Raw genomic sequence first — 52,743 nt, forward strand, 5'->3', positions numbered from 1 at the left:
CGTCGCGAACACCCGGTTGAGGTCCATCGCGCGCGGCATGTCCACGTCCAGCGTGTGCCCGTCGATGGCGGTGATGGTGGTGCCTTCGATCACCGGCAGCTGCGCCGGCAGCTCACCGTCGATATCGAACAGGAAGCCTTCCACGTCCAGCTTGGCCAGCAGTTCGCGCATCGGCCCCTGGGTGACGATCTGGCCGTGGTTGATGATGGCCAGGTTGCGGCACAGGTGCTCGGCCTCTTCCAGGTAGTGCGTGGTGAGGATGATCGTGGTGCCGGCGGCGTTGATCTCCTTCAGCACCCGCCACATGTCGCGGCGGATCTCGATATCCACGCCGGCGGTGGGTTCGTCCAGGATCAGCAGGCGCGGGCGGGTCATCATCGCCCGGGCGATCATCAGCCGGCGCTTCATGCCGCCCGACAGCGTCCGGCTCATCACCTGCGCCTTTTCCCACAGGTGGGCGCGCTTGAGCTCCTCCTCGGCCATCTTCTCGGCCTCGGCGCGGGCCACGCCGTAGAAGCCGGCGTAGTTCACCAGGATGTCGAAGGGCTTCTCGAACAGGTTGAAGTTGATTTCCTGGGGCACCAGGCCGATCAGGCGCATGGTGGCGCTGCGGTTGCGCACCAGATCGCTGCCGAAGACCTCGACCTGGCCCTCGCTGAGGTTCACCAGCGAGCTGATGATGCCGATCAGGGTGGACTTGCCGGCCCCGTTCGGGCCCAGCAGCGCGAAGAAGTCACCCGGGGCAACGTCCAGCGAAACGCCCTTCAGCGCCTGGGTGCCGTTGTCATAGGTCTTGCGGAGGTCACGCACCCGCAGGGCGGGGGCGGTGCTGGTCGCGGGAGTGTTCTGGGATGCCAAGCTCTTGCCTTCGCGCCCAAGGGACGGCGCTGGATAGGGGCGGGGGAGCGGCTATTATAGAAGGCCCCGAGGGTTTGCCCCGGCTACACACTGTTTCCCAAATTCGTGCCTGTTCAATTCCCCCTCAAGCTGATCGACCGGCGCATGCTGGCCCCCACCGTCGGCCACTACCAGTTCCTGCGTGACGACGGCCAACCGCTGGATTTCCAGCCTGGTCAGTTCATCCAGGTCCATTTCGAGTACGCCGACGGCACCGCCACCAAGCGCAGCTACTCCCTGGCCACGATCCACGACCATGCCCTGGCCCCGGGCGAAGCCGTTGATATTGCAGTCAGTTTCGTGCCCGGTGGCGCCGCCACGGCCCTGTTCGAGGGCCTGGACATCGGCGGCCACGTGACCGCCAGCGGCCCGTTCGGCCGGTTCTGCCTGATGCCGGGCGACCACAACGCCCGCTACCTGCTAATCGCCACCGGCACCGGGGTCACCCCGTACCGCTCCATGCTGCCGCTGCTGGTCACCGCCATGGCCGAGCGCGGGGTGGAGGTGGTGCTGCTGCAGGGCGCCCGCACCCCGGCCGAGCTGCTCTACAGCGACGACTTCTACGCCTTCGCGGCTGCCCACCCGGGCTTCCGCTACGTGCCGTGCCTGTCGCGCGAGCTGCCCGAGAACCCGCACCCGGACGCCCGCCACGGCTACGTGCAGCAGCACCTGGCCGAATTCGCGCCCAACCCGGCCACGGACATCGCCTACCTGTGCGGCAACCCGGACATGGTGGATGCCACCTTCGAGGCACTGAAGGAAGCCGGGCTGCCGACCCCGCAGGTGCGGCGGGAGAAGTACGTCAGCAGCAAGTAATGCTGCAGCGCGGTTCACCGGATGCCCGCCTTGTACGGGCATCTGTGTCGGATATCTCAGTGGGCTGCAATCGGACCGCTCGCGAGGTACGTTGCAAGCGCGCGGTCTTCGATCTCGTACTCGCCCTTTTCGCCCTTTGGCGCGAGGACCAGGTTCTTCACCAGTCGATTGACGGCGGTTTGAACCCGCTGCGGGTTGTACGCATTCTTCTCCTCGAGCTGATTGGTCACCATGGCGCTGAAGTCCGCACTGAACAGACTCTTCGGCTGATTCGTGGCCAGGTGCTGCAGGATGATCCTATCGACCGGTTTCAGCCTCAGCCATTGCTCGCGTAGGCCCGTTTCGCCTATCTCCTGCTGCCAGCGGCGCAGTCCGTCCCATGGGTCGGACGTGATGCCCACCACCATGTGCAGGATGATCTGGTTGAGGTAGAGCGGTACCCGCGCAATGCGTTCGAAGACGTCTGCCAACGCCTTCTCGTCAACCTTGCGACCGGTCATCTGAGCAAAGAGGTGGGCGCGGTTTTGCACGAAGTCTTCGCCCAGCTGCGGCAGGGGCAATGAAAGTGCCGCATCGAAAAGCGGCGCTCTACGCTTGCGGAACATTTCATTGAGTGCGTCCCGGGAAGAGCCTGTAAAGAACAGCTTCAACTTGGGCTGCAGCTCAAGCATCGATGCACGGAAGCAGGCGACGAAATCCTCGTGCATCCCGGCAGCGAGCGTCTGGAACTCATCCAGGATAAGAAGAACCGGCTTGTTGCTCGCCTGGGCCAAGCTTTGCATTGCGCTTCTGAGCCTACCTTGCAGGTCTGCTTCAGCGCCGCGCTTCGTCCACTCGGCGTGCACCCCCGAGCCCGCGTAACCCGCCTTGGCGGTCACCTTGTCGGGTGCGATCGCCTTCGCCAGAAGGCCCTTGGGTCGCGCGGCCGCTTCCAGTTCTTCCACGAGTGCCACTTCAGGATGGTCACGCCTGACCCATAGGTCGATGTAGCACGCCCGCCAGCCCCACGCCTCGGCAGCCGGAACGAGATCGTTTTTCACGAACAGGGTCTTCCCCATCCGCCGCGCCGCGAACATGGTGATGGCATGGGTCAGCCCCGAGCCCAGCGCCTGATGGACCGTGTGGACAAGGTCCTCGCGTGGGAAGTAGTGGATGTCGGCTAGCGTATTCATTATGAACTTTTATGGACAAAGCCATAATTATGGTTTCGCTCATAAGATTCCATAACTCTTCGTCGGGTGCTGTGACAGTTCCCTCAGAAACGCTGGGCCATACGCGCCAACGACGGATCTGTCTCACAGTTTCAGGAGTGAGGCGCATCCTGCCTTCCGAAGCCCGCAACACAGCTTCAACGAATGCCCGCCCTTGGCGGGCGTTGGCTTTCCAATCACAGGTGCGCCGCAGGCATCACTCAGTTCGCGTCGCGGCGTAGGTGGTGGCGCCGCTGACCAGCTCGAACCCGTTCGCGCGGCCACCCGTGCTGGGCATGACCTTCAGCACCATGTTCTGCTCGGTCATGAAGAAGCTCGTCGCAGATTGCGCGTGCAGCTCCCTGCGACCTGAACCGAGCACGTCACTCTGCAGGTACAGCCGTTCGCCCTCGGCAATGAGCTCTGCGGTTTTGCCCAGCAGCGCGTAGCGACCGGCGAGCTGACGGTTGCGTGCGGCATCGCCCGGAATGGCGACCTTCTCGATCACCTTGAATTCCAGCCAGCCGTACTCGGCCGAGATACTGGCCAGAATCTCGCCGATCAGGGCCGCGCCGTTGTCGCTGTTGGTCATGATCACTGCGCCCTGGCCACTATGCGTATAGCCGTACAGCTGCGAGCGGAAGCCCGTTGTGCCGCCGCTATGACTGAAGCTGGTCCGGTCGCCCAGATCCTCGACGTACAGCCCGAGCCCGTACTCGCCCAGGCCACGCGTGAGCATCGTCTGTGCGGTGTCGTGCGAGAGCAGCGTGCCTGCGCTGCCATCGGCGGCGCGCTGGATCTCGAGCACCACCTGCGCAAGATCGCTCGGCGTGGTCCACAAGCCCGCCGCCGCCGACTCGGGATAGCGGTGCCAGCGACCCGCAACCGCGTGGCCGTCGGCGGTGTGACCCGATGCCGCCTTGGTGTCCTGGCTGGGCGGGAGCGCCACGGCGAAGGTACTGTGCTTCATTCCCAGCGGCGCCAGCACGGACTGCTGCATGTACCGATCAAACGGCTGCCCGGCGGCCTCGGCCATCAGCAGCTGCACGACGCCATAGCCACCGCCCGAATAGCGCCACAGGCTGCCGGGCAGGACATCCACCCGCACCGGGTCAGAGTTTGCCGGGGCAGTGCCGTCGAGGACCTGCACCAGGGTCGGCAGTGGCTGTCCCTGCGCGTAGCCGAAGTAACCATGGACCGTCGTCCCGGCGCTGTGGTTGAGCAGCATGCGTAGGCTCACCGGCTTGGCGCGGGTGAAGTCGTTGTCCGGAATCTTCCACGCGGTCAGCTGGTCGTTGGCCGGCGCATCCAGCAAAAGCCGGCCCTGCTGGACCAGCTCGAGCGCACCGACTGCGCTGACGGCCTTGCTGACAGAGGCCGCCTGGAACAGGGTATCCGGCGTCACCAGAGTGGTGTTCTTTCCTTCTGCGCTGGTCACGCCGTAAGCGCGGGTCCACTGGACCCGCCCCTGGTCGATGAGTGCGATGCTGACGGCCGGCACGTTGTGGAAGGCCATGCGCTCCCGGAGGTCCATCTTCCCGCCAACCGCGCCCTTGACCATCACTGGGGTGGAAAGCCCTGCCTCCACGCGCGCGACGCGGGCTTCCGCCGTTCTGGACGCTTCCTTTGCCGATATTGCCGCTCCGATGCACAGGGCAAGCGTGCCCAAAAGGCAGGTTGCAAATGGGCGCAGCAACCGAGCGTCGTAGCGGAAGTGCATGGGCGATTCCGGAGTGGGTGAGAGGCTGGGCGACATTACCTTATGCGGGCAACGCTATGCACTCCCACTTGGCACCAATCGCTACGATGTCGCCGATAGCGCTGGAACCCGCACTGGTCCTGGGGAAGTCCCCAGCTCAGTCTTGCGCGGACTCCTATGCGGTCGGGAACGTTGCGGTCGCGTCATCAAACCGGCCCTCTTCCCGAGCGATTGTATGCGATGCGCCAGCAGTGTGAAGTGGGCAATGCGCTGTATCCACACGCCGGTGCAACGGCAACGTTTGATGGACAATCAGCGACAAGGTACCTATTGGGAACTACGATGACGCCAAGTGGTCGGAAGTCAAATGAGGGTGGAACTAGTCAGCGTGCGGTGCCGCTATAAATTGACGGAGGAAGTGAGATGAAGGAGGAAGAGCTGCTGTCGTTGATCAAGGCGTTTGTCTCAGGAAATGACGTCGGTATTGAAGCTGCGAACAGGATGGAAATGCTGCTCGACGATTCATTTCCTGACGACGATTACCTTCAAGAGACCATCGAGATGCTTGCCTGCTATCGCCCGGAGGGCGGAAGGGAGGTGTTGGGAATTGAGTCCATAAGGAGGCGTCTCATGGGGATCGGTACGTATCTTCAGGACAAAAATCACGCTTGAACATGCTGGCGGCCTGCCTCGTCAACTTTCACAGGGTGTGGCGAGGAACTATAGCGGCGGCGGATCTATCACTGATATGCGGAGAAATAGGGTGAATCCAAGTATATGCGTGGATGAGGATGTGAACGACTATTTCGATATGATCGTCCAAAGTTTGAGTTTAAATTTTGGTTACCCAGCAGCGCACTCGGAACGATTGGCAAGGGAATACTATGAGAAATTCACCGATCCAATCTTCTGTGAATCGATAGGGGTGTGGGTGCAGGACGATGAGTTCTTTTTTCATGAGGGCGTGCTCGGAATGGTGTTGAGAGTTCATTACTACCTTGTGCTGAAAGGAGATCCCCGTCGAACTGCATTCATTGACTGGCGTAAGGAATTTGTGATTGCTTGCCGGCGAGGTTCAGATGGCAGTTCTGATTGAGGGAACTCTGCTGAGGTTCGAGAGCGATGCATTTAGCTGGTTGCTGGGAATTTCCAGGTCCGCGTTGTTCGGGCATATCTTTCCTTAAGGGAACCGATGGTTGACATCGAGGTCATCAAGCAGGCGAATTTAATTCGTGAGCTGTCCTCTCAAGCAGCAGCAGACTGGTTGATGAGCACCTATCCAGTTGGAGCGCCGGACTATGGGGCGGCATTCAATCTTCTGACCAGACGGTCGTGGAAGCGTCGGGATCAGATTCGCCTTGCCGAGCACTATCTCGCCAGGCTTCCGTTCGCGGCGGCCAAGCCCTACCGCGTGTTTCTTTCATTCATGGCAGCCGACGTCTTCGTGGCGCAGCTCAGGAAATTTCTGCCCAGTGACGAATCGAAGGCGGAGCTGTTGCGTTACCACTTGGAGGTGGTGATGCGCGAAGGTGCCCGGTCGGACGGTGACAGAGCGCTGTTCACAGAACTCCTGGCGGAGTTGGGCAGTGCCCGGCGTAGCGACGATCTGTCGTGATCCTGGTACTTACCCGGCTTAGTCTCGCGCGTACTCCGATTCACTCGGCAGAGCTGCGGTTGCATCGTCAAGCCGGCCTTCACTCACCAGCGCATGAATTCGATGCGCCAGCGGCGTGACATCGGTAATCTGCCGAATCCACTCACCGGCATACAACCGCACAGCCTCTCCGCTCAGTCCAATCTGGATGGCGCGATGCTCAAGCGGTCGGTGGTGCAGATCGCGCTCAGGATCCCATTGCACACGAACGGGCGAGCGGTGCTTGAGCGCCTCCCACGCCTGTGCGTCCATGCCGGGCTCTGGATGGCTGGCACAGCTGTTGGCCAGCGCCCACGCAAACCCTTCGTGGGTGATGTCGATGGCCAGAATTCGCGCTTGGCCTTCATCTTTGTAGCCCCACCCGGCCCGGTACATCATCCACAGGAAGGACGGCTTGATCCACGTCATCCGCTCCATCTTGAAGGGCGGGGAGACGAACGTCTGGTGCTTTAGGGCGCTGTCCGCAATGGTGTCCGAGTAGGCCTGGTAGACGCGGAGGGTGGCGCTGTCGTACTGGGCGCGGATCTGCCGCGCCGGAATCTTCGTCGTTGTCATTGCCTGCGTTATAGCCGAGCCGGGGCAGTCGGCGTCGTCTCGATGCGACGACCGGCCCGTTGCGACGGACGACCGGCTCTCCCCCTTCGGTCACATCCAGCTCGCCCGCTCGTCATGGCATGCTGAAGCCCTTCAACCAAGGACGTGATCGAAATGCGACTTTCCCGCCGTCCCCTGGCAGCCAGCGCAGCGTTGCTGCTGCTGGCCGCCTGCCAGGCCACTCCGGATGCACCCCCGGAGACCGCCGAGCGCCAGTACGGAACACTGACGTTCAAGCCCTGCACCCTCACCAGCAGCCAGGCCAGCAGCAACGTGGAGGCCGAGTGCACCACGCTGCAGGTGCCGGAGAACCCTGCCGCACCGAATGGGCGGAAGATCGGCCTCAACATCGCGCTGCTCGATACCGAGAACCTGGGCGAGGGCAAGCAGGACCCGGTGTTCTTCCTGGCCGGCGGCCCGGGCCAGTCGGCCACCGAGGTGGCGGCCATCGTCAACCAGGCGCTGCGCGAAGTGCGCAAGAAGCGCGACATCATCCTGGTGGACCAGCGCGGTACCGGGAAGTCCAACCCGCTCAGCTGCCTGGGCGCGGACGGCAAGGAACTGGCCTTCGACGAGAAGGCCGCGCCCACGCCGGCGGTGATTGCCGAGTACGCCCAGCGCTGCGCGGCCACGCTGGTGGACCGTGCCGATACGCGTTTCTACACCACCACGCAGGCCATCGGCGACCTGGACGCCGTGCGTGCGGCGCTCGGGGTGGAGAAGATCAACCTCGTCGGCGCCTCCTACGGCACCCGCGTGGCCCAGCAGTACGCCGCACGCTTCCCGCAGCACACCCGTGCGGTAGTGATCGACGGCGTAGCCCCGAACGACATCGTGGTGGGCGGCGACTTCGCCAATACCTTCGAAGCGGCGATCGAACTGCAGTCCGCCCAGTGCCGCAAGGATCCGGCGTGCGCCAAGCGCTTCCCGGTCGATACCCGTACCCAGCTGCGCAATGTGATGGCATCGCTGGCCAAGGCACCGGTCGACGTGGAATATCGCGACCCCGGTACCGCGCAGGTCCGCCGTGACACGATCAGTGCCGATACGGTGACCGGCCTGGCCTTCATGTTCTCGTACATGCCGGAACTGTCTTCGCTGCTGCCGGTGATGCTGGATGAAGCGGCGCAGGGCCGCTACGCGCCGCTGATGTCGCTCAACAGCCTGGTCAGCCGCTCGATGGGCGGGCAGATGAACCGTGGCATGCAGTGGTCGGTGATCTGCGCCGAGGACTACGACCGCTTCCAGGAGGCCCCGGCCGGCGACCGCCTGCTGGGCCCGGACGTGGCCCGCATGTTCTTCGCTGCGTGCCCGGTGTGGAATGTGGGCACGCGCCCGAAGGACTTCACCGCACCGCTGAGCGCACCGTTGCCGGTACTGCTGCTGTCCGGTGAGTTCGACCCGGTCACCCCGCCGCGCTATGCCGAACAGGTGCTCAAGCACCTGCCCAACGGGCGCCACCTGATCGCCAAGGGCCAGGGCCACGGCACCATCGGCGCCGGCTGCATGCCGCGCCTGCTGGGCCAGTTCATGGATACGGCCAACGCCACATCGCTCGACGCCACCTGCCTGGATACGCTGACCCCGGTGCCGGCCTTCACCTCGTTCAACGGATGGGAACCATGATCGTCGCCGAGAACCTGCACAAAGCCTTCAAGACCAAGACCGGCCTGATCAAGGCGGTGGAGAACGTCGGCTTCCAGGCCGAGGACGGCCGCATCACCGGCCTGCTGGGCCCCAATGGCGCCGGCAAGACCACCACCATGCGCATGCTCTACACCCTGATGACGCCCGACCAGGGCCGGGTCATGGTGGACGGCCTGGACGCGGCTACCCACGCGGTGGACGTGCGCCGCCGGCTGGGCGTGCTGCCCGACGCGCGCGGTGTGTACAAGCGGCTGACCGCACGCGAGAACATCGCCTACTTCGGCGAACTGCACGGCATGAGCGGCGCGCAGATCCGCGAGCGCACCAAGGTGCTGTCCAAGGCGCTGGACATGGAAGACATCCTGGACCGCCAGACCGACGGCTTCTCGCAGGGCCAGCGCACCAAGACCGCCATCGCGCGCGCATTGGTGCACGACCCGCGCAACGTCATCCTGGATGAGCCGACCAACGGCCTGGACGTTATGACCACCCGCGCGCTCCGTGGCTTCCTGCGCCAGCTGCGCGATGAAGGGCGCTGCGTGATCTTCTCCAGCCACATCATGCAGGAGGTGGCTGCACTGTGCGACAGCATCGTCGTCATCGCCAAGGGCACGGTGATGGCGGCGGGTACCGCTGACGAACTGCGCGCGCTGACCGGCGAAGCGAACCTGGAAGATGCCTTCGTGAAGGTCATCGGCAATGAAGAAGGACTGCACGCATGAGCGCGATTGCCACGTTGTTGACTGTCATGCGCAAGGAACTGCGCGATCTCTCGCGTGACCGCCGTACGCTGGCGCTCACCCTGCTGCTGGGGCCACTGCTGTACCCGATCCTGATCCTGGGCATGGGCAAGCTGGCTGAAAGCCGGGTCAAGACCCAGATCGACAAGCCGCTGGAGATTCCCACCATCGGCCGTGAAAATGCCCCCAACCTGGTGCGCTTCCTGGCCTCGCAGGGGCTCAACGCGGTGGACCCGCCGAAGGACCTGACCGCCGCCATCCGTGACCAGAAGATCGACATTGCGCTGCGCATCAGTCCGGAATTCGGCACCGACTGGGCCGAGGGCCGACCCGCGCTGGTGGAGATCGTGCAGGACAGCACCCGTCGCGATGCCGACATCCCCACCGCGCGCCTGAAGGCGGCACTCACCGGCTACAGCCAGCAGGTGGGCTCGCTGCGGCTGCTCGCCCGCGGTATCGACGCGCAGGTGGCGCGCCCGCTGGATGTGGCCACGCAGGACCTGGCCACGGCCGAGGCCAAACGCGGCGTGATGCTCTCGTTGCTGCTGCCGATCCTGCTCACCATCACCTCGTTCCTGGGCGGTGCCTACCTGGTGATGGACACCACCGCCGGCGAGCGTGAGCGGCAGTCGCTGGAGCCGTTGCTGGCCACCCCGGCCAAGCGCAGCGCCATCGTCAGCGGCAAGATCGCAGCGGCCTGCGTGGTCGGCGTGGTGTCACTGCTGCTCACCCTGACGGCATTCAAGCTCAGCGCGCAGCTGTCCACCGGCGCGGCGGCACGGCAGCTCAACATGGGCCTGCTGTCGATGCTGCAGATGCTGTTCGTGATGATGCCGATCCTGTTCATCGGGACCTCGCTGCTCACCTTCCTCTCGGCAGCGGCCAAGAGCATGAAGGAAGCACAGAGCCACATGACCTGGCTGATGCTGCTGCCGATGCTGCCCGGCTACGCGCTGATGGTGTACCCGGTGAAGAGTGAGCTGTGGCAGCTGGCGGTGCCGTTCCTGGCGCAGAACCAGATGCTGCTGAAGATCATCCGCCACGAGCCGATCAGCGCGGCGATGTGGGCGGTGTACCTGGCGGCGGGGTTCGGCCTGGCAGCCCTGTTGTGGTTCGCGGCAGTGCGCCGTTACCACCAGGAGCGGTTGGCGATTTCAGGTTGAGGCATAAAAAAACCCCGGATCGCTCCGGGGTTTTTTTTTCGGTACCTACCAGGATCAACCGCCCGGTGCGAACGACAACGTGCGGCGGGTGGTGACCGGGGCGCTGACCGGCTCGAACTTCCAGCGCTTGACCGCGTTGAGCGCCTCGCGGTCGAAGACGCGGGCCGGGGTCGCGCGCAGCACGCGCGAGCTGGTGACCGAACCGTCGGTGCCCACGGTGATTTCCACCAGCACTTCGCCCGAGGTGCCGGCGCGCAGGGCGTCGGCCGGGTAGCGCGGCGCCGGTGTGCTGATCGCGCGCAGGGCGGCGGCAGCGGCGGGTGCGGCTGCCGGCTGGCGGGCAGCGGCGGCCTGGGCGGCGGCGGCGGCCTGCTGGCGCTGTTCGGCCTCACGGCGGGCGGCGGCCTGGCGTTCGCCGTCCTGGCGTTCGCTTTCACGGCGGGCGGCGTCCTGCTGCGCGGCGATCTGCTTGGCCGCCTCGGCCTCGCTCGCCTGCTGCTGGCGCTGCTGGTCGGCCAGCTGCTTGGTCTTGTTCTCGGCGTCCTTCTTGACCTTGTCGGTCTCTTCCTGGGTGCGCTTGAGGGCGGTCTGCATGCCGTTGGTGATGCCGGTCTTCAGGCGCGGCAGGGCCGGTGCCGTGGCGTCCACCTTCTCGATCAACGCCACCAGGCGCTGGCCTTCGGCGAAGTCCTCGCGGCCCAGGCTCTGCTCGGCGGCGATGAGGGTGTAGGGCAGCAGGTCGGTCAGCGCGCTCTTCACTGAGGCGTCGTCCGGCGTCTTGTCGCGCAGGGCGAGGTAATACTCGATGGCGTTGTCGCCAGCCGGGGCGTACATGCGGTTCTCGCGCAGGGCCTTGCTGGCCAGGTCGCGGAGTTCCTCGGTGCCCATCGACTGGACCTTGGCCGACACCGCGGGTGCCGGCGTGGCGGCGGGTGTGGCAGCCGGCGTGGCCGGTGCCGTCGGCGCGGCAGGCGCCGGTTCGTCCTTGCCCGAGCAGGCGGCCAGGGCCACCACCAGGGTCAGCGGTGCCAGCAGGCGCACCTTGGCTTTCGTGTTGACGTGCGACATCCAACTCCCCCTTTGAAGAACGACGATACGTAAGGCCTGATGCGGTCAGGCCAACCAGAGGCCATGGACGTTTCCCGGCGCCCAGGCTGTGTTGCAGGTGCTCAATCTAGCATCCCCGCGCCCCGCTTTGCAGGGCGGCAGGAAGGGCAGGGCGGCGTTGCGCAGCAGGCCGCCCGGATGGGCTCAGTGCGCCAGCGCCTTGCTCGGCGTGTGGGCCATCAGCTTGTCCGTGTAGGCGATGCCGATGGCCGACAGGATGAATGCGGCGTGGATGATGGTCTGCCACATCACACCGTTGGAGGTCATGGTGGCGCAGGCAAGCTGCGCGTCCGGACCGTACTTGGCCAGGGCATCGGCCGCGGCAGCATAGTAGGCCTCGGTCTTGCACATCGGCAGGCCGTCCAGGTTGCCCGCGCCGATGAAGGTCTTGAGCAGGTGGATGGAGGAGATGCCGATGATCGACAGCGCCAGCTTCACCTTCAGCACGCTGGCGTTTACGTGGCTCAGCCACTCGGGCTGGTCGGGGTGGTTCTCCAGGCGCAGGCGCGAGACGAAGGTTTCGTAGCCACCCACGATCACCATGACCAGCAGGTTGGAGATCATCACCACGTCGATCAGGCCCAGCACCAGCAGCATGATTTCCTGCTCGCCCATGCTGTTGGCCTTGTGCAGCAGGTGCCACAGCTCCTTGCCGAACAGGAACACGTACACGCACTGCGCCAGGATCAGGCCCAGGTACAGCGGCAGCTGCAGCCAGCGCGAGGCGAAGATCAGGGACGACAGGGGGCTGATGGGCTTTTCAGTCGAGCTCATGCTGGGATGCTGCGTTGCGGGGGACGCCGCAGGTTACCGGGCCTGCATGACGCTGCCAACCCGACTGACGCACTAGACTCTGGATTCCTGAACCGCTGGGCCTCCGACATGTTCGATCTGTATTACTGGCCGACCCCGAACGGCCACAAAGTCACCCTGTTGCTGGAAGAGCTGGGCCTGCCGTACACGATCAAACCCGTGAACATCGGCAGCGGCGACCAGTTCAAGCCCGAATTCCTGGCCATTTCCCCCAACAACAAGATGCCGGCGCTGGTCGACCACCAGCCCACCGACGGCGGCGCGCCGCAGAGCGTGTTCGAGTCCGGCGCGATCCTGCTGTACCTGGCCGAGAAGACCGGCCGTTTCCTGCCGGCCGACAGCCGCGGCCGGGTGGCGGTGCTGGAGTGGCTGTTCTGGCAGATGGCCGGGCTAGGGCCGATGAGCGGCCAGATGGGCCACTTCAATGTGTATGCGCCCGAGCAGATTCCCTATGCGATCGAGCGATACGGCAACGAAGTGCGCCGCCTGCACGGGGTGATGGACAAGCGCCTGGCCAGCAGCGCCTACCTGGCCGGTGAGGAGTACAGCATCGCCGACATGGCCAGTTACCCGTGGATTGGCGCGTACGACAAGCTGCCGGCCGATTTCGCCGCGTTCCCCAACCTGAAGCGCTGGCACGACGCCATCGCCGCCCGCCCGGCCACCCAGCGCGCCTACGCGCTGAAGCACCAGGTGAACCCGGATGCGGGCAAGCCGTTGAGCGATGAGGAACGCAAGCACCTGTTCGGCCAGCGGTGAAACGGGCGGCATTGCCGCCGGTTTCACCGCGGCAACGCCGCCTGTAGAGCCGCCTGTTAGTCGGCTGCTCTAGACGGCATCCCGGGAAAGCAGCCGACCAACAGTCGGCTCTACCGGTTAGGATGTGGCCCACCGCGCCAGCCCCAACCGGAGCGGGAATGCCCTGACGCCGCCGGAATTCGCCATGCGCCACCTTGTCGCCTCGCTCGCCCTCATGCTCGCCACGACCACCATCGCCCACGCCGAAAAGCTCACCCTGGATGCCATCACCGGCCCGCTGCCGCTGTCCGGGCCGACCCTAATGAAGCCCAAGGTGGCCCCGGACGGCTCGCGGGTCAGCTTCCTGCGTGGCAAGGAGTCCGACCGCAACCAGCTGGACCTGTGGGCGTACGACATCGCCAGCGGGCAGACCCGGCTGCTGGTCGATTCCAAGGTGGTGCTGCCGGGCAACGAGACGCTGAGCGATGCCGAAAAGGCGCGTCGCGAACGCCAGCGCATTGCCGCCATGACCGGCATCGTCGATTACCAGTGGTCGCCCGATGCGCGCACGCTGCTGTTCCCGCTGGGCGGCGAGCTGTACCTGTACGACCTGGGCAAGCAGGGCAAGGCGGCGGTGCGCCAGCTCACCCACGGTGAAGGCTTCACCACCGACGCCAAGCTCTCGCCCAAGGGCGGTTTCGTCAGCTTCGTGCGCGACCGCAACCTGTGGGTGATCGACCTGGCCAGCGGCAGGCAGATCCAGCTCACCCGCGACGGCAGTGCCACTATCGGCAACGGCGTGGCCGAATTCGTCGCCGACGAGGAAATGGATCGCCACACCGGTTACTGGTGGGCGCCGGACGATTCGGCGATTGCATTCGCGCGCATCGATGAATCGCCGGTGCCGGTGCAGAAGCGCTACGAAATGTATGCCGACCGCACCGAGATGATCGAACAGCGCTACCCGGCCGCCGGCGACCACAATGTCACCGTCAAGCTGGGCGTGATCGCGCCGCGCGCCGATGCCGCCCCGCGCTGGGTCGACCTGGGCAGCAATGCGGACATCTACCTGGCCCGCGTCAACTGGCGCGACCCGCAGCGGCTGACCTTCCAGCGGCAGTCGCGCGACCAGCGGACCCTGGACCTGATCGAGGCCGACCTGGCCAGCGGCAGGCAGCGCACCCTGATCACCGAAACCTCGCCCACCTGGGTGCCGCTGCACAACAGCCTGCATTTCCTGAAGCAGGGCGGCTTCCTGTGGTCGTCCGAACGCAGCGGTTTCCAGCACCTGTACCGCGTGTCCGAAGACGGCCGGGCGGTCATGGCGCTGACCAGCGGCAACTGGCCGGTGGACGAACTGCTGGCCGTGGATGAGGAGGCGGGCAAGGTCTTCTTCCGTGCCGGCGTCGAGTCGGCCCGCGAAAGCCAGATCTACGCCGTGCCCCTGCAGGGCGGGCCGCTGCAGCGCCTGTCGCAGGCGCCGGGCATGCATACCGCCAGCTTCGCCGGCAATGCCAGCGTCTACGTGGACAGCTGGTCCAACACGACTACGCCGCCGCAGATCGCGCTGTTCCGCGCCAACGGCGAGAAGATCGCCACGCTGGTGGAGAACAACCTGGCCGATCCGGCGCACCCCTATGCGCGCTACCTGGACGCGCAGCTGCCGGTGGTGTTCGGCACGCTGACCGCCGCCGATGGCCGCACCCCGCTGAACTACAGCCTGATCAAGCCCGCCGGCTTCGACCCCTCCAAGCGCTACCCGGTGGTGGTGTACGTGTACGGCGGCCCGGCCAGCCAGACCGTCACCGACAGCTGGCCCGGCCGTGGCGATCACCTGTTCAACCAGTACCTGGCCCAGCAGGGCTACGTGGTGTTCTCGCTGGACAACCGCGGCACCCCGCGCCGCGGTCGCGACTTTGGCGGTGCGCTGTACGGCGTGCAGGGCACGGTGGAAGTGGCCGACCAGCTCAAGGGCGTGGAATGGCTCAAGCAGCAGCCGTGGGTGGACCCGGCGCGCATCGGCGTGCAGGGCTGGTCCAACGGCGGTTACATGACCCTGATGCTGCTGGCCAAGGCGTCGGACCAGTACGCCTGCGGTGTCGCCGGCGCGCCGGTGACCGACTGGGGCCTGTACGACAGCCACTACACCGAGCGCTACATGAATCTGCCGGCGCGCAACGCCAAGGGGTATGAGGAAGCGCGCGTGCTGGCCCACATCGACGGCCTGCGCTCGCGGCTGCTGCTGATCCACGGCATGGCCGACGACAACGTGCTGTTCACCAACTCCACGTCGCTGATGAGCGCGCTGCAGAAGCGCGGGCAACCGTTCGAATTGATGACCTACCCCGGCGCCAAGCACGGTCTGTCGGGCAGCAACGCGCTGCACCGCTACCGCCTGGCCGAGAACTTCCTGGCGCGTTGCCTGACGCCATAATCAAACGGATCCGATCGGGCTGCCAAGGAGGACACCGATGACCCTGCCACCCCCGCTTGCCGGCGCCACGCGCGCCGGCTGGTGGTCCCGCCATTGGCGCTGGGCGATGCCGCTGGGCGTGCTGGCGCTGCTGCTGCTGGCCGTTGCGCTGGTCTGGTTCGTGCTGGCGCAGTGGTCGCGCTGGAGCCGCGCCAGCGAGCCCTACCAGGAGGCGATGCGCCGCGCGCGCTGCAGCATCGAACTGGTGGCGGTGCTGGGCGAGCCGATCCGGGACGGGTACCTGCCCAGCGGCAGCCAGGAACGCACCGCCGGCGGCGGCGGTTCAAGCGAGTTCGTGGTGTCGCTGACCGGGCCACGCGGCGAGGCGCAGCTGTTCCTGGAGGCCCACCGCGAGCGCGGCCAATGGGACTATCCGCTGCTGTATGCGATCACCGGCAACGACGAGGCGATCGACCTGACCGCCCTGGACGATGCCGAGGCGGCCACGGTCTGTGCCCTGCGTGAGTGCCGCGAACAGGGCCACTGCCCGCTCCCCGGCGGTCGCTGGGGCAGCTGAGGGGCGGCCATGACCTCCGGCCGATTGCCGCTGCCGCCTTGAGTGCGTAGGGTCGCAGGCATCCGCTCACAGGAGTTCTGCATGAAGCCGCTTGCCCTAGCCGTCGCGTTGGTCCTTTCCGTTCCCGCCGCGCTCAGTGCGCCGCCGGCCTTCGCTGCAGCCCCTGCCGCAACCAAGGCCCCGGCCGGTGCGGCCTGGGTGACCCGCAGCAACGAACTGGCGCAGATCCTGCTGGATGCGCAGGGCCCGTTCCAGCCGGAAGAAACCGGCTTCTTCGGTGTGCCCGGCTACGACGACAAGGTTGCCGATTTCGGGCCGGACAACGGCAAGCGTTACCGCGCTGCCGTGGCCAAGGCACGCAGCGAACTGCAGGCCAAGCTGGCCACCGAACGCGACCCGAACGTGCGCCAGGACCTGGCGATCATGATTGCCGCAGCCAGCCAGAGCATCGAAGGCAGCGAACTCAACGAAAAGTACCTGCTGCCGTGGAGTGATACCCCGCAGACGGTGTTCAGCGGCATCAACCTGTTGTTGTCCGACCAGGTGCCGGCCGAGCGCCGCGCCAAGGCGCTGGACCGCCTGAAGGCCTATGCCGGCCTGGCCCCGGGTACGACCGCCATCACCACGCTGTCGCGCCAGCGCTATGAAGAGCGCCTGGCCGACAAGAGCCTGCTGCAGCCGACGAAGATCGAGGTCGAGCAGTCGCTCGAGAACGTCGACACCTACATCACCGGCATCGAAAAGCTGTTCGAGAAGTACAAGATCGCCGGCGCCGACGAGGCCCTGAAGACCATTGCCACCCAGCTGCGCGAGTACCGCGACTGGACCAAGGCCGAGGTCCTGCCCAAGGCACGTGCCGATGCGCGCCTGCCCGAGCCGCTGTATGCGTTCCAGCTCAAGGGCGTGGGCATCGATATCGACCCGAAGCTGCTGATGCAGCGTGCGCAGCTGGAATTCATGGAAACCCGTTCGGCGATGCGCCAGCTGGCGCCGCTGGTGGTGCAGGCCAAGGGCCTGAAGGTGGCCGACCCGACCGACCCGGTGGCGGTGATCCGCGCGCTGAAGGGCGACAAGATCGCCGACGACCAGCTTGAGCACCACTACCGTGGCGTGATCGATGCCATCGACCCGATCATCCGCGCGCAGAAGATCGTGGACGTGCCGCAGCGCCCGATGCAGATGCGCCTGGGTTCGGCCGCCGAAAGCGCCGCCTCGCCGGCGCCGCACTTCCTGCCGGCGCCGCTGGTGGGCAACACCGGCCAGCAGGGCACCTTCGTGCTGCCGCTGGGCAACCCGGCCGCCGGCGACAAGGCCGCGCAGTACGACGACTTCAACTTTGGTTCGGCCGCGTGGACACTGAGCGCGCACGAAGGCCGCCCGGGCCACGAGCTGCAGTTCACCGCGATGGTGGAGCGCGGGGTGTCGCTGGCACGCACGATGTTCGCGTTCAACTCGGTCAACGTGGAAGGCTGGGCGCTGTATGCCGAAGCCGAAATGGTGCCGTATGAGCCGCTGGACGGGCAGCTGATCGCGCTGCAGTTCCGCCTGCTGCGCGCGGCACGCGCCATGCTTGACCCGATGCTCAACCTGGGCCTGATCGACCGGGTCACGGCCGAACGCGTGCTGATCGACGAAGTGGGCCTGTCCAAGGCGATGGCCACCCAGGAACTGGACCGTTACATGGTGCGCATGCCGGGCCAGGCGGGCAGCTACTTCTACGGTTACACCCGGATCCTGGAACTGCGCATGCAGACCGAGCTGGCGCTGGGCGACAAGTTCGACCGCCTGGCGTTCAACAACTTCCTGCTCGACCAGGGCCTGCTGCCGCCGGACCAGCTGGCCAAGGCGGTCAACGAGGTGTTCATTCCCCGGTACAAGGCGAAGTAATCCGTTCCGCGTGGGCCACGAACAACGGTCGTGGCCTACCAACGGTATCGGATTACGGCCGTTGGTCGTGACCCGCTTTCACCGCGTCGGCGTAATCGTCTGCACCGGCAGACGATTCGCCGGCGGTGGATTCGGCACCCAGATCGCCACGCCGGCCGCGCGCTTCTGCGTGGTCGGAATGCCGATGCCTACACCGCCGCCGCTGTGCGAGCCGTAGCTGCCGCCACCCACCGACACGCCGCCGCCTGAACTGCTGGACTCCACGCCCATCAGGATCACGCCGTTGGCGCCGAGTGCGGCGGCTTCCTTCTTCAACCGCGCCACGGCCGCATCGGTCTGGCCCTGGGTGCCGAAGCCTACCGCGCTGGACGATTCCAGCTGCGCGATTTCGATCGAGCCCGGCGGCGGGGTGGAATAGATCTGCACCAGCGCCGGATCGGTGGGCGCGCGGGTCTGGCCCAGCATCACGCGTGAGGTGCTGGCGCAGCCGGTCACGACCAGCAGCGCACCGAGCAGCGGAAGGATTCGAACGTTCATGGGTTCACCCCTGTTGATCGGCCTGGTCGGCCTGCGCCTGGATCATCCGGGCTGGCCGCTGAATCGGTGCCAACCCCCTGCAATGAAGGTAGCACCGGCGGGGTGAGCTTGCTGCCACCCCGGTCTTGCCGCCGCCATCACGCGTTGCTGGCGCGCCTGTCGCTACCCTGCGGCCAGCATTTATCCGGCAAGGAACAGGGGCATGGGGCTGATCAGTCTGTTGTGGGGCGTGGTGGCGTTGCTGTGGATGGTCCTGGCGCTCATCCCGCTGCTTGGCTGGGGCAACTGGTTCCTGATTCCCTTCGCCGCCGTGGGCGCGGTGATCGGCGCGCTCGGCATCCTGTTCACCCATCCCAGCAAGCGGGGCAGGGCATGGACCGGCCTGCTGCTCAACGCCGTGGTGGTGGTGGTCGGGATCGTGCGTCTCTCCCTGGGCGGCGGCATCCTGTAAATCGGGGTGCGACGATGGGTCGCACCGGCGAAGCGGCCGCAGGCAAGGGCGTAGAATGAGCCCCCCATGATCATTCGCCCTCGTCCACACGGCTGGCAGCTGCTGTACATCCTGCGCGGCTCCATCGTGCCGGCCATCGCACCGAAGGTGGCCGCCATCTTCGTGCTGGCGGTGGCCGTGGCTGCCTTCGCCGAGCTGGCCCACCCACCGGGCATCGAGCGGGTTTCGGTCGCGCCATTCACCCTGCTGGGCCTGGTGCTGTCCATTTTCCTGAGCTTCCGCAACAACGCCTGCTTCGACCGCTGGTGGGAAGGGCGCAAGCTGTGGGGCCAGCTCATCTATGAATCGCGCAGCCTGGCGCGCCTGTGCAGCACGCTGCTGACCGGACAACCGGCGCGGGCCGACCGCATCTGCCGCCTGGCCATCGCCTTCGCACACGCGCTGGCCGCCCGCCTGCGCGGGCAGGACGCCGCGCTGGCCGGCCTGCCCTGGGTGGCCGAGGCCGACCACGAGCGCTATGCGCAACGCCAGAACGTGCCGGACCAGCTGCTGGCGATGATCGCGCTGGAAACCGCCGCCGCGCTGCGTGCCGGTGAGATCGACTCGATCCTGTATGCCCAGTTCGAGACCCGCCTGCACGCGCTGTCCAGCATCCAGGCCGGCTGCGAGCGCATCCTGCTCACCCCGCTGCCGTTCGCCTACACCCTGCTGCTGCACCGCTGCGCGTGGATGTTCTGCGTGCTGCTGCCGTTCGGCCTGGCCAGCTCGCTGGGCTGGGCCACCCCGGTGGTCTCGGCGGTGCTGGCGTATGCCTTCTTCGGCCTGGACCAGCTGGGCGAAGAAATGGAAGAGCCGTTCGGGCTGGAGCCCAACGACCTGCCGCTGGATGCGATGGTGCGCACCATCGAAATCGACCTGCTCGACAGCCTCGGCGTTCGCCCGCTGCCGGCCCCCCTGCAACCGCAGCGCTACCTGCTGCAGTAACCGAATACCGCCCGGAGCCCCGCCATGGCACACCCCGACTACCGCCCCCGCCGCATGCGCCATGACGAGTTCTCGCGGCGGCTGATGCGCGAAAACACGCTGACCACCGACGACCTGATCTACCCGGTGTTCGTGCATGAACTGGCCGGTCGCGTGCCGGTGGCCTCGATGCCGGGCGTGGAGCGCCTGTCGATCGACGAACTGCTCAAGGTCGCCGAAGAAGCGTTGGAGCTGGGCATCCCGGTGATCGACCTGTTCCCGGTCATTGACCCGTCCGGCAAGTCGCTGGACGCGGCGGCCGCCTGGGACGAGAACGGCCTGGCCCAGCGCGCCATCCGCGCGCTGAAGTCGCGCTTCCCCGAGCTGGGGGTGATGACCGACGTGGCGCTGGATCCGTACACCACCCACGGCCAGGACGGGATCATCGACGACACCGGTTACGTGCTCAACGACATCACCGTGGCCGCGCTGGTCAAGCAGTCGCTGTCGCATGCCGAGGCAGGTGTCGACATCATCTCGCCGTCGGACATGATGGACGGCCGCATCGGCGCGATCCGCCGCGCGCTGGACGCGGACAACCACGTCAACGTGCGCATCATGGCCTACTCGGCCAAGTACGCCTCGGCGTTCTATGGTCCGTTCCGCGATGCGGTGGGCAGTTCGGCCAGCCTCGGCAAGGCCGACAAGAAGACCTACCAGATGGACCCGGCCAACGGCGACGAGGCCCTGCGCGAGATCGCGCTGGACCTGGAAGAGGGCGCCGACATGGTGATGGTCAAGCCGGGCATGCCTTACCTGGACCTGGTGCGCCGGGTGAAGCAGCAGTTCGGCGTGCCGACCTTCGCGTATCAGGTCAGCGGCGAGTACGCGATGATGAAGGCTGCCTTCGCCAACGGCTGGCTGGACGAACGCGCCTGCGTGCTGGAGTCGCTGATCGGTTTCAAGCGTGCCGGTGCCGACGGCGTGCTGACCTATTTCGCGCCGCAGGTGGCGCGCTGGCTGCGCGAGCGCTGACAATACGCGCCAACACGCGAACAGGAAGACGATGATGCAGACGATGGGATGGGTGCAGTGGCTGACCTGGGGCACCGGTGTGCTGGCCTTTGCGGTGGTGATCGGCCTGGTCATCCGCGGCGTGGTGCGTGCCGCACGGCGCGCACCGGAGCAGCCGTCGGCGGCCGCCCGCCTGGCCCGCGAGGCCAACCTGCCGCCGAAGGTACAGGCCGAACTGGCCGCGCTGAACCAGCGCAAGGACAACGGCGAGATCAGCGAACCCGAGTACGAACAGCAGCGCGCCGCGCTGTTGCGCGCGTATTGATCTACCGATTGCCGCACGGTGCAGCCACGCAGGGCGTGGCTCTACGCCGGTGGGTCGCCGCGGTAGAGCCACGCCCTGCGTGGCTGCGCGATCACCGGCACCCGGGCGCCTCTGGCGCACGCAACCGATAAAGATCCAACCCACCGGCCCGGGGCGACCGCGCCTGCCCCGCCACCACCATCTCACTGGGCTTGGACGCATCCACCACCGGCGCCCCGGTCTGCCCGTCGGGCGTGTTGAACGACAGCGCCAACGGCACCGCCGCCTTGCTGTAATCGCAGCCCACCACCCACACCTGCGAATGCCCATCGACCACGCGGGTAAGCGCCAACGCCCCCTCGTTGCCCAGCCAGTCGCCGCCCAGCTCGTCGGCGGCGCTGTTGAGCGGCGGCGGCAGCGGCGTCGCGGTGTTGAAGCCACGCCCCTGCGCGGTCGCGGTAAACAGGTCGTAGCCGCCCCGGGTGCCCTTGCCGTTGCGCGCGAACAGCAGTGTGCGGTCTCCCGGGCGCACGGCCGGGCGGCGCTCGTCGGCCGCGGTGTTGACCGTGACCGGCATCGCCAGCACGGTCCCGAAGCTGCCGTCGGCGCGGATCATCACCCCGTACAGATCGAACCCGCCGCGCCCGCCGGCGTGGTTGGAGGCGAAGTACAGCCACGCACCGTCGTGGCTGAAGAACGGGTCGACGTCATCGCCGGCGGTACTGAAGGGAAGTGGCGTGGGGTCCTGCCAGCGCCCGTCGCGCAGTACCGCCTGCCACAGGTCCCAGCCGCCGGCGCCACCGCTGCGGTCCGAGGCCCAGACGATGCGCTTTCCGTCCGGGGCGATCGTGGCCTGGGCCTCGTTGGCCTTGGTCGAGACCACCCCCATGCCCTCGATGCCGAACTCGGAAAGTGCCATCGCCTCCGGTGCGGAGAGTAAACTCAGGCTCAGCGCGAGCAGTGACAAGGGAGTGCGCATAGTCGCTTCCATTGGGGTTTGCGTTCCAATCCAGGCCCGGAGTTTAAGACACCATGACCGCTCGTTACGCCGTATTCGGCCAGCCCATCGCCCACTCGCAGTCGCCGCACATCCATGCCGCCTTCGCCCGCCAGGAAGGCATCGCGCTGGATTACCGCGCCATTGAAGCAGCACCGGACGCGTTCCCGGCCGCGCTGGAGGCGTTCGCCGCCGAGGGTGGGGTAGGCGCCAACGTCACCGCGCCGCTCAAGGAAATCGCGTTCGGGCTGTGCAAGACCTACACCTCGCGCGCCAAGCTGGCCGGCTCGGTCAACACGCTGCTGCGCAAGGGCGACTACTGGCACGGCGACACCACCGACGGCGTGGGCCTGGTGCGCGACCTGACCGACCGCCACAGCCTGGACCTGCGCGGCCGCCGTGTGCTGCTGCTGGGTGCCGGCGGCTCGGCGCGCAGCGTCGCCCCGGCCTTGCTCGATGCCGGCATCCGCGAGCTGGTGGTGGTCAACCGCACCCCCGAGCGTGCCGATGAACTCAGCGACGCCATCGGCGAACCCGGCCGCGTGCTGACCCGTTACTGGGAAACCATGCACGAGCTGGGCGACTTCGAACTCATCGTCAACGCCACCTCGGCCGGCCGCGACCGCAGCGTGGAGTTCGAATTGCCGCTGTCACTGGTCAACAGCATGACCACCGCCGTGGACCTGAACTATGGCGAGGCGGCCATCGCCTTCCTGGCCTGGGCGCGCTCGGCGCAGTGCCGCAACATGGTCGATGGCCTGGGCATGCTGGTGGAGCAGGCCGCCACCAGCTTCCAGCAGTGGCACGAAGTCCGCCCGGAGACCGACCCGGTGTACGCCGAACTGCGCGCCCGCAATGCCATGGCGGGTGAGGAGTGAACGCCAGCATGGATCTGTTGCTGAGCCTGCTGGGCATGGTCGCGCTGCGCCTGCCGGTGCTGATCGCCCTGGCCATCTCGGTGGTGTGGGTGGTGGACACCCCGCGCGGCGCGATCCGCAGCGTCGCCCTGTGGGCCATCGGCCTGCTGGTGGTGGCCACCCTGGCCGGGCTGGTGTTGAACTTCGTGCCGGCCTACCTGGTCCAGACCGGCAACTACGGCAACGTGGAGATGCTGTCGTGGTGGCTGCGCGGTGGGCACTTCGTGCTGGGCCTGGTGGACGCGCTGGGCATGGTGCTGCTGGTATGGGCCATGACCCGCGCGCTGCGCAACCGCGCCCTCCCGGCCGGTTGATCGGGCGACCCCGGTCACGGATCTGAACCGGCGCGGAAATCCGCGCCGGCCGCGGCCCCGGAGCATGAGAAAATACCCGCCTGATCCAGGCAGGACCTCCCCGGCGTGACCGAAAAAGTTGAAGCCCCGCGCGCGCTGAACGACGAGCTCAAGGCCGTCATCCGCGATGCCTACGCCAAGCTGCAGGCCAATACCCCCGGCTTCAGCACGCGGCGTTCGCAGAGCCAGATGATTGGCGTGGTCTCGCGTGCGCTGTCGCAGAGCGGCGGGGTGGGTGTGGTCGAGGCCCCCACCGGCGTGGGCAAGTCGCTGGGGTATCTCACCGCCGGCGTGCCGATCGCCCTGGCCACCAAGAAGAAGCTGGTGATCAGCACCGGCACCGTGGCGCTGCAGTCGCAGCTGGTCGAACGCGACATTCCCAACTTCCTCAAGGCCACCGGCATTGAGGCGACCGTGGCGCTGGCCAAGGGCCGCACCCGCTACCTGTGCACGCGTAATGCCGCCGAGGCGCATGGCGATGGCGCGCAGGAAGGCATGTTCGAGGATGAGCAGCCGCTGTTCGACCGGCCGCTGGCGCCGATCGAGATGGATCTGGCCCAGAAGCTGAGCAAGGACTTCGTCGAAGGGCGCTGGAACGGCGACCTGGACAACGCACCGGATACCATCAGCGCCTCGCTGCGTTCGCGCATCACCACCCCGGCCTCGGGCTGCGCGGGCCGCAAGTGCGCGTATTCGGCGCAATGCGCGGTGCTGCGTGCGCGCAACAACGTGCGCGATGCGCAGATCGTGGTGACCAACCACGCGCTGCTGCTGTCGGCGCTGTCCATCGGCGAGAGCGATAGCGGGCAGCCGCTGATCGCGCCGCCGTCGGACATGCTGCTGGTGCTCGACGAAGGCCACCACATCGGCAATGTGGCCATCGACCAGGGCGCGGCCAGCCTGGCGTTGGACGAGATGGCCAAGCGCACCGGCCGCCTGCAGATCCTGATCGCCGCCGCGTACCGTGCGGTGGACAAGGATAAACTCGGCAACCTGTTGCCCAACGAAGCCATCGACGTGGCGGCGCGGGTCAGCAAGCAGCTGCGCGCGTTCCGCGATGTGATCGACCGCAGCTGGCAGCCCGATCCGACCGCACAGGAGCCGATGTGGCGCGCCCCCAACGGGCGCCTGCCGGACATCTGGATGGCCGACATCGAGGCGCTCGCCGACGACACCCGCGCGCTGTTCAACTGGGCCCACGCCGCCCAGTCGCAGGTGGCCAAGGGCAAGCCGGAAGACGCCGCGCGCGAGCGCCTGCAGCGCACGCTGGGCATGGCACTGGAGATGATCGAGCAGCAGCACAGCCTGTGGACGGCATGGCGCCGCGAAGACAAGGACGGCCAGCCGCCGTTCGCGCGCTGGGTCACCCTGTCGCGCGATGGCGACCTGATCCTGCACGGCTCGCCGGTGTCGGCGGCCAACGTGCTGCGCAAGCTTCTCTGGGACGAAGTGGATTCGGTGGTGATGACCTCGGCCACGCTCACCGGCGGCGGCGACTTCCAGGCGCTGGCCATCGACAACGGCATTCCCGCCGAGGCCGAGATGGTCTCGCTGGCCTCACCGTTCGACCTGCCCAACCAGGCCGAGCTGATCGTGCCGAACTTCCCGGTGACCCCGGATGACCGCGACCGTCACCCGAAGGAAGTCGCCAAGTACCTGGTCAAGGAACTGGACTGGGGCAAGGGCAGCATCGTGCTGTTCACCTCGCGCTGGAAGATGGAGAAGGTGGCCGAACTGATGCCGGCCGTGCAGCGCAAGCAGGTGCTGGTGCAGGGCGAGACGGCCAAGCAGAAGATGATCGACGAACACCTGCGCCGTACCTCGGCGGGCGAGGGCTCGGTCCTGTTCGGCCTGAATTCGTTCGGCGAGGGCCTGGACCTGCCCGGCGAGGCCTGCACCACGGTGGTCATCACCCAGGTGCCGTTCGCGGTGCCGACCGACCCGCAGACCTCCACGCTCAGCGAGTGGTTCGAGAGCCGCGGCCTGAATGCCTTCAACCTGATTGCCGTTCCGCATGCGCTGCGCACGCTGACCCAGTTTGCCGGCCGCCTGATCCGTACGTCCACCGACACCGGCCGGGTCATCATTCTCGACTCGCGCCTGATCAGCCGCCGTTACGGCAAGCGCATCATCGACGCGCTGCCGCCGTTCAAGCGGGTTATTGGGTGATCGATCCCCTCGCAGCCACGCAGGGCGTGGCTCTACGCGATGATCATTGCCGTAGAGCCACGCCCTGCGTGGCTGCGCGGAATCACAGCTTGCTCAGATCCCGCACCGCACCCTTGTCCGCACTGGTCGCCAGCAACGCATAGGCTTTCAACGCGCCGGTAACCTTGCGCGGACGCACTTCGCGCGGCTTCCACCCCAGCGCATCCTGCTCGGCACGTCGCGCTGCCAGCGTGGCCTCATCCAGCAGCAGGTCGATGCGCCGCGCCGGAATGTCGATGCGAATGCGGTCGCCATCGCGCACCAGCCCGATGGTGCCGCCCGCCGCCGCTTCCGGCGAGGCGTGGCCGATCGACAACCCCGACGTACCGCCGGAAAAGCGCCCGTCGGTCAGCAGCGCGCATTGCTTGCCCAGCCCCTTGGACTTCAGGTAACTGGTCGGGTACAGCATCTCCTGCATGCCCGGCCCACCGCGCGGTCCTTCGTAGCGGATCACCACCACGTCGCCGGCCACCACCTGGTCGGCGAGGATGCCCTGCACGGCGGCGTCCTGGCTTTCAAATACCTTCGCGTTGCCCTCGAACACATGGATGGACTCATCCACGCCCGCGGTCTTCACCACGCAGCCATCCTCGGCGAGGTTGCCACGCAGCACCGCCAGCCCGCCTTCGGCCGAATACGCATGGGTGACATCGCGGATACAGCCCTCGGCGCGGTCCAGGTCCAGCGTCGGCCAGCGCGTGGACTGGCTGAAGGCCACCTGGGTGGGAATGCCGGCGGGGCCGGCGCTGAAGAATGCATGCACGCCCGCATCGCCCGTCACCGTCACATCCCAGCGCGCAATCGCGTCGGCCAGCGTGCGGCTGTGCACGGTCGGCACGTCGGTATGCAGCAGGCCACCGCGCGCCAGCGAACCCAGGATGGCGAACACGCCACCGGCACGGTGCACGTCCTCCATGTGGTACTTCGGCGTGTTCGGCGCCACCTTGCACAGCTGCGGCACGCGCCGCGACAGCGCATCGATGGCATGCAGGTCGAAGTCCACCTCCGCTTCCTGCGCCGCGGCCAGCAGATGCAGGATGGTGTTGGTGGAACCGCCCATGGCGATATCCAGCGTCATCGCATTCTCGAACGCCGCATGCGTGGCGATGCCGCGCGGCAGCGCCGTGGCATCTTCGCCGCCATACCAGCGGTGGCACAGTTCCACGATCAGGCGGCCGGCGCGGCGGAACAGCTGCTCGCGGTCGGCGTGTGTAGCCAGGGTCGAGCCGTTGCCGGGCAGCGACAGGCCCAGCGCCTCGGTCAGGCAGTTCATCGAGTTGGCGGTGAACATGCCCGAGCACGAGCCGCAGGTGGGGCAGGCACTGCGCTCGTACTCGGCGACCTTCTCGTCGCTGGCGTTCTCGTCGGCGGCGATCACCATCGCATCCACCAGGTCGAGCTTGTGCTCGGACAGGCGGGTCTTGCCGGCCTCCATCGGCCCGCCGGACACGAACACCACCGGGATGTTCAGGCGCAGCGCCGCCATCAGCATGCCGGGGGTGATCTTGTCGCAGTTGGAGATGCACACCAGCGCGTCGGCGCAGTGGGCGTTGACCATGTACTCCACCGAGTCGGCGATGATTTCCCGGCTCGGCAGTGAATACAGCATGCCGTCGTGGCCCATCGCTATCCCGTCGTCCACGGCGATGGTGTTGAACTCCTTGGCCACGCCGCCGACCTGCTCGATCTCGCGCGCCACCAGCTGGCCAAGGTCCTTCAGGTGCACATGGCCGGGCACGAACTGGGTGAACGAGTTGGCGATGGCGATGATCGGCTTGTGGAAGTCCGCATCGGTCATGCCCGTGGCGCGCCACAGGGCGCGGGCGCCGGCCATGTTGCGGCCGGCGGTGGAGGTGCGGGAGCGGTATTCAGGCATGGGGGCTGGCAGGATCTGGCGGGCGGTGGGGGGCGCGTTGCCACTCGATTCTGCCGAAAAATTCCGGTTGCGTTTGCAACGATCCAGACGACGCATCCTGAAACGCCGTTCATCTTTTCCACTGTGCCGGTTTTGGTTGTTGGCGGCGATCAGGCATGATTGAGGGGATAACCGTACACAGGGGGCATGCCGCCATGAAACGTTCCAGGACCACCGCACTGCTGCTCATGAGCGCTGCGCCGCTGCTGTTCACCGCCTGCCAGAAGAACGAGGCGGTACAGGTGCAGGAAGGGCTGTACACCTCGGTGCAGGCCTGTACGGAAGCCACCGGCGACCCGTCCAGCTGCCGCACGGCGTTTGCCGAAGCGCAGAAGCAGTCCGCCGACGCGGCGCCGAAGTACGCCTCGCGTGCCGAATGCGAAGCCGAATACAACGCCGAGCAGTGCGTGGAGCAGAAGACCTCGACCGGCCATTCGTTCATCGGCCCGATGATGATGGGCTTCTTCATGTCGCAGATGCTCAGCAACCGTGGCGCCGGGCTGGCGCAGGCCCCGGCCGCATCGCCGGCCTATCAGGACAAGGCCAAGGGCTGGGCACGCCCGGCACCGGGTGGCAGCGGCGGCCTGAACACCGCCAGCGGCATCGGCGCGGGCAAGGCCGGCCTGGCCCCGGTCACCAGCACCCCGAACCGCGCGGTGACCGCCAGCCGTGGCGGCTTCGGCAACTCCAGCAGCAGCCGCAGCAGCTACGGCGGTTGATGCAATGAAGCGTGTCCGTATTGCCGAGCGCAGCCAGTGGCGCGCTCGGGCTGCCGAGTCCGGTTTCCGCTTCCACACCATCGACGGCTTGCCGTACTGGGATGAAACCGCGTATTACGCCTTCACCCTGCGCCAGATCGAGCAGGACATCGAAGATCCCAGCGCCGAGCTGCATGCGATGGCCATGGAGCTGGTCGACGAGGTGGTGGGCAGCGAACAGCTGATGGACCAGCTGGCGATTCCTGCGGCCTTCCGCGACTGGATCGCCGATAGCTGGCGCCGGCGCGAGCCGCACCTGTACGGCCGGCTGGACTTCGCCTATGACGGCACCGGCCCGGCCAAGCTCTACGAGCTCAATTACGACACGCCGACCTCGCTGTTCGAGGCGTCGTTCTTCCAGTGGCAATGGCTGGAAGACCAGCGCAACCAGAACCGCCTGCCGGCGCATGCCGACCAGTTCAACGCCATCCACGAAGCACTGGTGGAGCGCTTCGCGCAGCTGTCGGCGCAGTTGCCGCCGCCGCTGTACTTCAGTGCGGTGGGCAGTTCCGAAGAAGACCAGGGCACGGTAGCGTACCTGCGCGATTGCGCCGCCCAGGCCGGGCTGCGTGGCGAGGCGATCGCCATCGAGGACATCGGGCTGTCCGAGGACGGCCGCTTCACCGCGCTCGACGACACCGTGATTGGCAGCCTGTTCAAGCTGTACCCGCTGGAAGACCTGATGACCGAATCGTTCGGCCAGGCGCTGCCCGGCTCGGGCGTGCAGCTGCTGGAACCGGCCTGGAAGGCCATCCTCAGCAACAAGGGCGTGCTGCCGCTGCTGTGGCAGCGCCACCGCGGCCATCCCAACCTGCTGGCGGCCGAGTTCGACGACGGCAGCGCGCTGCCGGCCGGCTGGGTGCGCAAGCCGCTGTTCTCGCGCGAAGGCGCCAACGTGGCCATGCATCTGGCCGATGGCAGCTGGCAGGAAAGCGAAGGCCCGTACACCGGCCCGGCGATCCGCCAGGCCGCGCATCCGCTCACGGCGTTCGACGGCGGTTACCCGCTGATCGGCAGCTGGGTGGTGGGCGACCATGCCTGCGGCATGGGCATCCGCGAAGACAACAGCCGCATCACCCGCGACAGCGCCCGCTTCGTGCCGCACGCGATCATCGACGAAGCGCCAACGCGCATTTACGTCTGACTCGCTACCGGCGTCACGACCAAGGATCGTGATCTGCCGCATCAAAGGTTCCAGTCGGTGTCGCAAGGAATGGCGAACTCCCTTCGTAAGGTCGCTCGTCGACGAACCGAAGGGGCTGGCCAGCGACGGGTATACCTTTGGTGGCTACTTGTTTGAAGCAACCCGTCGCGCTTAACGGCGAGGTGGCGCTCAAAAAGTGCGCCTCGAAGCGCATTGGCAGTCATATCCAACACTATCTCTCGATGGATGCAGGACTCGTCATGCGCGTCACGACGCAGCTCCGAGTAGTGCACAGATGCAGAGACTCAACCTGGTACCAAAGCACTGCAAAAGCGGCTCGATTCTTCATGCCAGTCGAAAACGTCTGCTACGTCCGGCTTTAGTCTGAGTGGGCACTTGCAACTGCAGTTTGAAGCCGAATGTCAGCGCTTGGATCGGCAGCAAGGCGTGGATTGAGGTTGTTGGCGTCAATTCTAGGTGGGTAGAAGAAACAATCTCTTTGCACGATAAGTCGAGAAAATGATACTGCAGGCGCTTGATCATAAAAGTCGATTAGACGAAGCGCCAGCCTCGATGCAACATCGAGATCACTCTACGCCCATCCATCAGTATGCGTTGGCCACGACGATCCATGAGATGCGCATATGAAGAATTACGTATCGACAAGGAATCGAAAATGCAGTCAAGTTTTGCACGCGTTAACCATGCTTGATTGCCTCTTCCACCCATCTGCGCGGCTGATCAGTCAGTGCGCAGTGCTCCGCCGACAGCCCGGCCCGTGGCCGACGCTGATCGAAACTTCGTAGTCAACCAAGGATAGTTAATATGAACCGAGTACTGAATTTGCAGCGACTGGCCCTCGATAACGCCATCAGCCTGCTGGGCAACAGCTCTGGCAGCTCGGCGCACAGCTGCTGCGGCAGCCAAGAGCAAGAAATGTAAAAGACCGTGATAAATGACGTGTCGCTGTTGACTTCCTAGGTGTCACGGCGGCACTTCTTGCGTGCAAGCCGCGTCGATATCGCACCAAAACAAGCGGAAAACACTTCATGCCGCGGCCCTGTGCATGAGTAGGAAGTAGCGCGACTAGTACGCAAAGGACCGCTGGGTTAGGAATCTGTCCGTTTCACTAACGGCTGCGATTTGCCTGAAGAGCGATCGCGGGCCGTATACGCATAAGGAAGGTACGTGATTTCAACTGGAAAACCCACTCTGCGAGAGCTTCGGCATGTCGACAAAATCAACTATATAGGCGTCGACGAGCGCTTCTACGAGCCGAACTACGATCACTACAAGCCGAGTGAGGAGTTTTCCTCCATTGTGACTCCGCTGCTCCTAGCGCACGGCCAAAACTGGGGGATTTTGCGGAGCGGAGTTTGGTCTCATGTAATGCCGATAGGAGATTCGGCGGCGTCCCCGCTTCCTGTCCAGGGCTGGAAAATCCACCTGTCGGCAATTGAGGAGAACTGTAGAGATATCCTCAAGATAGTTTCTGGGATGCTCCTTCAGCGAGATGTGCAGTTCAAGTTCGCTAACGACTGTCGCACCATGAGGATGATGACCTCCAAACGTTGGCCCCGAGGCGGATCCGGCAAGTTCATCACGGTCTATCCGCACACGGAAGACGAGTTCATAGCGGTCATCGAGCTGTTGTACCAGACAGTTGGATCGAACATCGGATCATACATACTGTCCGACAAGCGCTACAAAGATAGTCGCTGCATCTACTACCGGTACGGCGGCATCATCCAAGTCACCCGCCTGGATTTCATGGGAAGAATGATTCCGATGTTGGTTTCGCCGTCCGGCGATCACGTCCCTGACCGCCGAACTCCATACTTCGAGACTCCCGAGTGGGCACAGGATCCATTCCCCGGTGAGGAGGAAGACACGGTAGAGATGGCCTTGAACAATGGCCGCTACTCGATCGAGAGTGCTCTCGGGTTCTCGAACACTGGCGGTGTGTACCTATCCAGGGACGCCGTCACCGGACGAAAAGTCGTCATCAAGGAAGCTAGGCCTCATGTGGAACTCTATGAGAATGGCGGAGACGCCACCACCCGCCTGAAGCGCGAGATGGAAAGCCTGAACATCCTGAGTCCGCTGGGTGTAGCCCCTGCGGTTCTTGACTCGTTCTGGGATTGGGAAAATTTCTATCTGGTCGAGGAACACTTCGATGCCCACGACATGCGGCAGATCATGCTGCAGTTCTCCCCGTTGATGACGGTGCGTCCAACCGTTGCGGACAGTGAGAATTTCTATGCGATGTACAGGACCATATTCACCAATATATTCAGAGCCGTACATCTGGCACACCAGGCCGGATTGGTGATTGGCGATCTGTCGCCGCCCAACATCCTTGTTGAGAGGAACACCTTGGAGGTGCGGCTGATTGATATGGAAGCCGCATTCCAGCCGTCGTTGGGAGAGGCTGACGACATTCATACGGCTGGCTTCAGGAGCAAGATAAAAAGCAGGGCGAAAGTCAGTAGCTTTGAGGACGATATTTACGCCATTGCCGCGATCATGATGTACGCCATGTTTCCGATTGTGGCGATGGCCTACGTTCGGGACGATCTCTTTGAGAACGTTCTGCCCGATGTCATTCGGGACATAGGGTGGGAGAAGACACCGATCTTGGAGCTGATTCGTGATCTTGCAAATGGAAAGGTAGATCTGGGTCAGGCAGAGGAACGACTCCATCAGACCGCTACGGTAGAAGAGCCGTATAGGTCGCGCCAGAAGCCATCCGAACCCGTGGAGGCGCTGGTCGCGCGGCTCTCGCGGTTCGTACAGCGGAACTATCGACTGGATTCAAAATGCACTCTCTTCCCCTGTGATCCGTTTGCGTTGTCGACCAATGCGGGGAGTTTGGGGTTTGGCTCATCCGGTGTGATCTATGCGTTGACTCGCGCAGGTTCTGACGTTGCCGCTGAGGCGCTAGAGCGGCACTTTGCGGATATCTCGCGATTGCAGGAGAAGAACACCGCTCCCGGCGTGCTCACGGGGTTGGCGGGAATTGGATGGGCACACCTGGCGCTGGGACAGAATGCCATCGGCCTCAGCTTCATTGACTTGGCCAACGGCAGCCCTCACCGGTCGGCGCAGATCTCGTTCTACTACGGGTCGGCCGGCATAGGCATGGCAAATCTGGCGGCCTTTGTGGCGTCGGGTGGTCAACGCTACTTGGACACGGCCTTGGCGCTCGGTGCAGAGCTGGCGTCATCTGCAGTTCGCGGCGAGAACGGTCTCTACTGGGAAGACGATGGTGCAATTCGGATAGGGTTCGGTTATGGACAATCTGGAGTGGCGTTGTTCTTCCTTCGCCTGTCCCAGGTCACAGGTGACGCTGAATGGCGAGCCTTGGGAGAATCAGCCCTGGCGTACGACCTGTCGCATGGATACGAGCTCGAACCTGGCATCACTACGTTCGCTGCAGCGCCAGCCGGTGTTACCACCTACGAGCCGTACGTGGAGCAGGGGACTGCCGGCATCATCAAGGTCGCCATCAGATACGGCATTTGGGACACGGTGGACTCGCTGGTGATGGATCTTCATCGCAAGTACTCTGGATTCCCGGGACTCATGTACGGTCTTGCCGGGTTGATCGACACATTGGTCGATGCCTACGTGTACTCAGGTGACGCAAAGTACTTGGATATGGCCAGGCGCCCCTACGAGGGTCTCACCGATCTCTATGTCTTCCACGACGGAGATGCGGCGGCTATCCCGGGTGAGAACCTGTTCCGGATCTCCTGTGACTACGCGACGGGTATGGCGGGGGCGATCCGAGCCCTGCATCGACTCAGTTCGCCGCACCCCGACGATTTCTGTCTGGATGTGTTGGATGCATCCTCTCTGAAGGCGGTGGCGCGAGCTCAGCTGCAACTCCATCCCCTTGAAGAGCCCGCGTGATGGTCAGGGGAGCGAGGTGAGCCCATCAAGCCAAGGCGCAGCGAGAGAGACCGGGCACGGCCGCACCGGCTGGGGTGACTTTTCGCTTCTGCTCGGTGAGAACCGGCGGGAGTATGTGGCGGTGACGATCGTTGCTGCGGTTGTAGGCGCAGCTGAAGGTCTGATACACCCTCTCCTCATCAAGGCGATCCTCGATGAGGCCTCGCTGCATGGAGACTTTGGGCGGCTGATGCACCTGGTTCTTGGTTACCTGGTACTGGGATTGTCGCTGAACGCGGGTGCCTACGTGACGTCGCTTTGGCAGCAGCGGTTGGACAACCGGATTGTGAGGCGAGTTAGTGAGGATCTGCTTCGCGCCTTCTACGGTGAGCGCTACGGCGACTTTCTACGAAACGGAGTAGGCCACTACGTTTCGCGAATCAGGTCCGATGTCAAGGATGGCTTGGTTCCAATGCTTGCTCTAGTTCGTGGCGTCGCCGTCAAGGTGTCCATGTTCGCCGCTCTGGTCACGGCACTACTCTACATCTCGTGGCAGGCATTCGCGGTGCTTTCCGCAATCATCCCGGTCGCAACGGTGGTGAGTTTGGTGGTCGGCAAGCGCATAAGGGGCCTGACATCTACAGAGCGCGAGAAGGAAGCCGATGTTCTGGGCATTCTCACCAAGGCCGTTGGAAGCTTGAAGATGGTTGGGACGTTCGGGCTGGCAGGTAAGACGTTGAAGGCAGTCGATAGCGGCATGCATGGTCTTCTGGATATCGGGTACCGGCGATTCAAGGTTGTTCGCACGCTTCAGGGCGCAAGTGACCTGACCATGGTGCTATCAGACGTTTGCTCCATTCTCGTTGGCGCATTGTTCGTCTTGCAGAAGAAGATGACCTTCGGTTCATTCATGGCGTTCATGAACGCATTCTGGCGTGCAGCGACCACTCTGATCGCCATCTTCAAGCATTGGGCAGAGCTGCAAAGCTATGGTGCTACGGTTCATCGGATCTCTGAGTTCCTCCGATCGCGTGAGCTGGCTGAGTTCTCTACTTCCGACAGTGTTCTCGTCGAGAACCTATGCTTCAGCTACGGCGAGACCAGGGTTCTGCATGATGTGTCCATTACCATTGCTCCCGGTCGGAGGATCCTGATCACCGGGGACAACGGGTCTGGAAAATCGACGCTTGCCAACATCCTCGCCAGGCACTTGCAGCCCACTGAGGGCAGGGTTCTACTGCCCGCCCGGGTTAGCTCTTCGACCTTGCCGGTCGCGTTTCCCCCACTCGCAGTGAAAGATCTCGGTGTTGATATCCGCTTGATGAAGACCTTGTCCGTAGGTTCTCCGGAAATCCTGGACGTTTATCCAGATGAGCTGTCGGCGGGGCAACAGCAGAAGGTTGCGCTGGCTATGGCGCTTAGTAAGGATGCCGACCTCTATGTTCTGGATGAGCCACTTGCGAACTTGGACACCGGCGCGCAGAAGGTTGCCATGGAGCAGATCATGGCGATCACAAAGGACAGAACTTTGGTGATGATCATGCACGGCGGCCTCGAGTACCGCGATCTATTCGACGGGATGCATGATCTGGAGTCGCCACGTGTGGTAAGTGCGCCGGTTGTTGAGCTTCAGCGGGCATAGCTTGGCTGCCGGGTGCGTCGTGGAATATATGGAAACGGTACAGGAGCACCGCCAGTATGTTTGGCTATTACGTGAAAATCGCTCTGCACAACGTCGCAAGGAACAAAGTTCTCACCGGGCTGATGATCCTGGCGATCACGGTTGGCATAGGAGCGAGCATGACAACGCTTACAGTCATGCATCTGCTGTCTGGTGACCCCCTTCCTGGGAAGAGTGGCGACATCTATTACCCACAGATAGATGTAAATCCCTACTCCAAGGGGCGGGAGCCTTATGATGTTATGGATTACAGAACTGCTTATGACCTTTGGTCTTCAAAGCAGGCCGATAGTCAAACGATGGTCGTTTCGAACCCGGTCAGGGTGCGATCAGGGATCCCTGGCGCGGTACCGCTGATGATCTCATCGATCTCGACAACGTCGGACTTCTTTACGATGTTCGACGTGCCACTGCAATACGGGCGTCCGTGGGTGGACGAGGACGACGTGCGCCGTAACCGGGTGGCAGTCATCTCAGATCGTCTCAACCAGCAGTTGTTCGGCGGCCGCAACAGCGTCGGTCAGAGTGTCAGAGTCAAAGATACGAACCTCCAGATCATCGGTGTCCTTGGACCATGGCGCCCATCGCCCCTGTTCTACAAGATCAGAGGCGGGCGCTACTCTGGCGGTGAGACGTCAGGATTCTACGGAGCGGCGGACGATGTGTTCCTCCCCCTGTCAGCCAGCCTTGAGATCAACGAAGGCGATTTCCGGCCCTTTACGTGCTGGGCCACTCCGGATCGCCCTGGTGTTCTGGAAGGGGCTCCTTGCGTGGCCGTCGCGCTATGGGTGAAGTTGGCCGGCGCTGGGCGAGTCCAGGCATACGATCGATTCCTTGGCAACTATGCCGCTGAGCAGAAGCGCCTTGGACGCATCAAGCACGACGACAATACGCGCCTGAGATCCCTGATGGGGTGGTTGGACTTCAACCAGGTCGTTCCCAGTGATGTCAAAGTGCAGGCGGCACTGGCCTTTGCGTTCCTCCTGATCTGCTTGGCAAATGTAGTCGGTCTGCTGCTTGCAAAGTTCATGAGGCACAGCGGAGAGATCGGGCTACGGCGTGCGTTGGGGGCAAGCAGATTGGCTGTTTTCATGCAGTGCTTGGTCGAGGCCGGCGTTATTGGTGCTGTTGGAGGAGTGTTGGGCCTGGTCATGACGCTGTTTGGTCTATGGGCGATTCGCATCCAGCCGGTGGCATACGCAGAACAGGTGCACTTGGACGTCGCCATGTTCGTTGCCACGTTCATCCTGTCCTTGGCCACCAGTCTTTTAGCGGGGGCTATCCCTGCCTACCGGGCTAGTTCCATCCAGCCGGTTGCCCAGCTCAAGCTGCTTTGAGGGAGAGCACTATGCAAGTCGGAATCATCATCGCGGCGCTGCGAAAGCACCGATTGGCCACGGTCTTGATCGCAATGGAGATCGCCTTGGCGTGTGCCGTGCTGTGCAATGCCATCTTCATGTTCATGGAGAAGCGTCGAGCACTCAATCTCAACAGCGGTGTGCAGGAGTCTTCCCTTGGGATCGTCCAGCTCGCCGGATTCAGCGCGGAGAACGCCAATGACATCAACGCTCGGGTGATTGGTGCCATTCAGGCTATCCCGGGCGTGGAGTCTGTGGGGGTGATGAGTGCTGTGCCCTTCGGGGAGTCGGGGGTCCGTGCCGGCGTGAACACCGATGAGGCGCTCGAGCGCGTCGGCGGAGTTCTGGACATCTATCTCGGGGATGCCGTAGCGCTCAAATCGCTAGGCTTGAATGTGGTGGCTGGCCGTATGCCGGAGCCAACTGAGTACGCCCCGATTGCGCAGTACGTACCGTCCAATGCACCAGTCCTCACGACTCGGCAGTTGGCTCATCGCTACTGGCCTGGAGACAGCGCAATCGGCCGCAGCCTATGGGCAATGGGCACCCGGTTCACGGTAATCGGTGTAGTCGACCACCTGGTCGTCTCTCAACCGGGTGGCGGAGAGGCGTTGGGCAATGATTGGTCGCTGATCGTTCCAGCTGCGGCCGGGCCGCAGCTGGCCGGCAGGTACGTCGTGCGAGCCAAGCCGGAGGATCTTCCTCGCATCTTTGGACAGGTCGGAAAGGTGGTATCGGCCGCTGCCCCTGATGTTGTTTTCGATCAGTCCGCCAGTCGCCCGCTTTCTGAACTCAGGTCTGATTACTTCCGCGGTGCAAAGGTCATGATGGGGCTGCTTGCCGCAGTGATCATCGCGCTGCTTGGGGCTACGGCACTGGGCATAGTGGGCTTGGCAAGTTACTGGGTAGAGCAACGTCGTAAGCAGATCGGTATCCGGCGTGCTTTGGGGGCCACCAGATCGGACATTCTGCGCTACTTCCAGATTGAGAATTTCCTTATCGTCAGCATTGGCATCGCGGCTGGTCTGATCCTGTCCTACGCGATGAATCTTGGCTTGATGCGGTTTTACGAGTTGCCGAGGCTTCCGGTAGCGTACTTGCCGATCAGTGCCATTGTGTTGTGGTTGCTGGGCCAGGCCGCAGTTCTGGTCCCGGCGCTGAAAGCCTCGGCAATCACTCCCGTTCAAGCAATCAGGTCGCTCTGACTCAATCAATGCGCACCCCGTGGTGGGCGCCTGAAGACGCCGAGGTGGAATATGCTCAATATGCAAGGACTTAGCAAAGTGTTTCAAGTTGAACACGTGCAGACCCATGCGCTTAGAAGGCTGGACCTGCACGTCCGCGAAGGTGAGTTTGTGGCGGTAACCGGACCATCAGGCTCGGGTAAGTCGACGTTCTTGAACATCGCGGGTCTTCTTGAGGATTCCACGTCCGGCTCGTACGTATTGGATGGGCAGGACGTATCCCGCCTGGGCGATCGCGAGCGAAGCCGGATCAGAAATGAGAAGATCGGCTTCATCTTTCAGGGATTCAATCTGATCCCGGATCTGACGCTCTACGATAACGTGGATGTGCCTTTGAGATACCGCGGACTCAGCCCGAGAGACCGTAAAGAGAGGATCAGCGGTGTCTTGGAGCGGGTAGGCCTTGGCTCCAGGGCTCACCACTATCCTGGCGCACTGTCAGGCGGGCAACAGCAGCGAGCCGCCATTGCGCGAGCGCTGGCTGGCACGCCCAGGCTGCTGTTGGCTGACGAGCCAACGGGTAACCTCGACACGGAAATGGCACACGGCGTCATGGAGCTTCTCCAAGAGATCAACACAGCCGGTGCCACGATCATCATTGTCACTCACGACGAGGAGATTGCCGGTCGAGTTGCTCGTAACGTGCACATCGTGGATGGGCACCTGTCTGACTTGGTCAGGCCGGTAGATGCTCTTGCCCCAGCCTAGCAGCGCACGGAACAACAGTCCGCTCCAGTGCGCGTCAACATCGTCCGGATATGTCGGGTTCGCACCCTGCGGGTTTCCACTAGGGGTAAGCCGACACGCATCGGTTACAGCAAGCCATCGCGCTTCACCGCCAGATACCGTTCCACCAGCGCCCCTGGCAGCGCATCGGCGGTGACATCCAGCACCATCACCCGGTGGCTGCGCAGCGCCTCATGCGCATCATTGCGCTGCTGCAGGTAGCGCGCGATGGCGCCCGCCTGCGCGGCATCCTGCAGCGTGTCCACGTCCTGGCCGAGCGCGGCGTCCAGCTCGCGCTCGCGCAGGCTGGCCACGCACACCAGGTGCTGGCGCTGCAGCAGGCGCACCGCCACCAGCAGGTCCTCGATATCCTCGTCGCGCACGTTGGTGACCAGCATCACCAGCGAACGGCGGCGTTGGCGCAGGCTCAGTTCGGTGGCCGCGGCCAGGTAGTCGGTCGCCACCGGCTGCGCCTGCAGGTCGTAGCTGGCGCGCAGCAGCGCGTCGATCGCGCCCATGCCGCGCTGCGGGGCCACCCAGCGGCTGTCGCCGCCGCTGGCGAACAGGCCCACCCCGTCGCCCTGGCGCAGCGCCAGGTAGGACACCACCAGTGCGGCATTGAGCACGTGGTCGAAGTGCGACAGGCCGCCTTCGCTGGCCATCATGCGGCGGCCGGTGTCGATCATCAGCACCAGCTGCTGGTTCTTCTCGTCCTGGTATTCGCGCGAGATCAGCTTGCGCGCGCGCGAGGTCGCCTTCCAGTCGATCTGGCGCAGGCTGTCGCCGATGCGGTATTCGCGCATCTGGTGGAAATCGGTACCCTCACCGCGGCGGCGCTTGAGGTGCGCGCCGACCAGGCGCGAGGCCTGTTCGGCACTGAACAGCGCGAAGCGGGTCAGCGGGGCGAAGTTGGGGTACACGCGCACGGTCAGCGCCGGCGGCAGCAGGCGCAGTTGCCGCCACATCCGCCACGGTGCGTGCAGGCGCAGATGGATGCCGTCGAAGGCGAAGCGGCCGCGCGCGGTCGGCGTGAGGGTGTACTCGATGCTGCTGGCGACCAGCGGCTTGAGCGTCAACGTGCGCGGCAGTCCCTGCAGCGACCATTCGCCGGGTACCCGGTCGAACACCTCCACCCGCTGGCGGCGGCTGGATTCGATGCGCAGGGTGGTGCGCCGTTCCACGTTCAACGCCAGCGATTCGGGCAGGTCGCGCTGTACCGTCGGCGAGGGCTGCGCGCGCAGTCGCAGCAGGTCGACCAGCGCCAGCAGCGCGATCGCCGCGCCCGCGACCTGCCAGGCCCAGCCGGGCAGCAGGCCGAACGCCACCGGCAGGCCGAGCAGCGCCCAGCCCACCAGCAGCACCAGCAGCAGCGGCCCTGGCCTCATTTGCGCGGCGCTTCCACCCTGGCCAGCAGCGCGGTCAGTGCATCGTCGGCCGACTGCCCTTCGATCTGCAGCTCCGGCGACAGCGCGATGCGATGACGCAGGGCGGGTCGCGCGATCTCGCGCACATCGTCCGGGGTCACGAAGTCGCGGCCGGCCAGCACCGCCTGCGCGCGCGCCGCACGCACCAGTGCGATGCTGCCACGCGGGCCGGCGCCGAGCGCGATGCCCGGGAAGCTGCGGGTCGCGGCGACGATGCGCACCGCGTAATCCACCACTTCCGGGTCCACGGTGATGGAGGCGGTGGCCTGCTGCAGCGCGATCACCTCGGCGGCGTTGAGTACGCGCGGCACCTGCGACAGGTCGAAGTCGGCCGCGCTGCGCCCGGTGGTGATCGCATCGACCATGCGCTTCTCATCCTCCAGTGCCGGGTAGTCGATGATCACCTTGAGCAGGAAGCGGTCCAGCTGCGCTTCCGGCAACGGATAGGTGCCTTCCTGCTCCACCGGGTTCTGCGTGGCCAGCGCCAGGAACGGCGGGGTCAGCGCGAACGACTTGCCCTCGATGGTGACCTGGCCTTCCTGCATCACTTCCAGCAGTGCGGACTGGGTCTTGGCCGGGGCGCGGTTGATCTCGTCGGCCAGCAGCAGGTTGGTGAACACCGGGCCGCGGCGGATCTTGAAGCTTTCCGATTTCGGGTCGTACACCGCGTGGCCGCTGACGTCGCTGGGCATCAGGTCCGGGGTGAACTGCACGCGCCCGTAGTCCAGCTCCAGGGCCTGGGCCAGTGCACGCACCAGCAGCGTCTTGCCCAGCCCGGGCACGCCCTCGATGAGCACGTGGCCACCGGCCAGCAGCGCGATCAGGATCTGGTCGAGTACCTCGGGCTGGCCGATGAACGCGCGGCCCACCGCCTCGCGCACGGCGTCGACGCGTTCGACCAGGCTCTGGCCGGACAGCGCGGGAGGGGACAGCGGCGGCGGAACGGTCGGCTCGGTCATAGCAGGTTTCTCATCTGGATCAGCAGGCGGATACGGTCACGCAGGGCCACGACATCCTTCGATGGCGGCACCTGCAGGGCGGTCTGGACGCGGGAATGCGGCCACTGCAGCAAGGTGGCGATGGCGTGCACCTGCGCCTCGCCGGCCAGGGCGGCGGCCGTGGGCGCACGCCGCCGCAGGCGCGCCAGGAAGGCGCGGCGCACGGCGTCGTACAGCAGCGGGGCCTTGCCGTAGCGCAGCAGGTGCTCGCCGCTGGCGCGTACGTGCTCCAGCAGCGAACGGCGCTCGGTGGCGGGAGCCGGCAATACGCTGCCCAACCGCTGCGAGCGCTGCCACAACCAGCCCAACAGCGCGAGCAGCAGCGGCACCCATACCGGCCAGCCCTGGTAGAAAATGCGCGACCACAGCGTGGGGGGCCGTGAGCCGTAGATCAGCCACATGGTGCCCTTGCCGTAGTTCGGGTCCAGCAGGTAGCGGGTCAGGTCGCGGTGGGCGGTGTCATGCAGGCCGTCGGCCAGGCTGTCCTTCGGGTCGTCGGCACGGAAGGGGCGCGGCGTTCCCTTGAGGAACTCCATGTCCGATACCACGTCGACGGTGCCGGCGCCCTTGCGCAGGCGCACGAACACGAGCCCGTCGTCGTCGTCGCCCCATTCGCGCTCCACGCGGATGCCGTCAGGCGCATCCACGCCAAAGCGGCGGCCCCTGCAGAACTCGACGTGACCCGGGTCGTCGGCGATGTGGAACGGCTTGCACGCACTGTCGTAGTACTCGGTGTCCACGCCCAGGGCGTCCAGCAGCGGCCCCTGCGTTGCCTCCGCGTCCTTGCTCAACGGCGGGGTGCGCAGCAGCAGATGGCCGCCGCCCTCGACCCACTGCAGCAGCGCCTTCGCGGTAGGGGCAGGTACATCGGCGTTGTCCTGCAGCAGCACCAGCGTGTCGCCGGGCTGCAGCTGCATGCGCCGCAGGTCGATGCGCGGACCGGACTGCGCGGTGATGCCATCGGCACGCAGCGCCTGGCCCAGCACATACAACGGGTTGTAACTGGCCTCGCCCTGCGGCGGCAGGTGCTCGGTATGGGTCACGCGCTCATGGGTGCGCAGGAACAGGATCGCCGCGGGCACGCCCAACACCACCAGCACGCCAACCACCAGCAACCAGCGAAGACGCGTGCTCATGCGCGCCACCGGAACTGGGTCTGGAGCGTGGTGGCCAAGGCCTCGAAGTCCTCCGGCTCGGGCAGGCGCCCGGCATAGGCGGCGTACTGCCACACCCGCACCACCTGCGCGAACAGCGTGCGGTCGGCCTCCTGGGGCATGCGCCGCGACGCGCGCAGGCATTGCGCCTCGGTCGCGCCCGGCGGCAGGACCACCTCGGCGCGTTCGCTCATCGATTCCACACTGGCGCGGTACAACAGCGCCAGCGCCTGCCGCGGCCGGCCCTGCTGCCACAGGTCACGCGCACGCGCGGCCGGGTCCGGCGGGATGACCTCGGGAAGTTCCACCGCCTCCTCGAGCACCGGGTCCATGGCAGTACGGCGGCGCACCCCGGTGCCGCGCAGCCAACGAACCCAGCGCGGCGCGGTGGCGACCAGCAGCACCACGAGCAGGCCGACGAAGCCCCACAGGACCCATTCGGCGATCTGCGCGGGCAGCAGCGGGCCCTTGAGTCGGCCATTGCCGTTCTTGTCCAGCTTGCGCTCTTTCTTTTCGGCTTCCTTTTCCGCGTCGGTCAGCGTGCGCTCCCAGCGGCTGACCTCGCGGGTGGAACTCACCAGCGGATCCTCGTAGCCACGCTGCACCGCCTGGCGGAAGCCGGCCGTGTCCGGCGCGGTACCGCCGAAGATCACCGCCGGTGTGTTGGACGGATCATCGGCCGGCACGGCTGGGGTGTCCTCGCTTTCGTCTTCGTCGCTGTACGCCTCGCCGTCCTCGTCGAAGGCGTCCTTCGGCACGCTGCAGCTGGGTGCCGCGCCCGGTTCGGTGGCATGTACTGCGGCCATCGGCCAGCACAGTACCAGCGCGAGCACCAGCAGGGGGGCCGCCTGCTGCAGCCGTTCGCGCAGGCGGCGGAACGCGATTTCCACGTCCCAGGCTTCCATCTCGGTGCGGCGGTTGAGGTACAGCGCGAAGCCGGCGCCCGCGTAGAAGGGCCCGATCAACGTGGCGGCCAGCCAGAAGAAGGCATTCACGCCCAGCTTCGCCCACGGTGGCATGGTTTCGCTGACCATCTCCCACGCGGCGCGCCAGGAGTCGGAGAGCAGGTCGAACGGCACGAACAGGAAGATCGCCGCGATGCAGCCGCTGACGATGACCAGCTCGAACGCCATGCAGACGGTGGTCAGCAGCAGGGCAGGCCCGAAGGCACCGCCCAGCACCGCGCGGCGGCGCACGCCGCGCTGCTGGGCGTCGCTGCCCTCCAGCAGATTGACCGGCATCAGCAACGCACGGAACGGACTGAAGCGGCGCCAGCCCAGGTAGCCCCAGAACCCGGTCCAGCCCCAGCTGCGCTGCGCACGCAACGTCTGCAGCGGGCGCGGTTCGTCGCCGAACACGCCGCGCGATATCACATACAGCGCGATCCGGTCCGTCAGCGGCTTGATCCACCACATGGCGATCCACGCCCAGCCGAAGGCATCGGCCCACCACGCCGCCGCGTTGAACAGCACGAACAGCGGCAGCGAAATGCACACCAGCGGCAGCCAGATCGCGCGGGCATGGCGACGCACCAGCGCGGTGCCCAGTTCCACGGCCTCCCATTCCGAGCGGGCGCGCAGGTTGACGTTGAGCTGGTCAATGCGCACGGCCATCTCCCCGTCCGCCACGCCACAGCCACACGAACACCAGGGTCCACAACACGGCGGCCACGCTGTACTTGCCCCACGCGGGGACGGCGGCAATGGACGACCAGAATGCTTCGATGAAGGCGGCCACCAGCAGCATCGCCGTGACCCCCAGGCACAGCTTGGCGCCGATCACGCCGCCTTCCACCAGTGCGTCGATGCGTCGACGGCGGCCGGGCGCCAGCAGCTTCATGCCCAGCTGCAGCCCGGCGCCGCCGGCGATCACGATCGCGGTCAGCTCGAAGGCACCGTGGCCGACCACGAACCGCCAGAACGGATCGCCGTGGCCAATGTGCTGCAGGTGGCCGGCCGCCGCACCGATGGTGAGTCCGTTGAACAGCAGCACCAGCACGGTGCCGACACCTGCCAGCAGGCCACTGGCGAAGGTGCGCAGGCCGATGCTGATGTTGTTCATGATGTAGTAGCCGAACATCATCCAGTCCGTGCCGCTGTCGCGGCCCAGATGCGGCGACGACGGGTCGTACATGCGCTCCATCGCCGCGATGTCTTTGTTGTCCATCAGCATGTGCACCACGTCCGGGTGCCATTGGATCAACGCGAAGCTGCCCACCAGCGGCAGCACGAACAGCGCGGTGGCCACCCACATGCTGCGCGCCTGGCTGCGCACCAGTTGCGGGAAATCGGCGAGCAGGAATTCCAGTGCGCGCCGCCAGCGGGGCGCCGGGGTGCGATAGAGCAGGCCGTGGCCCTCCTGCATCAGCTGCTGCAGGCGCGCCACCAGCTGCGGGCTGTAGCCGCGCTTGCGCGCCAGCGCCAGTTGCTGGCACAGGCGACGGTAGCGCTGCGGGACATCTTCGTCATTGAGGGAAGACGGGTCGACGATGCGCCGCGCGCGGCGCGCGTTGTCGCCCCGCAGGGCAAGCCACCGCTCCAGCGCCTGCCATTCGCTCTGGTACCGGGCGACGAACTGTTCCTGTCTCATCGGCGCCCCAGCAGCCAGTTGGCCATGGCATACAGGCGCAGCACGCCCACCTGACCCTGCCCGCCGCTGATCGGCTCGGCGACGGCGGCGAGCTCCTGCTGGCGCGGCCCGGACAAGCGCGGCGCGCGCTCGGCGAAGGCGACCACCGCTGCCTGCTCCGCCGGCAGCAAGGGCTGTGGCGGCGCCAGCACCGTGTCGATGGCAACACTGGCCGCGAGCGGCCGGGTGGTGTCGTGAATGACCACTGTGCCGGCGACGAGGTCGCCAAGGCGGCGCCCATGCGGGTCGAACAGGCTCGACAGCAGACCCAGCGCATAGCCGAACGGCAGCATGTCCACGGTGCGCAGCAGGTTGCGGGTGATGGCGGCCATCCAGCCGATCGGCGCGCCGTCCTGGGCAACCACGCGCAGGCTGAGCAGGCGCTTGCCCAGGGTGCGGCCCCAGCAGGCTTCCTGCACGATGGTGTAGGCCCACATCAGCAGGAACATCAGGGCCAGGTAGAGCCCCTGGCCGAATTCGCCCAGCACGGCCAGCGGAATGCTCAGCAGCAGCAGCGCCGCGACGCGGATCACGAAGTCGATCGCCCACGCCAGCGCACGCGGCACCGGGCCGGCGGCCGGCAGGTGCAGCGGCACGCCTTCGGGCGTGATCACTTCACGGTAGGTATCCAGCATCGGCCCGCTCATGCGCGCACGCGATGGGAGGTGGGGCGCCGGATTCCTCTCCGGTCGGCTGCCAACGGCATGCGGTTCTCGACTGCTTCCTGGGTCGGACAACGACTTTACCGTGTACAGGCACGCACCGGTAGAGCCACCCCAGAACCGACACCCTCACATCCCAAGGTACTTGTCCTTCAACCGCACATAGTGGTCAGCCGAATAATGCAGCGACTCGATCTCCTGATTGCTCAGGGTGCGCGCCGGCCGTGCCGGGTTGCCCACCCACAGCTCGCCTTCGCCGACCACCTTGCCGGGCCCGACCACCGCGCCGGCGCCGACAAAGCTGTGGCGGCTCACGGTGGCGCCGTCCAGGATGCAGGCACCCATGCCGATCAGGCAGTAATCGCCGATGGTGCAGGCGTGCACGATGGTGCCGTGGCCGAGCGTGACGCCTTCGCCGATCAGGGTCGGGTAGCCGCCCTTGTTGTACGGGCTGTGGTGGCTGACATGGATGATGGTGCCGTCCTGGATGTTGCTGCGCGCACCGATCCGCACATGGTTGACGTCACCCCGGATCACCGTACCCGGCCATACCGAGACATCCTCGCCCAACACCACGTCGCCAATGATGGTGCAGGCCGGATCGATGTAGGCGCGCGCGCCAACGACGGGGAAGGTATCGAGGAAGGGACGCAGGGGGGACATGGGGGAGCTCCGTAAGGCAGACCATGATGATAACGCCGGGGTGCCAATCGGACCCCCGCATGCATCGCGCAGCCACCCATGGGGTGGCTCTACGCTCTGCGCCATATTCTCCACCGCGGTAGAGCCACCCCATGGGTGGCTGGCTCTACTGCGTGGCTGGCCCGGTCAACCCGGCGCGTGCTCCGCCAACATCCGGCGAAACAGCTGGTCCAGCGCCTCCGCCGAGCCATCGCCGGCGGCAAGCGCGGGCGGAGCCTGTTCCATACGCTGCATCGCGGCGTCGATCCAATCATTGATGATGGGAATCCGGGGGCGCTCGCTGACTTCTGCGCTGGCCCGCTTGACCATCAGCAACTGTTCGATTGCATCGCGAACGGGGCCGGTCGGCAGCAGCCGATCCAGCAGCTGCTCGAAGGCCATCGGAGGCGGAGTGGTCGTGTCGCGCTCGATCCACTGACAGGCCAGAAGTGGCCGCAGTACATACAGGTATTTCTTGGTGCGCACATTTTCGCCGCCCAGATGCAGGCGGTGCGTGGACTGGGCCATGCTGCGGTAGTGCCACCAACTCCCCAACGGCGAATGGAACCTGTCCACGGCCTCCAGCAACGACGCTACCGCCGCATCGTCCTGGCGGTACACGATGGGGGAGCGCAGCCACTCTGACAATGTCGGGTTCGACTTCGACACCAGCCGCAGGGCCTTGCGCAGGTCCCAGCCGCTGACATCGAGTTCATCGTCGATGGGCAGTTCAATGACATCACGCTGCGCCTGGTTGGGGCCGGTCGCCTCGTTGACGGTGAGGTACCACGCTTGGCGGTGCACGTAGATGAAGCGCGCGTCGTAGTCGCTGTCGGGGGACGAGAAGCCCCAGCCGCGGCTGCCTGATTCGCAAGCCATGAGGATGCGGACGTCGTGATCGCGTTCGATCCGGTCCAGCTCGGTCAGTACGGCAACGCGCTTCTCCGGCGCGATGGGGTGGATATCCATATGCATGCAGTGTTGGCGGAAGACCGCCCGATTGTAGAGCCACCCCATGGGTGGCTCCACACTTACGCCACCCGGCTGCGGCGCGCGCGCTCCAGGTGCACCAGCAGCAGCGAGATCGCGGCCGGGGTCATGCCCGGAATGCGCTGGGCCTGGCCGATGGTCTGCGGGCGCACGCGTTCCAGCTTCTGCTGCACTTCGGCCGACAACCCGCGCACGCCGGCGTAATCGAACGCGGCGTCGATGGCGGTGTTCTCGTGCCGCTGCTGGCGCTCGATCTCCTCGCGCTGGCGGTCCAGGTAACCGGCGTACTTGACCCCGATTTCCACCTGCTCGGCGACCTTGGCGTCGTCCACGCCCGGGCCCAGCGACGGCACCTGCATGAGCTTGGCGTAATCCAGTTCCGGGCGCTTGATCAGATCCAGCACGTTGGTCTCGCGGCTGACCGCCACGCCCAGCGTGGCCTCCACCTCGCGCCCCAACGCATTGCCCGGGGTGGCCCACAGCGCACGCAGCCGCGCCGATTCCAGTGCCACGGCCTCCTGCTTGGCCTGGAACGCGGCCCAGCGACGCTCGTCGACCAGGCCCAGTTCGCGACCGATGCCGGTCAGGCGCACGTCGGCGTTGTCCTCGCGCAGCTGCAGCCGGTACTCGGCACGGCTGGTGAACATGCGGTACGGCTCGGTGGTGCCGTGGGTGATCAGGTCGTCGACCAGCACGCCCAGGTAGGCCTCGTCGCGGCGCGGGCACCAGCCGGCCTCATCGCGCACGTGGCGCGCGGCATTGAGCCCGGCCAGCAGGCCCTGCGCGGCGGCCTCTTCATAGCCGGTGGTGCCGTTGATCTGGCCGGCGAAGAACAGCCCCGAGACTGCCTTGGTCTCCAGCGTGTTGTTCAGCCCGCGCGGGTCGAAGAAGTCGTATTCGATGGCATAGCCGGGGCGGGTGATGTGCGCGTTGCCGAAACCACGGATGCTGCGCACCAGTGCCAGCTGCACGTCGAACGGCAATGACGTGGAGATGCCATTGGGATAGATCTCCACCACGTCCAGCCCCTCGGGCTCGACGAAGATCTGGTGGCTGGCTTTCTCGGCGAAGCGCACCACCTTGTCCTCGATGGACGGGCAGTAGCGCGGGCCGATGCCCTCGATCTGGCCGCTGTACAGCGGCGAGCGGTGCAGCGCGCCACGGATGATCTCGTGGGTCTGCTCGCTGGTATGGGTGATCCAGCAGCTCACCTGCGCCGGGTGCTCGGCCACGCTGCCCAGGAACGACATTACCGGGCGCGGGTCGTCGCCGGGCTGCTCGTCCATGACGCTGTAGTCCAGCGACCGGCCGTCGATGCGCGGCGGGGTGCCGGTCTTCAGCCGGTCGATCGCAAACGGACGCTCGCGCAGGCGCGCGGCGAGCGTGGTGGCCGGCGGGTCGCCCATGCGGCCGGCGGCGTACTGGGTCTGGCCCACGTGGATCTTGCCGGCCAGGAAGGTGCCGGCCGTGAGCACCACCGCCGGTGCGTTGAACTGCAGCCCGGTCTGGGTGATGACGCCGCGCACCGCGTCGCCGTCGATCACCAGGTCATCGACGGCCGCCTGGAAGACGGTCAGGTTCGGCTGTGCCTCGACCATCCCGCGGATCGCCATGCGGTACAGGTTGCGGTCGGCCTGGCAGCGCGTGGCGCGCACCGCAGGACCCTTGGACGCGTTGAGCGTGCGCCACTGGATGCCGGCGCGGTCGGCGGCATGCGCCATGGCGCCGCCGAGGGCATCGATTTCCTTGACCAGGTGCCCCTTGCCGATGCCGCCGATGGCCGGATTGCAGCTCATCGCGCCGATGGTTTCCACGTTGTGGGTCAGCAGCAGCGTACGCACGCCACTGCGGGCGGCCGCCAGCGCGGCTTCGGTACCGGCGTGGCCGCCGCCGATCACGATGACGTCGTAGCCGTAGAAAGAATCGGTCATGGGTAGCTCGGGAGCGGGCCGGCACGGCCCGGATCAGCCCTGGGGCAGGGCGTGGCGGATGATTTTAGCGCCGATCGCGGCAGGTCCGTGAACCGTGGCCCGCCAGGGCAGCGGACACCCCGGCGAAAAAAAACCGATATCCACCCTCAAGTTGGCACGTTTTCTGCAGATAACCCAATAGCACCCAGGATGGCAGGTGCCTTCGGGCGCTACGAACCGGAATTGGAACAGGGGCCGGTTCATGCGCATCCAGGGGAAGCAGAGGGGCCGGCAGTCGGGGGACTGTCGGCCCTGTTTTTTTGTGTCCGCGCCACGTAGGGGGCGCCAAACAAAAGGCCCCGCCATGGCGGGGCCTTCTGCTTTATAGGTGCCGACATCCGACAGGGCCGGAACAGGGGGGATCCAGATGTTCCTGTCGGATATCGACATAGAGCTCAATGTGACGCCCCGTGTCGTTTTTGTCACTTTTCGACCGAGGCCGTCACCACCCGGCTAGATTGGACTGCCAAGGGCGTGAAAATCAAGCGCCTTTATCTATCTTGTGTGCGCTGGTTCACCCTATCCATGTTTCGCCAAGGCGAACCGTTCGACCGCTGCGGCGGCGGGCTGGGCCGCGACTGCGGCGCGCTGGCCGGACGCTGCTGCTGGACCTGCTGCGGCGGGCGGTCCGGACGCGGCGGGCGGCCGCCCACCGAATCCATGTTCCGCCACGGCGAGCCGCCGTTGTACGGCGGGCGCGGACGGTCCGGCGGGCGGACCTGGCCACCCTCGCCGTTGCCAGGACGCGGCGGCGGGCGGTGGTTGTGCGGCGGGCGATAGTTCGGGTACGGGCGGTAGATGGGGTAGCTGTTGTAGCCACCGTAACCCCCATAGCCGTAGTAGCCGCCACCACCGTAGTAGCCGCTGCCGTAGCCATACGGGTAGCCGGCCGGGTAGCGGTACTCCACCGACGGCGCACCGTGGTAGTAGCCGCTGCCGCCGCCACCGCCGACGTAGTCGTAGGTGGCGCAACCGGACAAGGCCAGCAACAGGCCGCCGGCAAACATCAGGCGCATCTTCATGATCGGGTCCCCCCAAGGGTATAGCCCCAGCTTCAGGCCGGCGCATTGAATCGGCCCTTAACTTCGGCCCATCCGGATGAATGGTTGCCATCGTGTCACGTCTTATTCGGGCGGTGCGGATCGGAGGCTTACGTTAATCTTGTGTCATGACCGATTCATCCTTGCCCTGTGCCGATGACCTGTTGGCCGCCGCCGCGCGGATCGCGCCGCACGCCAGCGTCACGCCCGTGTTGCAGTCACGCACCCTGGACGCCCTTGCCGGGGCCACCCTGGCCTTCAAGGCCGAGCATCTCCAGCGCGGCGGGGCATTCAAGTTCCGTGGTGCCTGCAATGCTGTGTGGGCGCTGTCCGACGCGGCGGCTGCACGCGGGGTGGTGACGCATTCGTCCGGGAACCACGGCGCCGCGCTGGCCCTGGCCGCCCGCACCCGCGGCATCGCCTGCCATGTGGTGGTCCCCGAGGGCGCGGTGGCCGCCAAGCTGGCGAACATCGTGCGCCACGGCGCGACCCTGTGGCGCTGCGAACCCAGCATCGCCGCGCGTGAGGCGATGTGCGCCCGCGTTGAAGCCGACACCGGCGCGACGCTGGTCCATCCTTATACGGACCGCCAGGTGATCGCCGGGCAGGGCACCGCCGCGCTGGAGCTGCTGCACAGCCACGGCCCGTTCGACACGCTGGTGGTGCCGGTGGGCGGTGGCGGGCTCGCGGCAGGCACCCGCCTGGCGCTGCAGGCCGCTGCCCCGGGCACGCGGCTGGTGCTGGCCGAACCGGCCGGGGCCGCCGATACCGCGCGCTCGCTGGCCGCGGGGGAGCGGCGCGTGGACTTCACCCCCGATACGATCTGCGACGGCCTGCGCGGCACGCTGGGCGCGCCCAACTTCGCCCTGCTGCACGGCGCCGCGGAGGTGATCACCGTCGACGACGCGGACACCATCGCCGCCATGCGCCTGCTCTGGCAGGTCCTGAAACAGGTCGTGGAGCCGTCTTCGGCGATCGCGCTGGCCGCGATCCTGTCCGACCCGGCACGCTTCGCCGGGCAGCGGGTGGGGGTGGTGCTGTCGGGCGGCAATGTCGACCTCGACGCGCTGCCCTGGACGGGCGCATGACCCGGCGCGCGCGCGTCGGCCTGATGGGCTGGGTATGGCGGCTGTGCATCCTGCTGGCCGCCTGGCTGCTGTGCGTGACCGCATGGATCGTCTGGGTGGGCGAGCGCGACCAGGCCGCGAAGGCCGATGCCATCATCGTGCTCGGCGCGGCCGCCTATGACGCCAAGCCGTCACCGGTGTTCGAGGAGCGCATCCGCCACGGTCTGGATCTGTACCGCCAGGGCTACGCCCCGCTGCTGATCTTCACCGGCGGCTACGGCGGCAGCGGCGCGCGTTTCTCCGAATCGCAGGTGGCGCGTCGCTACGCGCTCAAGCAGGGCGTGCCGGAAGACGCGATCCTGATCGAAACCGCGTCGCGCACCACCCGCCAGAACCTGGTCGAGGCGCGCCGGTTGATGGACCAGCACAAGCTGCACCGGGTGATCATCGTCAGCGATCCGCTGCACATGGCCCGCGCGCTGCGCCTGGCCCAGGAGCTGGGTATCGACGCGCTGGCGTCATCCACGCCGAGCACGCGTTTCCGCAGCTTCCACACCAGCTGGAAGTTCCTGGCGCAGGAAATCTATTTCTTCCACCGGGACATGTTCCCGTCGTCGAACGGTTCCTGACCGCGCCGGACACGCATGGCGTGTCCCTACGGATGGTTACGTGGTTTTGCGCCGGATCGGAATCGCCGACACCGGTACGCTGGCGACGTCCTGACCACGCTCGCGGATCGGCGCACCCGCTTCCGGTGCCCAGGCGTGCGCATAGATCACTTCCCAGCTGCTGGGCAGCTTGCCATCGTCGCGGCGCAGCGGTTCGTAGGCCGCGCGTGCCGCAGCAAAGCGACCACGCCCGGTCAGGGTATGCCGGCGATCCTGGCGCGCGTTGGTGGCACCGATGGCGCGCAGCTCACGCATCAGGGCGTCCAGGTCGTTGTAGGTCAGCGTGAACAGGTCGCGGTCCAGCACCGGATCGCGGAATCCGGACATCATCAGCGCATCGCCGAACTGGGCGATGGGCGGAAAGCGGCTGACATGCGGGCTGTTGTCGGCGCTGGCAAACGCGTCGCGCAGCTCGATCAGCGTCTCCGGGCCGAACGTGGAACACAGCAACAGGCCGCCGGGCTTGAGCGCGCGCCGGAAGCCGGCGAACACGGCCGGCAGGTCTTCCACCCATTGCAGGCACAGGTTGCTGTAGATCACGTCGACGCTCTGGTCCAGCACCGGCAGCGCCTGCGCGTCGCCGCACACACGCGAAAACGGCTTCCACCAGCCCGCCTGCTTCTTCGCTTCGCGCAGCATCGGTGCGGCCAGATCCAGCGCGATCACCTGCGCCTTCGGCCAGCGCTTCTTCATGGCCGCACTGGCGTGCCCGGTGCCGCTGCCCACGTCCAGCACCACCTCCGGCTGCCGGTTCTCCAGGTAGTCCAGCGATTCCAGCAGCCGCTTTTCCACTTCGCGCTGCAGGGCAGCGGCGGCGTCATAACTGCTGGCGGCGCGCGAAAACGCGCGGCGGACGTGATGGGAATCGAAGTGGGTGGTCATGAAAGGCTCACTACGGAAAACGGACAACAGGCCGGGATCATCCCCGAGCGGTAGCGGGCGCCCCGGGGGGGGGGGGGGGGGGAAAAAAAAAAAAAAAAAAAAACCCCCGCCGCACAAAGGACGGAGACGGGGGGGGATTGGGCACCAAAAGCGCGCCGCCACAGAGACGAAGCCGGCCCC

The 52,743-nt window shown here is 65.7% G+C and carries 48 protein-coding genes (1 of these 48 only partly in view); 28 read left to right on the forward strand and 20 right to left on the reverse strand.

All coding sequences use genetic code 11. The annotated features are described in order from the left end of the window. Positions 1 to 858 carry the 5' portion of an ABC transporter ATP-binding protein gene (locus ACOZHM_RS04490; RefSeq protein ID WP_421567775.1) on the reverse strand. It extends 102 nt beyond the left edge of the window, so the window shows 858 of its 960 coding nt (coding positions 1–858); its start codon is at positions 856 to 858; its stop codon lies beyond the left edge, outside the window. Between the two features lie 105 nt (positions 859 to 963). Here ACOZHM_RS04490 and ACOZHM_RS04495 point away from each other — a divergent pair, with 105 nt between their 5' ends. Next, positions 964 to 1,713: a ferredoxin--NADP reductase gene (locus tag ACOZHM_RS04495; protein ID WP_421567776.1), complete on the forward strand. Its 750-nt coding sequence runs from the start codon at positions 964 to 966 to the stop codon at positions 1,711 to 1,713. A 56-nt stretch (positions 1,714 to 1,769) separates the two neighbouring features. On the opposite strand, the gene ACOZHM_RS04500 is transcribed toward ACOZHM_RS04495, so the two are convergent. Both ACOZHM_RS04500 and ACOZHM_RS04505 read right to left on the reverse strand, forming a co-directional pair. Next, entirely contained in the window at positions 1,770 to 2,885 is a 1,116-nt protein-coding gene (locus ACOZHM_RS04500) for a hypothetical protein (RefSeq protein WP_421567777.1), read from the reverse strand. A 235-nt stretch (positions 2,886 to 3,120) separates the two neighbouring features. Continuing rightward, positions 3,121 to 4,623 (reverse strand): serine hydrolase domain-containing protein, encoded by a 1,503-nt coding sequence (locus ACOZHM_RS04505; RefSeq protein ID WP_421567778.1) that lies wholly within the window; start codon positions 4,621 to 4,623, stop codon positions 3,121 to 3,123. A 402-nt stretch (positions 4,624 to 5,025) separates the two neighbouring features. Here ACOZHM_RS04505 and ACOZHM_RS04510 point away from each other — a divergent pair, with 402 nt between their 5' ends. The 3 genes from ACOZHM_RS04510 to ACOZHM_RS04520 all read left to right on the forward strand — a co-directional run bounded on the left by ACOZHM_RS04510 (position 5,026) and on the right by ACOZHM_RS04520 (position 6,217). Then, complete coding sequence (locus ACOZHM_RS04510) at positions 5,026 to 5,274, forward strand: hypothetical protein (RefSeq protein WP_421567780.1); 249 nt, start codon at positions 5,026 to 5,028, stop codon at positions 5,272 to 5,274. 121 nt (positions 5,275 to 5,395) lie between these two features. Next, a complete protein-coding gene (locus tag ACOZHM_RS04515; RefSeq protein ID WP_421567782.1) occupies positions 5,396 to 5,698 on the forward strand; it encodes a hypothetical protein in 303 nt (100 codons plus the stop codon). 96 nt (positions 5,699 to 5,794) lie between these two features. Next, positions 5,795 to 6,217, forward strand: a complete 423-nt coding sequence (locus ACOZHM_RS04520; protein ID WP_421567783.1) for a hypothetical protein — start codon at positions 5,795 to 5,797, stop codon at positions 6,215 to 6,217. Positions 6,218 to 6,235: 18 nt separating this feature from the next. Here ACOZHM_RS04520 and ACOZHM_RS04525 read toward each other — a convergent pair whose 3' ends face one another. Further along, on the reverse strand, positions 6,236 to 6,811 hold the full coding sequence (locus tag ACOZHM_RS04525; RefSeq protein WP_421567784.1) for a DUF4291 domain-containing protein: 576 nt from the start codon (positions 6,809 to 6,811) through the stop codon (positions 6,236 to 6,238). Between the two features lie 153 nt (positions 6,812 to 6,964). Here ACOZHM_RS04525 and ACOZHM_RS04530 point away from each other — a divergent pair, with 153 nt between their 5' ends. The 3 genes from ACOZHM_RS04530 to ACOZHM_RS04540 are packed head-to-tail and all read left to right on the forward strand — an operon-like array spanning position 6,965 to position 10,400. Next, positions 6,965 to 8,476, forward strand: coding sequence for an alpha/beta hydrolase (locus ACOZHM_RS04530; RefSeq protein ID WP_421567786.1), 1,512 nt, complete (start codon positions 6,965 to 6,967; stop codon positions 8,474 to 8,476). Continuing rightward, entirely contained in the window at positions 8,473 to 9,219 is a 747-nt protein-coding gene (locus ACOZHM_RS04535; protein WP_421567787.1) for an ATP-binding cassette domain-containing protein, read from the forward strand. The genes ACOZHM_RS04530 and ACOZHM_RS04535 overlap by 4 nt, the downstream gene beginning before the upstream one ends. After that, a complete protein-coding gene (locus ACOZHM_RS04540) occupies positions 9,216 to 10,400 on the forward strand; it encodes an ABC transporter permease (protein ID WP_421567789.1) in 1,185 nt (394 codons plus the stop codon). The genes ACOZHM_RS04535 and ACOZHM_RS04540 overlap by 4 nt, the downstream gene beginning before the upstream one ends. A 54-nt stretch (positions 10,401 to 10,454) precedes the next feature. Here the strand turns inward: ACOZHM_RS04540 and ACOZHM_RS04545 are convergent, their stop codons facing one another. Next, the gene (locus ACOZHM_RS04545; RefSeq protein WP_421567790.1) at positions 10,455 to 11,468 is read right to left on the reverse strand and encodes an energy transducer TonB; all 1,014 of its coding nucleotides are present in this window, start codon (positions 11,466 to 11,468) and stop codon (positions 10,455 to 10,457) included. 183 nt (positions 11,469 to 11,651) lie between these two features. Then, positions 11,652 to 12,281 carry a TIGR00645 family protein gene (locus ACOZHM_RS04550; RefSeq protein WP_421567791.1) on the reverse strand — a complete coding sequence of 210 codons (630 nt, stop codon included), beginning with the start codon at positions 12,279 to 12,281 and terminating at the stop codon, positions 11,652 to 11,654. Positions 12,282 to 12,389: 108 nt separating this feature from the next. On the opposite strand from ACOZHM_RS04550, the gene ACOZHM_RS04555 reads away from it, so the two are divergent. The 4 genes from ACOZHM_RS04555 to ACOZHM_RS04570 all read left to right on the forward strand — a co-directional run bounded on the left by ACOZHM_RS04555 (position 12,390) and on the right by ACOZHM_RS04570 (position 17,935). Next, positions 12,390 to 13,079, forward strand: a complete 690-nt coding sequence (locus ACOZHM_RS04555) for a glutathione S-transferase N-terminal domain-containing protein (protein WP_421567793.1) — start codon at positions 12,390 to 12,392, stop codon at positions 13,077 to 13,079. Between the two features lie 184 nt (positions 13,080 to 13,263). Then, a complete protein-coding gene (locus ACOZHM_RS04560) occupies positions 13,264 to 15,492 on the forward strand; it encodes a DPP IV N-terminal domain-containing protein (protein WP_421567795.1) in 2,229 nt (742 codons plus the stop codon). A gap of 37 nt (positions 15,493 to 15,529) precedes the next feature. Next, positions 15,530 to 16,048 carry a cytochrome c oxidase assembly factor Coa1 family protein gene (locus tag ACOZHM_RS04565; RefSeq protein ID WP_421567797.1) on the forward strand — a complete coding sequence of 173 codons (519 nt, stop codon included), beginning with the start codon at positions 15,530 to 15,532 and terminating at the stop codon, positions 16,046 to 16,048. An 81-nt stretch (positions 16,049 to 16,129) separates the two neighbouring features. Continuing rightward, entirely contained in the window at positions 16,130 to 17,935 is a 1,806-nt protein-coding gene (locus ACOZHM_RS04570) for a DUF885 domain-containing protein (protein WP_421567798.1), read from the forward strand. 78 nt (positions 17,936 to 18,013) lie between these two features. Here the strand turns inward: ACOZHM_RS04570 and ACOZHM_RS04575 are convergent, their stop codons facing one another. Next, the gene (locus tag ACOZHM_RS04575) at positions 18,014 to 18,472 is read right to left on the reverse strand and encodes a hypothetical protein (RefSeq protein ID WP_421567799.1); all 459 of its coding nucleotides are present in this window, start codon (positions 18,470 to 18,472) and stop codon (positions 18,014 to 18,016) included. 202 nt (positions 18,473 to 18,674) lie between these two features. Here ACOZHM_RS04575 and ACOZHM_RS04580 point away from each other — a divergent pair, with 202 nt between their 5' ends. The 4 genes from ACOZHM_RS04580 (at position 18,675) to ACOZHM_RS04595 (ending at position 21,225) form a co-directional block, all read left to right on the forward strand. Further along, complete coding sequence (locus tag ACOZHM_RS04580) at positions 18,675 to 18,923, forward strand: hypothetical protein (protein WP_421567801.1); 249 nt, start codon at positions 18,675 to 18,677, stop codon at positions 18,921 to 18,923. 66 nt (positions 18,924 to 18,989) lie between these two features. Beyond that, positions 18,990 to 19,907, forward strand: coding sequence for a bestrophin family protein (locus tag ACOZHM_RS04585; protein WP_421567803.1), 918 nt, complete (start codon positions 18,990 to 18,992; stop codon positions 19,905 to 19,907). 24 nt (positions 19,908 to 19,931) lie between these two features. Then, positions 19,932 to 20,921: a porphobilinogen synthase gene (gene hemB, locus ACOZHM_RS04590; protein WP_421567804.1), complete on the forward strand. Its 990-nt coding sequence runs from the start codon at positions 19,932 to 19,934 to the stop codon at positions 20,919 to 20,921. Between the two features lie 31 nt (positions 20,922 to 20,952). Then, positions 20,953 to 21,225: a gas vesicle protein GvpG gene (locus tag ACOZHM_RS04595; protein WP_421567805.1), complete on the forward strand. Its 273-nt coding sequence runs from the start codon at positions 20,953 to 20,955 to the stop codon at positions 21,223 to 21,225. 91 nt (positions 21,226 to 21,316) lie between these two features. Here the strand turns inward: ACOZHM_RS04595 and ACOZHM_RS04600 are convergent, their stop codons facing one another. Beyond that, positions 21,317 to 22,183, reverse strand: a complete 867-nt coding sequence (locus tag ACOZHM_RS04600) for a TolB family protein (protein ID WP_421567807.1) — start codon at positions 22,181 to 22,183, stop codon at positions 21,317 to 21,319. Between the two features lie 53 nt (positions 22,184 to 22,236). On the opposite strand from ACOZHM_RS04600, the gene aroE reads away from it, so the two are divergent. The 3 genes from aroE (at position 22,237) to dinG (ending at position 25,640) form a co-directional block, all read left to right on the forward strand. Continuing rightward, positions 22,237 to 23,079, forward strand: a complete 843-nt coding sequence (gene aroE / locus ACOZHM_RS04605; protein ID WP_421567808.1) for a shikimate dehydrogenase — start codon at positions 22,237 to 22,239, stop codon at positions 23,077 to 23,079. Between the two features lie 8 nt (positions 23,080 to 23,087). After that, on the forward strand, positions 23,088 to 23,432 hold the full coding sequence (locus tag ACOZHM_RS04610; protein ID WP_421567809.1) for a hypothetical protein: 345 nt from the start codon (positions 23,088 to 23,090) through the stop codon (positions 23,430 to 23,432). Between the two features lie 105 nt (positions 23,433 to 23,537). Continuing rightward, the gene (gene dinG, locus ACOZHM_RS04615) at positions 23,538 to 25,640 is read left to right on the forward strand and encodes an ATP-dependent DNA helicase DinG (RefSeq protein WP_421567810.1); all 2,103 of its coding nucleotides are present in this window, start codon (positions 23,538 to 23,540) and stop codon (positions 25,638 to 25,640) included. Positions 25,641 to 25,722: 82 nt separating this feature from the next. Here dinG and ilvD read toward each other — a convergent pair whose 3' ends face one another. Next, complete coding sequence (gene ilvD, locus ACOZHM_RS04620) at positions 25,723 to 27,555, reverse strand: dihydroxy-acid dehydratase (protein ID WP_421567812.1); 1,833 nt, start codon at positions 27,553 to 27,555, stop codon at positions 25,723 to 25,725. A gap of 194 nt (positions 27,556 to 27,749) precedes the next feature. Here ilvD and ACOZHM_RS04625 point away from each other — a divergent pair, with 194 nt between their 5' ends. The 8 genes from ACOZHM_RS04625 (at position 27,750) to ACOZHM_RS04660 (ending at position 38,381) form a co-directional block, all read left to right on the forward strand. Further along, positions 27,750 to 28,313, forward strand: coding sequence for a DUF1190 domain-containing protein (locus tag ACOZHM_RS04625; protein ID WP_421567813.1), 564 nt, complete (start codon positions 27,750 to 27,752; stop codon positions 28,311 to 28,313). Between the two features lie 4 nt (positions 28,314 to 28,317). Continuing rightward, positions 28,318 to 29,496, forward strand: a complete 1,179-nt coding sequence (locus tag ACOZHM_RS04630) for a glutathionylspermidine synthase family protein (RefSeq protein WP_421567814.1) — start codon at positions 28,318 to 28,320, stop codon at positions 29,494 to 29,496. 825 nt (positions 29,497 to 30,321) lie between these two features. Next, on the forward strand, positions 30,322 to 30,438 hold the full coding sequence (locus tag ACOZHM_RS04635) for a class III lanthipeptide (RefSeq protein WP_421567815.1): 117 nt from the start codon (positions 30,322 to 30,324) through the stop codon (positions 30,436 to 30,438). A gap of 246 nt (positions 30,439 to 30,684) precedes the next feature. After that, complete coding sequence (lanKC, locus tag ACOZHM_RS04640) at positions 30,685 to 33,411, forward strand: class III lanthionine synthetase LanKC (RefSeq protein ID WP_421567817.1); 2,727 nt, start codon at positions 30,685 to 30,687, stop codon at positions 33,409 to 33,411. A gap of 121 nt (positions 33,412 to 33,532) precedes the next feature. Then, positions 33,533 to 35,032: an ABC transporter transmembrane domain-containing protein gene (locus tag ACOZHM_RS04645; RefSeq protein WP_421567818.1), complete on the forward strand. Its 1,500-nt coding sequence runs from the start codon at positions 33,533 to 33,535 to the stop codon at positions 35,030 to 35,032. A gap of 56 nt (positions 35,033 to 35,088) precedes the next feature. Continuing rightward, positions 35,089 to 36,408 (forward strand): ABC transporter permease, encoded by a 1,320-nt coding sequence (locus tag ACOZHM_RS04650; RefSeq protein WP_421567819.1) that lies wholly within the window; start codon positions 35,089 to 35,091, stop codon positions 36,406 to 36,408. Positions 36,409 to 36,419: 11 nt separating this feature from the next. Then, positions 36,420 to 37,634 (forward strand): ABC transporter permease, encoded by a 1,215-nt coding sequence (locus ACOZHM_RS04655; RefSeq protein WP_421567820.1) that lies wholly within the window; start codon positions 36,420 to 36,422, stop codon positions 37,632 to 37,634. A gap of 51 nt (positions 37,635 to 37,685) precedes the next feature. Continuing rightward, on the forward strand, positions 37,686 to 38,381 hold the full coding sequence (locus ACOZHM_RS04660) for an ABC transporter ATP-binding protein (RefSeq protein WP_421567822.1): 696 nt from the start codon (positions 37,686 to 37,688) through the stop codon (positions 38,379 to 38,381). Between the two features lie 104 nt (positions 38,382 to 38,485). On the opposite strand, the gene ACOZHM_RS04665 is transcribed toward ACOZHM_RS04660, so the two are convergent. The 10 genes from ACOZHM_RS04665 to ACOZHM_RS04710 all read right to left on the reverse strand — a co-directional run bounded on the left by ACOZHM_RS04665 (position 38,486) and on the right by ACOZHM_RS04710 (position 49,928). Then, complete coding sequence (locus ACOZHM_RS04665) at positions 38,486 to 39,784, reverse strand: DUF58 domain-containing protein (RefSeq protein WP_421567823.1); 1,299 nt, start codon at positions 39,782 to 39,784, stop codon at positions 38,486 to 38,488. Continuing rightward, positions 39,781 to 40,782 (reverse strand): AAA family ATPase, encoded by a 1,002-nt coding sequence (locus ACOZHM_RS04670; RefSeq protein WP_421567824.1) that lies wholly within the window; start codon positions 40,780 to 40,782, stop codon positions 39,781 to 39,783. The genes ACOZHM_RS04665 and ACOZHM_RS04670 overlap by 4 nt, the downstream gene beginning before the upstream one ends. Next, entirely contained in the window at positions 40,779 to 41,957 is a 1,179-nt protein-coding gene (locus ACOZHM_RS04675) for a DUF4350 domain-containing protein (RefSeq protein ID WP_421567826.1), read from the reverse strand. The genes ACOZHM_RS04670 and ACOZHM_RS04675 overlap by 4 nt, the downstream gene beginning before the upstream one ends. Then, complete coding sequence (locus ACOZHM_RS04680) at positions 41,954 to 43,582, reverse strand: DUF4129 domain-containing protein (RefSeq protein WP_421568107.1); 1,629 nt, start codon at positions 43,580 to 43,582, stop codon at positions 41,954 to 41,956. The genes ACOZHM_RS04675 and ACOZHM_RS04680 overlap by 4 nt, the downstream gene beginning before the upstream one ends. Then, complete coding sequence (locus ACOZHM_RS04685; protein WP_421567827.1) at positions 43,572 to 44,564, reverse strand: stage II sporulation protein M; 993 nt, start codon at positions 44,562 to 44,564, stop codon at positions 43,572 to 43,574. The genes ACOZHM_RS04680 and ACOZHM_RS04685 overlap by 11 nt, the downstream gene beginning before the upstream one ends. After that, positions 44,561 to 45,250 (reverse strand): RDD family protein, encoded by a 690-nt coding sequence (locus ACOZHM_RS04690; RefSeq protein WP_421567828.1) that lies wholly within the window; start codon positions 45,248 to 45,250, stop codon positions 44,561 to 44,563. The genes ACOZHM_RS04685 and ACOZHM_RS04690 overlap by 4 nt, the downstream gene beginning before the upstream one ends. Positions 45,251 to 45,394: 144 nt before the next feature. After that, positions 45,395 to 45,928 carry a gamma carbonic anhydrase family protein gene (locus ACOZHM_RS04695; protein ID WP_421567830.1) on the reverse strand — a complete coding sequence of 178 codons (534 nt, stop codon included), beginning with the start codon at positions 45,926 to 45,928 and terminating at the stop codon, positions 45,395 to 45,397. A 165-nt stretch (positions 45,929 to 46,093) separates the two neighbouring features. Then, positions 46,094 to 46,963, reverse strand: coding sequence for a DNA polymerase beta superfamily protein (locus ACOZHM_RS04700; protein ID WP_421567831.1), 870 nt, complete (start codon positions 46,961 to 46,963; stop codon positions 46,094 to 46,096). A gap of 14 nt (positions 46,964 to 46,977) precedes the next feature. Beyond that, positions 46,978 to 48,867: a tRNA uridine-5-carboxymethylaminomethyl(34) synthesis enzyme MnmG gene (gene mnmG, locus ACOZHM_RS04705; protein ID WP_421567832.1), complete on the reverse strand. Its 1,890-nt coding sequence runs from the start codon at positions 48,865 to 48,867 to the stop codon at positions 46,978 to 46,980. Between the two features lie 530 nt (positions 48,868 to 49,397). Next, entirely contained in the window at positions 49,398 to 49,928 is a 531-nt protein-coding gene (locus ACOZHM_RS04710; protein ID WP_421567834.1) for a hypothetical protein, read from the reverse strand. 146 nt (positions 49,929 to 50,074) lie between these two features. On the opposite strand from ACOZHM_RS04710, the gene ACOZHM_RS04715 reads away from it, so the two are divergent. Both ACOZHM_RS04715 and ACOZHM_RS04720 read left to right on the forward strand, forming a co-directional pair. Further along, positions 50,075 to 51,034 (forward strand): pyridoxal-phosphate dependent enzyme, encoded by a 960-nt coding sequence (locus tag ACOZHM_RS04715; protein WP_421567835.1) that lies wholly within the window; start codon positions 50,075 to 50,077, stop codon positions 51,032 to 51,034. Further along, entirely contained in the window at positions 51,031 to 51,642 is a 612-nt protein-coding gene (locus ACOZHM_RS04720) for a YdcF family protein (RefSeq protein ID WP_421567836.1), read from the forward strand. The genes ACOZHM_RS04715 and ACOZHM_RS04720 overlap by 4 nt, the downstream gene beginning before the upstream one ends. A gap of 36 nt (positions 51,643 to 51,678) precedes the next feature. Here ACOZHM_RS04720 and bioC read toward each other — a convergent pair whose 3' ends face one another. Continuing rightward, positions 51,679 to 52,563, reverse strand: coding sequence for a malonyl-ACP O-methyltransferase BioC (gene bioC / locus ACOZHM_RS04725; RefSeq protein ID WP_421567837.1), 885 nt, complete (start codon positions 52,561 to 52,563; stop codon positions 51,679 to 51,681). Positions 52,564 to 52,743: the final 180 nt, after the last annotated feature.

It is taken from the genome of Stenotrophomonas sp. PD6, from assembly GCF_049199305.1.
Classification (GTDB): domain Bacteria; phylum Pseudomonadota; class Gammaproteobacteria; order Xanthomonadales; family Xanthomonadaceae; genus Stenotrophomonas.

Coding starts and splice junctions, on each gene's coding strand:
- ACOZHM_RS04500 (WP_421567777.1), bottom strand. CDS start 2,885: ATGAATACGCTAGCCGACATCCACTACTTCCCACGCGAGGACCTTGTC.
- ACOZHM_RS04505 (WP_421567778.1), bottom strand. CDS start 4,623: ATGCACTTCCGCTACGACGCTCGGTTGCTGCGCCCATTTGCAACCTGC.
- ACOZHM_RS04510 (WP_421567780.1), top strand. CDS start 5,026: ATGAAGGAGGAAGAGCTGCTGTCGTTGATCAAGGCGTTTGTCTCAGGA.
- ACOZHM_RS04520 (WP_421567783.1), top strand. CDS start 5,795: ATGGTTGACATCGAGGTCATCAAGCAGGCGAATTTAATTCGTGAGCTG.
- ACOZHM_RS04525 (WP_421567784.1), bottom strand. CDS start 6,811: ATGACAACGACGAAGATTCCGGCGCGGCAGATCCGCGCCCAGTACGAC.
- ACOZHM_RS04530 (WP_421567786.1), top strand. CDS start 6,965: ATGCGACTTTCCCGCCGTCCCCTGGCAGCCAGCGCAGCGTTGCTGCTG.
- ACOZHM_RS04535 (WP_421567787.1), top strand. CDS start 8,473: ATGATCGTCGCCGAGAACCTGCACAAAGCCTTCAAGACCAAGACCGGC.
- ACOZHM_RS04540 (WP_421567789.1), top strand. CDS start 9,216: ATGAGCGCGATTGCCACGTTGTTGACTGTCATGCGCAAGGAACTGCGC.
- ACOZHM_RS04545 (WP_421567790.1), bottom strand. CDS start 11,468: ATGTCGCACGTCAACACGAAAGCCAAGGTGCGCCTGCTGGCACCGCTG.
- ACOZHM_RS04550 (WP_421567791.1), bottom strand. CDS start 12,281: ATGAGCTCGACTGAAAAGCCCATCAGCCCCCTGTCGTCCCTGATCTTC.
- ACOZHM_RS04555 (WP_421567793.1), top strand. CDS start 12,390: ATGTTCGATCTGTATTACTGGCCGACCCCGAACGGCCACAAAGTCACC.
- ACOZHM_RS04560 (WP_421567795.1), top strand. CDS start 13,264: ATGCGCCACCTTGTCGCCTCGCTCGCCCTCATGCTCGCCACGACCACC.
- ACOZHM_RS04565 (WP_421567797.1), top strand. CDS start 15,530: ATGACCCTGCCACCCCCGCTTGCCGGCGCCACGCGCGCCGGCTGGTGG.
- ACOZHM_RS04570 (WP_421567798.1), top strand. CDS start 16,130: ATGAAGCCGCTTGCCCTAGCCGTCGCGTTGGTCCTTTCCGTTCCCGCC.
- ACOZHM_RS04575 (WP_421567799.1), bottom strand. CDS start 18,472: ATGAACGTTCGAATCCTTCCGCTGCTCGGTGCGCTGCTGGTCGTGACC.
- ACOZHM_RS04580 (WP_421567801.1), top strand. CDS start 18,675: ATGGGGCTGATCAGTCTGTTGTGGGGCGTGGTGGCGTTGCTGTGGATG.
- ACOZHM_RS04585 (WP_421567803.1), top strand. CDS start 18,990: ATGATCATTCGCCCTCGTCCACACGGCTGGCAGCTGCTGTACATCCTG.
- hemB (WP_421567804.1), top strand. CDS start 19,932: ATGGCACACCCCGACTACCGCCCCCGCCGCATGCGCCATGACGAGTTC.
- ACOZHM_RS04595 (WP_421567805.1), top strand. CDS start 20,953: ATGATGCAGACGATGGGATGGGTGCAGTGGCTGACCTGGGGCACCGGT.
- ACOZHM_RS04600 (WP_421567807.1), bottom strand. CDS start 22,183: ATGCGCACTCCCTTGTCACTGCTCGCGCTGAGCCTGAGTTTACTCTCC.
- aroE (WP_421567808.1), top strand. CDS start 22,237: ATGACCGCTCGTTACGCCGTATTCGGCCAGCCCATCGCCCACTCGCAG.
- ACOZHM_RS04610 (WP_421567809.1), top strand. CDS start 23,088: ATGGATCTGTTGCTGAGCCTGCTGGGCATGGTCGCGCTGCGCCTGCCG.
- ilvD (WP_421567812.1), bottom strand. CDS start 27,555: ATGCCTGAATACCGCTCCCGCACCTCCACCGCCGGCCGCAACATGGCC.
- ACOZHM_RS04625 (WP_421567813.1), top strand. CDS start 27,750: ATGAAACGTTCCAGGACCACCGCACTGCTGCTCATGAGCGCTGCGCCG.
- ACOZHM_RS04630 (WP_421567814.1), top strand. CDS start 28,318: ATGAAGCGTGTCCGTATTGCCGAGCGCAGCCAGTGGCGCGCTCGGGCT.
- ACOZHM_RS04635 (WP_421567815.1), top strand. CDS start 30,322: ATGAACCGAGTACTGAATTTGCAGCGACTGGCCCTCGATAACGCCATC.
- ACOZHM_RS04650 (WP_421567819.1), top strand. CDS start 35,089: ATGTTTGGCTATTACGTGAAAATCGCTCTGCACAACGTCGCAAGGAAC.
- ACOZHM_RS04655 (WP_421567820.1), top strand. CDS start 36,420: ATGCAAGTCGGAATCATCATCGCGGCGCTGCGAAAGCACCGATTGGCC.
- ACOZHM_RS04660 (WP_421567822.1), top strand. CDS start 37,686: ATGCTCAATATGCAAGGACTTAGCAAAGTGTTTCAAGTTGAACACGTG.
- ACOZHM_RS04665 (WP_421567823.1), bottom strand. CDS start 39,784: ATGAGGCCAGGGCCGCTGCTGCTGGTGCTGCTGGTGGGCTGGGCGCTG.
- ACOZHM_RS04670 (WP_421567824.1), bottom strand. CDS start 40,782: ATGACCGAGCCGACCGTTCCGCCGCCGCTGTCCCCTCCCGCGCTGTCC.
- ACOZHM_RS04675 (WP_421567826.1), bottom strand. CDS start 41,957: ATGAGCACGCGTCTTCGCTGGTTGCTGGTGGTTGGCGTGCTGGTGGTG.
- ACOZHM_RS04685 (WP_421567827.1), bottom strand. CDS start 44,564: ATGAGACAGGAACAGTTCGTCGCCCGGTACCAGAGCGAATGGCAGGCG.
- ACOZHM_RS04690 (WP_421567828.1), bottom strand. CDS start 45,250: ATGAGCGGGCCGATGCTGGATACCTACCGTGAAGTGATCACGCCCGAA.
- ACOZHM_RS04695 (WP_421567830.1), bottom strand. CDS start 45,928: ATGTCCCCCCTGCGTCCCTTCCTCGATACCTTCCCCGTCGTTGGCGCG.
- ACOZHM_RS04700 (WP_421567831.1), bottom strand. CDS start 46,963: ATGGGGTGGCTCTACAATCGGGCGGTCTTCCGCCAACACTGCATGCAT.
- mnmG (WP_421567832.1), bottom strand. CDS start 48,867: ATGACCGATTCTTTCTACGGCTACGACGTCATCGTGATCGGCGGCGGC.
- ACOZHM_RS04710 (WP_421567834.1), bottom strand. CDS start 49,928: ATGAAGATGCGCCTGATGTTTGCCGGCGGCCTGTTGCTGGCCTTGTCC.
- ACOZHM_RS04715 (WP_421567835.1), top strand. CDS start 50,075: ATGACCGATTCATCCTTGCCCTGTGCCGATGACCTGTTGGCCGCCGCC.
- ACOZHM_RS04720 (WP_421567836.1), top strand. CDS start 51,031: ATGACCCGGCGCGCGCGCGTCGGCCTGATGGGCTGGGTATGGCGGCTG.
- bioC (WP_421567837.1), bottom strand. CDS start 52,563: ATGACCACCCACTTCGATTCCCATCACGTCCGCCGCGCGTTTTCGCGC.